The following is a 57,671-nucleotide window of genomic DNA, read 5'->3' on the forward strand; positions in this document are numbered from 1 at the left end:
TCGTTTTGCAGAAGTCTTAGTTGTAGCTTCTCCTTGCCCGTTGATTTTAGCAGCGCCCGTTGCTTTAGTTGCTGGAATGAGTCGCTCCAGCCGTAATGGGATCGTAGTAAAAACGGGCACGACAGTTGAAAAGCTAGCCGCAGCCAAAACTATTGCCTTTGATAAAACTGGGACGATTACAAAAGGTCAATTAACTGTTGAAAAAATAAATCCAGTCGCTGGTTTTTCTGAAGATAAATTTTTGAGCTACTTGGCCAGTGCCGAACAAGAATCATTGCATATCCTGGCCCGTTCTCTTGTATCTTATGCGCAAAAACGTGTGCCACTAGTGCCGGTTACAAATTTGGAAGAAGTAGTCGGTTCTGGTGTAAAAGGTGAAATAAATGGGCAAGTAATTAAAATTGGGCGTGCTGATTTTGCGCATGGGGCTGTTCAAGCGGGGGACAAAACGATGATTTTTGCTTCTTTAGATGATCAATACATCGGTAGTGTAACTTTTACAGATGAAATAAGACCTGAAGCGCAAAAAACAATCGCGCAATTACGTTCTTTAGGTGTCGATAATGAAATTATGTTAACTGGAGATCGCAAAAAAATTGCAGAGTCGACTGCTACTGAAGTTGGCATTCAGGCAGTCTTTGCTGAGTGTTTACCACAAGATAAAATTAATGTCTTAAAAAATATAGCAAAAACTGAGCGTCCATTAATTATGGTTGGCGATGGCATTAATGATGCGCCCGCCTTAGCGATTGCCGATGTTGGAATTGCGATGGGGGCACATGGATCTTCTGCCGCTTCGGAGAGCGCAGACGCTGTTATTTTGAAAGATGATTTAAGCCGTGTTGCCACAGCAGTGGAAGTCGCACAAGATACGATGAAAATTGCGCGTCAGTCAGTTTTGATTGGTATTTTTATCTGTGTGGGTTTAATGCTGATTGCAAGCACTGGTGTAATCCCAGCATTAATTGGGGCAATGTTACAAGAGGTTGTTGACACCGTTTCAATTTTGAGTGCTTTGCGGGCTAAAAATGATCGAAAGCCAGTAAAGGATAAAGCACAATAAAAAATAATAAAACCTTTTGTGAAAGAATATGAAGTCGTCTTTTACAACTAGTTACAAGACGGATAAGAGGATAATATACGGCTAAGTCGCGCATAAATAAAAAAGGTTGTCAACTTCTAAAATATATCTCAAAAGCAATGCATTGTATCTAAACAATTCGGGTTTTATAGGAGACATTTCTTTTAGTTTATGGTTAAAATAAAGGTAATTAAAAAAAGGAAGTGAAAGATATGCCATTTGTTCACATTGAATTAGTTGAAGGCCGCAGTAAAGAACAATTAGCTGCAATGATGAAAGACGTCACAGAAGCAGTCCATAAAAATACAGGGGCCCCAAAAGAACACATCCACGTTATTATAAATGAAATGAAAAAAGGGACTTATGCCGTAAATGGTGAATTTAAGTAAGTTCATTCTTGCATTTTTCAAAAAGAAGTGTTTAAATAAAAACAACTTATTAAAGCCAACTGACTTTGAGAGTCTGTAACAGAGAGGAAAACAATTGCTGAAAGTTTTCTAGCAGAAAACCAAATGATGACCACTTTATGAACTCCTGATTAATCTCAGGCGGAAAGCAACCGTTACCTGCTTTAAGAGAAGAGACAATATTTGTCTTAAAATTAGGTGGAACCACGTTAATTACGTCCTAGTGCTATTGTAGCGCTAGGACTTTTTTTATTATTAAGGAGGAATTATTTATGGCAATTACAATTACGTTTCCAGATGGCGCGAAAAAAGAATTTGAAGCCGGTGTAACAACTAAAGATATCGCAGCTAGTATTTCCAATAGCTTGGCTAAAAAAGCGTTAGCTGGCAAAGTAAACGGAGAATTAGTCGATTTGAGTCGTCCAATTGAAGCGGATGCTACCATAGCGATTATTACACCAGCTGATGAAGAAGCGCTACCTTTATTGCGCCACTCGACTGCGCATTTGATGGCGCAAGCAGCTCGTCGCTTATTCCCAAATATTCACTTTGGTGTCGGCCCGGCAATTGAAAGTGGTTTTTACTACGATACAGATAATGGTGATCACCCAATTACTGCGGAAGATCTACCGGCTATTGAAGCAGAAATGATGAAAATCGTTAAGGAAAATTTGCCAATTGAACGTTTAGTTTTATCTAAAGATGAAGCTTTAGCATTGTTTAAAGAAGATCCTTACAAAGTTGAATTAATCAGTGAATTACCAGCTGATGAAATTATTACTGCTTACCGTCAAGGAGAATTTGTCGATTTATGCCGTGGACCTCATATTCCGTCAACAGGTCGTATTCAAGTTTTCAAATTATTATCTGTAGCTGGTGCGTACTGGCGAGGAAATTCAGACAATCACATGATGCAACGTGTTTACGGAACAGCCTTTTTTGATAAGAAAGATTTAAAAGAGTTTATCAAACAAAGAGAAGAAGCCAAAGAACGTGATCACCGTAAATTAGGTAAAGAATTAGATTTATTTATGGTTTCACCAGAAGTTGGCTCTGGCTTGCCATTCTGGTTACCAAAAGGTGCAACAATTCGTCGTACCATCGAACGTTATATTGTTGATAAAGAAGTAAGTCTTGGCTACCAACATGTTTATACGCCAATCATGGCAGATGTTGAATTGTATAAAACTTCTGGACACTGGGATCACTACCACGAAGATATGTTTCCGCCAATGGATATGGGGGATGGGGAAATGCTCGTTTTACGTCCAATGAATTGCCCACACCATATGATGGTTTACAAAAACGACATACACTCTTATCGTGAGTTACCAATTCGAATTGCTGAACTTGGTATGATGCATCGTTATGAAAAATCAGGTGCATTGTCAGGGCTACAACGGGTTCGGGAGATGACATTAAATGACGGCCATACTTTTGTTCGTCCCGACCAAATTAAAGATGAATTTAAACGGACACTTGATTTGATGGTGAATGTCTATGCTGATTTCAATATTACTGACTATCGCTTCCGCTTGAGCTATCGTGACCCAAATAATACTGAAAAATATTTTGACGATGACGCAATGTGGGAAAACGCACAAACAATGTTGAAAGCTGCGATGGATGAACTTGGTTTGGAATATTTTGAAGCAGAAGGGGAAGCAGCCTTTTATGGTCCAAAACTTGATGTTCAAGTTAAAACAGCCTTGGGGATGGAAGAAACACTGTCTACTATCCAATTAGACTTCTTATTACCAGAACGCTTTGACTTAACGTATGTGGGTGAAGATGGTGAAAATACACATCGTCCTGTTGTTATCCACCGAGGAATTGTTTCAACAATGGAACGCTTTGTCGCTTATTTAACAGAAGTTTACAAAGGAGCTTTTCCAACTTGGTTAGCACCGATCCAAGCTACAATTATTCCTGTTTCTGTTGAAGCACATTCAGATTACGCTTATGAAATCAAAGAACGTTTGCAAGAAAAAGGAATTCGTGTTGAAGTTGATGATCGCAATGAAAAAATGGGGTATAAAATTCGTGCTTCCCAAACACAAAAAATTCCGTATCAATTAGTTGTTGGCGATAATGAAGTAAAAGATGCAACAGTAAATGTACGCCGTTATGGAAGTAAAGAGACTTCTGTTGAAGAGTTGAATATTTTTGTGGATGCGATTGCCGCTGAAGTGAATAATTACAGCCGCGTATAATTTTTTTTGAAGCTGACCTGCCTTTTTAAACATTTATATGATAAAGTAATTTGTGAAAGTTCTGAAGAATTTTCATACAGGAAAATTATTTTTGAAATGTAAAAAAGTAAAAGGAGGCAGCTTCTTTTACATATTGAACTGGTTGAAAAGGGGAGTTTAATGTGATACATCCTATTTTGCAAAGGCGCTCAGTTATTGCTGTGATTTTATTGACCTTAATTACAGGAGGAATTTATGGTATTTATTGGATTTATGTGACGACACGAGATTTGAATGAATTTACGGGTGATTACTGCATAAAACCAGGTTGGACATTATTGTTTGGTTTGCTTACGTGTGGCTTATATATGTTTTATTGGTGGTATAAAATCAATGATCTTGTGATGGCAGCACAAAAAAAAGCGCAGCGACCGTTTCGCAGTGATAATAAGTTGCTTTTTATTGTTTTGCGTATTTTTGGACTTGCAGTTATCAATATGGCCATTGTGCAATCGGATTTAAACGATATTTACTATAATTTCACGCCTGCAAAAACACCAGCCAACCAGATAGAAGATGATGACGAATGGTCGGATTATTAGAATGTCCGTTACGAGCCATTACAGGGGTTCCTTGCCCAATGTGTGGTATGACCCGTTCATTTATTCATTTAGCCCAGGGGGATATTAGTGGTGCTTTTTCTTATCATCCGCTTTTTTGGGTGATTATCTTATTAGTTCTTTTATATTTTGTTAGTTTAAAAAAAGCGCGCGCGCAACAAGTTTTAAAAAACAAGTATTGGTGGCTTAGCATTGCCGGTCTGTTTATTTGTGTCTATTTCATCCGAATGATGACACTTTTTCCAGATAAAGCACCATTAGATTTCATTTTTAATGCTTTTTTACCAAAACTTTGGCAAATTTTCACTACTTAAATAACGTCATTTCTGCTTTCAGTTGTGATTTTCAAAAAATTGTGTTACAATGTGTAACGGTAATGATACTTAGTGGAGTGAGGGATTTTTTCCCTCACTCTTTTTAATGAAAAGAATTGGTCCAAGGAGGCGATGATTGTTGAGTACAGTTGTAGAGACAGTAACTGGTTTGGTTCAGCCAATTTTAGATGAACAAAATTTTGAATTAGTAGAAGTCGAGTTTGTTAAAGAAGGCAAAAGCTGGTTTTTGCGCGTATTCATCGACAAAGAAGGCGGCATTGATATTGAAGAGTGCGCTTATGTAAGTGAGAAATTAAGTGAAAAGTTGGATAGTTTGGATCCCGATCCGATTCCCCAAGCTTACTTTTTAGAGGTGTCATCCCCTGGTGCCGAACGACCGTTGAAAAAAGAAGCGGATTATGAAAAAGCTGTAGGTGAATATATCCATATTTCATTATACCAAGCAATCGATGGCCAAAAGCAATATGAAGGGTTTTTAATGTCGCTTAGTGAAACAGAACTAGTATTAAAAATCAAAATTAAAACACGGGAAAAAGAATTGACTTTTGATCGTAAAAATATTGCCAAAGCTCGCTTAGCTATTCAATTTTAAAAAAGGAGTCCCAAGCAGATGAGTAAAGAAATGTTAAATGCACTAGATGCATTAGAAGCTGAAAAAGGCATCTCAAAAGAAATCGTAATTGAAGCGTTAGAAGCCGCTTTAGTTTCAGCTTATAAACGTCACTATGGCCAAGCCCAAAACGTTGAAGTGGAATTCAATCAAAAAAAAGGCGATATCCATGTTTACGCTGTTAAAGAAGTAACAGAAGAAGTTATGGATTCACAATTAGAAGTCTCTTTAAAAGAAGCGATTAAAATTAATCCTGCTTATGAAATTGGCGATAAAATTCGTTTTGAAGTAACGCCTAAAGACTTTGGTCGCATTGCGGCACAGACTGCAAAACAAGTCATTTTACAACGGGTCAGAGAAGCAGAAAGAACGATTATTTATAATGAATTTTCTGCCTATGAAAAAGACATTATGCAAGGGATTGTTGAACGTCAAGACAATCGCTACATCTATGTTAACTTAGGTAAAATCGAAGCTGTTTTGTCAAAACAAGATCAAATGCCAAATGAGTTTTATCAACCCCATGACCGGATTAAGGTCTATGTTTCGCGCGTTGAAAACACATCAAAAGGCCCACAAGTCTTTGTTAGTCGCTCACATCCAGATTTATTACGCCGTTTATTTGAACAAGAAGTACCAGAAGTTTATGATGGTACTGTAGAGATTGTTAGCATCGCAAGAGAAGCAGGCGATCGTTCAAAAGTTGCAGTTCGTTCTGATGACCCTAATATTGATCCTGTTGGCACTTGCGTTGGGCCAAAAGGACAACGGGTTCAAGCGATTGTTAATGAATTAAAAGGTGAAAATATGGATATTGTCGAGTGGGATGAAGATCCAGCAATTTATATTGCAAATGCTTTAAATCCTGCTGAAGCACAAGATGTTATCTTTGATTTGGATAACCCTCGGGCGTGTACCGTTGTTGTACCGGATTACCAACTTTCACTTGCAATTGGTAAACGGGGGCAAAATGCTCGTTTGGCAGCAAAATTAACCGGCTACAAAATTGATATTAAAGCAGAATCTGATATGGAAGAGTTTTATGCCAAATTAGAAGAAGGCGACTATATCGATGAAGGGGAGTTTTCAACTGAGGAAATTTCTGTTGAAGATACACCAACACAGCCGGTTGATGAAGTGATTGAAAACAGTGATATGACGAGTGATGACTACGAAAATATTGCTTTTGACGAAGAAAAAGAGGATTAATCAGGAGGTGATTTCATGAAGAAACGCAAGATTCCTTTACGCAAATCCGTTGTTTCCGGTGAAATGAAGCCAAAAAAAGAACTGATTCGTATTACTCGTTCTAAAGAAGGTGTTGTTTCGATTGACCCTACTGGTAAATTACCAGGCCGCGGCGCTTATGTTGCGATTGAGCCAGAAGAAGTTCAAATGGCTTGGGACAAAAAGATTTTGGATCGCGTTTTAGAAACTACGTTGACTGATGCGTTTTATCAAGAACTCCTTGATTACGTCACCCATCAAAAAGCCCGTCGTGAGTTATTTGGCAATGGATAAAAATAAGGTATTGAATATGTTAGGTTTAGCAATGCGCGCTGGAAAGTTGGTCACTGGCGAAGAACTGACATTAAAAGAGATTCGTCGCAACAAAGCTCGTTTGGTATTAATCGCCGCAGATGCGGGCAAAAATACCCATAAAAATATAAGTGATAAGTGCACTTATTATAAAATTCCCTACACAGATCGTTTAACCGCCTTGGAAATTGGAGGTGCGATCGGCAAGCCCCGAATGGTTATTGGCATCTTAGATAACGGCTTTGCCAAAAAGATAGGAGAATTAATACAAGGTTAGGAAGGTGATTGCATGGGAAAAAAACGAATTTATGAACTTGCAAAAGAAATCAACAAATCTAGCAAAGAATTAGTGGATAAAGCACAATCTTTAGGATTTGATGTAAAAAATCATATGGGAGCAATCTCAGATACTGAGGAGAAAAAGTTACGCCAAGCAGTTGGCGTCAATGAAAGTACTGGCAATGCTCCAAAACCTGCATCCCAACCAGCTAACCCAGATGAAGCAAAAAAACCTGAACATAAAAAATTTGTGACCCAACGGAATAATCCGAAGTTTCAAAATCGGAACAATCCGAGCAACAAACAAGGACAAAACCGCAATCAAGGTCAAAACAAGGACCACAATAGAGGACAACAACAAAGTCAACCAAATCAAAACCGTCCACAAGTTGGTACAAACAAATCACAAGCACCACAAAACAACCGTTCAAATAATACTGTATCGCCGACTGTTAAAGCAGCTCCAATGAATTCTGAAAATAAACAACAAAAAACTGCGTCGGTCAATCAACCAGTAGTGAACAAAAAAACGGAGGATCAAAAGCCTATTAATAATAATAACCAAAAACGGAGTAATCAAACTGGACAACAAAGAACAGCTCAACAAGCTCCGCAACAAAAACCACAAAATCAAAAAACTACAAGTCAACAAAAGCCAGCTGGACAACAAAGACCAGCAACAAAACCTGTGGCTAACACGAATAAACCGGCTGCAAAACCTGCAAGTAACCAACCAGCGGCTAAAGCTGATGGTAATAAAGGTGGCAACCGTAGTAATGACAACCGCAATAAAAATTACGGTCAACAAAATCGTCAAGGAGCTTACCAACAAAATCGGAATAAGTTCAAGAAAAAAGGTAAAAAAGGAAAACAACAAGTTTCCAATAAACCTGCTGTACCACCACGTAAATTCCGTGAATTACCTGAAGTATTGGAATATACAGAAGGCATGAACGTAGCCGATATCGCTAAAAAAATCCACCGTGAACCAGCGGAAATCATCAAAAAATTATTTATGATGGGGGTTATGGTTAACCAAAACCAAGCCTTGGATAAAGACACAATTGAACTTTTAGCGACAGACTATGGTATTGAAGCACAAGAAAAAGTTCAAGTAGATATCGCTGATATTGATAAATTCTTTGAAGCTGAAGAAGTCGTTGCAGAAAACTTAGTACCGCGTCCGCCAGTTGTTACTATTATGGGGCACGTTGACCATGGTAAAACAACATTACTTGATACCTTGCGCCATTCTCGTGTTACAAGTGGTGAAGCTGGGGGGATTACGCAGCATATTGGGGCTTACCAAATTGATATTGACGGTAAACCAATTACTTTCTTGGATACACCAGGGCATGCGGCCTTTACAAGTATGCGTGCACGAGGAGCCAGTATCACAGATATCACAATTTTAGTAGTAGCTGCAGATGACGGAGTAATGCCACAAACAGTTGAAGCAATTAACCATGCAAAAGCGGCAAAAGTGCCAATTATTGTTGCAGTAAATAAAATTGATAAACCTGGTGCTAACCCACAACATGTAATGCAAGAATTAAGTGAATACGAATTGATTCCTGAAAGTTGGGGTGGCGACACCATTTTTGTTGAAATTTCAGCGAAATTCGGTCAAAACATCGACGAACTTTTGGAAATGATTTTATTAGTTGCTGAAGTAGAAGACTTAAAAGCAGATCCAAGTCAACGGGCAATCGGTACAGTGATTGAAGCTCGCTTAGATAAAGGGAAAGGTCCAGTTGCAACGTTATTAGTACAACAAGGAACTTTACATGTTGGTGATCCAATTGTTGTCGGTAATACTTACGGCCGTGTACGGGTTATGACTAATGATTTAGGTCGTCGTGATAAAGCAGCAGGTCCAGCAACACCAGTCGAAATTACTGGTTTAAATGATGTGCCACAAGCTGGAGATCGTTTTGTTGTTTTTGAAGATGAAAAAACAGCACGTGCTGCCGGTGAAGAACGAGCAAAACGGGCGTTGATGGAACAACGCGCTTCTAATAGCCGTGTGACATTGGATAACTTATTTGAAAGCCTAAAAGAAGGCGAATTAAAAGAAGTTAACGTTATCATTAAAGCCGATGTACAAGGTTCAGCAGAAGCTCTAGCTGCTTCATTGCAAAAGATTGAAGTTGAAGGTGTGCGGGTTAATATCGTCCATTCAGCAGTTGGTGCCATTAATGAAAGCGACGTAACCTTAGCAGCTGCAAGTAACGCGATTATCATTGGCTTTAACGTACGACCAACACCACAAGCAAAACAACAAGCCGATGCTGAAACGGTAGATATTCGTTTGCACCGGATTATCTACAAAGCAATCGAAGAAATTGAAACTGCGATGAAAGGGTTACTTGATCCTGAGTTTGAAGAAAAAATTACAGGTCAAATGGTGGTTCGAGAAACATATAAAGTTTCCAAAGTTGGAACAATTGCGGGTTGCTTTGTAACTGATGGCTTTATTCGTCGCGATAGTGGCGTACGGGTTATTCGTGATGGTATCGTTATTTACGAAGGCGTACTTGCTAGTTTGAAACGGTTTAAAGACGATGTAAAAGAAGTAAAACAAGGCTTTGAATGTGGCGCTATGGTTGACAAATTTAATGACGTGAAAGTTGACGATGTCATTGAAGCTTATGTAATGGAAGAAATCAAAAACGACTAAGATAAATGGAGGGCGCAATTATGGCCAATTATCGTGATCGTCGTGTTGCCCACGAGATTTTAAGAGAAGTGAATGATATTTTACGTAAAAGAGTCCGGGATCCTCGGGTTCAAGATGTCACCATAACAGATGTCCGAGTAACGGGAGATTTGCAACAAGCGACAATTTTTTACAGTATTTTATCAGATCTTGCTTCTGACAAACAAAAGGCGCAAGCTGGACTAGAAAAAGCGAGTGGTTTAATTCGCCGTGAATTAGGTCAACGGTTAACATTGTATAAAACACCGGAAATCGTTTTTGAACTTGATAGCTCTGTGCAATATGGTAACAAAATCGACGAAATGATCCGTAACTTACACAAGGATTGATAAATGGAAGCTACTTTGAAAGGGAAACCTTTTGGAGTAGCTTTTTTTCTGCTATAATGGGGCAGTTGAGTTGAATTAAAGAGATAGCGAGGAGTTAGAATGGACGGCATTTTAGCTTTATGGAAAGAACGCGGTATGACGAGTCATGACTGTGTCTTTAAATTACGTAAAATTTTAAAAACAAAAAAAATTGGTCATGGTGGTACACTTGACCCGGATGTCGATGGTATTTTACCGATTTGTATCGGCAAAGGTACAAAAGTGATTGAATTTATGCAAGATAGTGGCAAAGTTTATAGTGGCGAAATCACAGTTGGTTATACGACAACAACAGAAGATGCTTCTGGGGAAAAAGTTGAAGTTATGCCAATAAATACTCCTTTTACGAATGCTGAAATCGATGCGGCTATGAAAACAATGGAGGGTGAAATCACACAGATTCCCCCTATGTACTCGGCTGTGAAAGTTAATGGTAAAAGATTGTATGAATACGCCAGAGCTGGCTTAACAGTTGAACGCCCGAAAAGAAAAGCAATGATTAAAAGTTTTCGACGTACCAGTGAGCCCACTTTCGATGAAGAGGCAAAAACGCAAAGTTGGCGTTTTGAAGTTGCGTGTGGCAAAGGAACTTATGTGCGAACTTTGGCAGTGGACACCGGAAAAAAACTTGGTGTTCCCGCTCATATGTCTGATCTAACACGTCTGGAAAGTGGCGGTTTAAAAGTTTCTCAGTCCCTAACCTTAGCTCAAGTAGCCGATGCGGTAGAAAATCAGACTATTTTAGAATATATACTGCCAATTGAATATGGGATTGCTGCTTTTCATAAAGTAAATATCGATGATAAAATCTGGCAGCAGGTTAAAAATGGTATGCGCTTATCTCCAACAGCTTTTGGTCTGGAAAAAGTGCCAAGTGAGCCGATTGCTTTATATTATGCTGGAAAAGTTGTAGCTTTATATGAGAGTAATTCTAAAGAAAAAAATAAGTTGAAACCTTTAAAAATGTTACGAACTGAGGTCTAATATTGTGAAAATTATCCAAATTCATCACCCTTATACAAAAGAGCAAATTCCCAACGAGCCAGTTGTGTTAGTACTGGGTTTTTTTGATGGCGTTCATCGCGGGCATCAAAAAGTTATTTTAGCTGGTAAAAAATTAGCTGAAGAAAAAGGGGTTAAACTGGCCGTAATGACATTTAACCAACATCCTTCTGTCGTGTTTAAAAAACAAGAAGGAGAAAATTTGAAATATTTGACGACCTTAAAGCAAAAAGAGTATCACATGGAGCGTTTGGGTGTGGACTATTTATATGAAATTGAATTCACCTCTAATTTTGCTTATTTAAAACCGCAAGATTTTGTCGATCAGTATATTGTGGGACTACATGCAGTGGCTGCTGTCAGTGGTTTTGATTATACTTATGGTCCAAAAGATATTGCAGATGTCTCTCACTTGCCTCAATACGCCAAAGATCGTTTTGAAATTATCACTGTTGCAAAAGAAACTTTAGCTGGTGATAAAATCAGTTCTACTAGAATTCGCGATCTATTGGATGAAGGCAATATGGAAGAAGTTACACGGCTATTGGGCTATATTTACGAAATTGAAGGTTTAGTGGTTCATGGAGAAGCCCGTGGTCGCACGCTTGGCTATCCGACAGCTAATATTCGTTTTAAAGCCAGCGTTCGCTTACCTAAAGAAGGCGTCTATGTTTCAGAAATCAAAGTAGCCGGCAAATGGTATAAAGCAATGAGCTCCATTGGCCATAACGACACTTTTGGTGAAGGAAGAAAATTGACAGTTGAGGTTTTTATCTTAGATTTTAACAAAGATATCTATGGGGAAACGGTACGTGTTCGTTTCAACCATCTAATCCGTGAGCAAGTAAAATTTGACGGTGCTGATGGATTGATTACACAATTAAAGCAAGATGAAAAAGACACACAAGACTATTTTAAAAAATAAAGAAAAAGAAGTTTACTAAAACGTTGTGACCAAAAAAGCTAATTTTTCGGCGTCACGACAATGGGTAAGCTTCTTTTTTTATTTGTTTTAAAGGATTTTATGTGTTTAGTGAGAACAAATCTCAACGATAAATCGAAATAATTTGTGATACATTGAGCATTTTTATCTGTCTTTTTGCTAAAATGAAAATGTAAGCGTTTTTATGCAAAAAGGAGGAGTAACGGTGGAAAAAAAAGCAGTTGATTTTGAATTTGTTGAAACAGTATCTCAGAGACAAGAGCTGCTGGTGCGCTTGGAAGAATTAAAAAATCAGCCAAGCGCGCAAATGACAGCGTTACAGACAGCACAACAAATATATGGGTATTTGCCAATCGAAGTATTACAAGTTATCGCAAAAGAGTTACAAGTACCTTTAGAAAAATTATACAGCACAGCTACCTTTTACTCCCAATTCACCTTTGTCCCAAAAGGTGAATATACCATCAGTGTGTGTATGGGAACTGCTTGTTATGTAAAAGGCGCAGGAAATATTTTAGACTCCTATGAAACTACACTTAAGATTAGTGCGGGCAAAACAAGTACAGATCGTAAATTTACGTTGGAATCATGTCGCTGTATAGGTGCTTGTGGCTTAGCGCCGGTATTGACAGTCAATGAAGAGGTTTATGGTCGTTTGACTAAGAAAAAAGGCGATAAAGTTTTAGCAAGCTACCAAAAGATAGCACTTGAAGGCAACAAGTAAAGATTGGGGTGTGGGGTGTAAAGATGCAAAATTGGCAAGAATTAAAAGCAGTAAAGGTACAATATCAACAACAAGTAGCTTTGCGAACACAAAAAACAGCTACAATAAGCAATAGGCGCGAAATTTTAGTATGTGCCGGCACCGGTTGTTTGTCTTCTAAAAGTCGTGCTTTTATAGAGGTGTTAGAAGACGAATTGATAAAAAATGAGCTGCAAGATAATGTGCAGGTAGTTGCCACTGGCTGTTTTGGTCTCTGTGCCCAAGGGCCGATAGTTATTGTTTACCCAGAAGGAACTTTTTATCATCAAGTTAAGCCTAAGGACGCCAAAAAAATTGTTGAAAAACACTTAGTCGCAGGTCAGCCAGTTGAAAAACTTCTGTATCATGATCACAAAACAAAAGAAGTGATTAAAAAACTTTTAGATACTCCTTTTTATCACAAACAAAAACGAGTGGCGCTGCGGAATTGTGGTCGAATTGATCCAGAAAAAATTGAAGAATACATCGCATTTGATGGTTATGAAGCTTTAGCGAAAGTTTTACACGACTATACCTCTGATGATGTTTTAAAAATACTAGAAGATTCAGGTATTCGTGGGCGTGGGGGCGGAGGGTTTCCCACTTTTTTAAAATGGACTTTTGCTAAAAATAGCGCTGGTAATGAAAAATATGTGATTTGTAATGCGGATGAAGGTGATCCAGGAGCTTTTATGGATCGTTCAGTTTTAGAGGGAGATCCTCATGTAGTGTTAGAAGCAATGGCGATTGCCGGCTACACGATTGGTGCTAATAAAGGTTACATTTATGTTCGGGCAGAATATCCAACCGCCGTTGAACGATTAGAAATTGCACTTAAAGCCGCAAGAGAAAATGGTTTATTGGGAGAAAACATCTTAGACAGTGGCTTTTCTTTTCAAATCGAATTACGTCTTGGTGCTGGCGCTTTTGTCTGTGGCGAAGAAACAGCGCTGCTTGAAAGCATTGAAGGTCATCGTGGTGAACCGCGGCCGCGGCCGCCATTTCCAGCGATAAAAGGACTTTTTGGTAAACCGACAATCGTGAATAATGTGGAAACCTATGCGAATATTCCGCAAATTATTGTTAAAGGACCAAAATGGTTTGCCCAAATGGGAACGCAAAATGCAAAGGGGACAAAAGTTTTTGCATTAGGCGGTAAAATTCAAAATACCGGATTAGTTGAAATTCCAATGGGGACGACATTAAGAGAAATTGTTGAGGATATTGGTGGCGGTATTCCCGAACAAAAAGCTTTTAAAGCGGCGCAAACAGGTGGTCCTTCTGGTGGCTGTATTCCTAAGGAACACTATGATATCCCCATTGACTATGATAACTTAATGAACATTGGCTCTATGATGGGTTCAGGGGGACTCATTGTAATGGATGAAGAGAACTGTATGGTGGATATTGCTAAATTTTTCTTGGAATTTACAGTAGAAGAAAGCTGTGGTAAATGTGCCCCTTGCCGGATTGGTACCAAACGCCTTTTGGAAATTTTAGAAAAAATTACATTGGGAAAAGCTACATTGGCAGATTTAGATAAAATGGAGGAATTGTGTTATCACGTCAAAGAAAGTTCATTATGTGGCTTAGGACAAACTGCACCTAATCCTGTTTTATCTACTTATCACTATTTTAAAGAAGAATATTTAGCTCATGTCAACAAAAGATGTTGTCCAGCCGGAGTATGTAAAAATTTAATTCAATATACAATTGATCCAAACAAATGTACAGGGTGTACGGCGTGCGCCAAAAATTGTCCCGTATCAGCTATTTTTGGTGAAGTCAAAAAAGTTCATGAAATTGAGCAATCGCTTTGTATTAAGTGCGGTTTATGTATCGATACGTGCCGTTATGCTGCTATTAGTGTGCATTAGGAGGTTAAGCAGATGAAAGAAATCGAAATTTTTATTAATGGGAAATCTTATTATGCACCAGCGGGAATGACGATTTTAGAAGCGGCGCGTCTTCATGATATTGAAATTCCGACCCTATGTTTTTTAAAAGAAATTAACGAAATCGGCGCTTGTCGTATTTGTGTGGTAGAAGTAGAAGGTATAAAAAATTTGGTGACTGCCTGCGTTTATCCGATTCAAACGGGGATGAAAATCAAAACAAATTCACAACGGGTATTTAAATCACGAAAATTGACCTTGAAACTAATTTTGTCCACTCATGAGCGAAAATGTTTATCGTGTCTTCGCAACGGCAATTGTGAATTACAAAGGCTGTGTAAAGAGTTTAACGTTGATGATGAAGACTATTACAACGGTGAAAATAAGGAATACGCCTTTGACGATAGTGCGGTTCACATGGTGCGTAATAATAATAAGTGCATTTTGTGTAAACGCTGTGTTGCAGCTTGTGAAAAATGCCAGGCAATTAGTGTAATTGGTGCAAATGAACGTGGTTTTAATACGCATATTGGTTCTGCGTATGATTTAAGTCTAGGAGAGGTGGCTTGCATTTCCTGTGGGCAATGTATTGTTGTTTGTCCAACTGGTGCGATTCATGAAAAAGATCAAACGGATCTCGTCTGGCAGGCATTGGAAAATAAAGACAAATTTGTAGTGGTCCAAACGGCACCCTCTATTCGCGTAACCTTAGGTGAGGCTTTTGGTATGCCTATTGGTAGTAATGTTGAAGGGAAAATGGTCGCTTCGTTGCGAAAATTGGGCTTCGATAAAATTTTTGATACGAATGTGGCGGCAGATTTTACCATTATGGAAGAAGCTCACGAGTTTATTGAAAGAATCAAAAATAATGGGCCATTCCCGTTATTTACTTCTTGCTCGCCAGGATGGGTAAAGTACTGTGAATCTTATCATCCTGAACTGATAAAAAATTTATCCAGCTGTAAATCACCGCAACAAATGTTTGGGGCCTTAACGAAGACTTGGTACGCCAAAAAAATGAATTTAAATCCGGCTGATATCTTTGTCGTAGGCATTATGCCATGTACGGCTAAAAAATTTGAAGTAACTAGAGAAGATGAAGCAGCAGCTGGATTTCCCGATGTAGATGTTGCTCTTACGACACGGGAATTGGCCCGGATGATTGAGCGCGGAGGGATTAAATTTAAAGAGTTAACAGATGCCAAATTTGATCATCCGCTAGGTGAAGCAACCGGAGCTGGGTATATCTTTGGTGCGACAGGTGGTGTAATGGAAGCAGCGTTACGAACTGCAGTTGAAAAGTTAGCAAGTCAAAAAGTGACACCTTTATCATTTAAGGAAGTGAGGGGGATGAAAGGCATCAAAGAAGCCAGTTACAATCTAGGTGGCCAAAAAATTAATATCGCTGTTGCCTCAGGAATAGGAAATGCCAAACGTTTAATTGAAGAAAAAATTCAAACAGGTGAAAAAACCTATCACTTTGTTGAAATAATGGGATGTCCTGGAGGATGTATTAATGGTGGAGGACAACCGGTTCAACCAGCTTCTGTGCGTAATTTTGTTGATTTAAATAGCTTGCGTGCTCAAGCGCTTTACTCCGAAGATGAAAGAAAAGTTTTGCGTCGCTCCCATGAAAGCCCGGTGGTAAAACGATTGTATGAGGAATTTCTTGTGGCGCCAGGAAGTGACAAGGCCCACGCGTTATTGCATACGTCTTATCACCAGGCCATGGAAGTTAAATGACAACTGATGGCTAAAATCAAAAAAATATCTGATCTAGTCATTTTGCGTCGCTTTTAGCTAGGCTAGCGTTGCTTTGGGTAAAAGCGGGATTATTAATTTGTTTGAATGCTACGACGGTAAATTCTATTTAATTGAGGAATAACTATGCTCCCAACAACTCCGCCAATTAAGGCAGTGATAAGTTGTGGCAAACTGAACATTTGTGTCAGTGTCTGAACAGATTGCGTTGGTATTTTAGCAACTAAGAAGAAAGGGAGTACAAGTTTAACAACTAACAGCCATAAGACAGAAAATTTCAAAATGGCACCACTAACGGCAGAAAAAATTAAACGAGAAAAACGATAAGTGCTTTGATTTTTAAGCAGGAAAAACCAAGTTGTAACAAGTACGGCATTTCCAAGCATAATACAGATAATCAATTGCGGAAACTGAGGCCCAATTCCTAAAAAGAAGGCAAAGATTGGTGAGAGCAGGGCTACTACTAGCCCACTAATTTCTCCGGTGAGAGCTACTGTTACAATCAAAATCAAATTGACTAAGCTACCAGTTACCAATTGCCCAAAGCCGATAGTAGCGACTTGAAAAATGACTGTTAACGCAATCATAAAAGCAGTTTGCGTAATAAATCGGGTTTGACTTAGTTTTAAGTTGTTCATAGTAGACACCCTTTCAAAAAAGCGTTTTCTTTATTGTAACAAATTATGTGAAGATTTAGATAAATTTGTATAATAAAAGTTATTTTAAATGAAAAAATGTGTGGAAATGCTGGTAAAAAATGAATAAAAGAAAAAAAAGATGTCAAATTTTGTTTAGTTCTTAACAAGAATGAAGTAAAATGTGATTAAGTATTAATTACTATAAAGAAATTTTTAATTGAAAAAATCATTTTTTAAACATATGAGGAGGAACAATAATGGCAGTAGCAAAAATCGTTTATGCAAGTGCAACAGGGAATACAGAAGGAATTTCAGAAATTTTAGAAGATGCTTTTAAAGCACTGGATATTGATGTTGAAAGAATCGAAGCAGATGACGCCGATGATGCGACTTTTGATGATGCAGATATTTGTGTCGTTGCAACGTATACAGATGGTGATGGGGAAATTCCTTTTGATTTGGAAGATTTCTATGATGAATTACCAGATTTTAACTTAGATGGTAAAGTCTTTGGTGTTGTCGGATCTGGTGACAGCGAATTATATCCAGATTATTTCTGTCAAGCAGCAATTGACTTTGACCAAGCTTTTGAAAAAACAGGGGCAAAACGAGGCGCGGAATTAGTCAAAATTGAAAATGATGCAGATGATGAAGATGAAGAGGTGTTAAAAGCTTTTGTGACAGCCTTAACAAAAGCGTAAGTTAGAAAAGGGGTATGATTTTCGTTGTTTAAAATAGTTGAGAGAAATGAATTAAATCCAATTGAATTTGAAATTTTTGTTGAGGCACCACGAATTGCACAAAAAGCACAAGCTGGTCAATTTGTCATTTTGCGAATTGATGATAAAGGTGAACGGATTCCACTAACGGTTGTGGATGTGGAACCTGAAAAAGGATTAGTTCGTTTAATTTTTCAAGTCATTGGTAAATCTACAGCTGCTTTAGCAAAGTTACAAGCCGGGGATAGTTTGACTGATATTGTGGGGCCTTTGGGAAAAGCAACGGAAATTGAAACGTACGGGACGGTGTTATTAGTTGGTGGCGGAGTTGGCATTGCCGCACTGTTTCCAATTGTCAAAGCGTTAAAAATAGCAGGAAATAAGGTTATTACGGTTTTAGGAGCTAAGAGTAAAGAGCTAATGATTCTTGCCGATGAATGTGAAAAATATTCCGATGAACTTTACTTGATGACAGACGATGGTACTCTAGGACAAAAAGGTTTAGTGACGGACGCAATGAAAGCAGTTTTTGCCAAAGAGAAAATTGACACTGCTTGGGCCATCGGACCTAGTATGATGATGAAATTCTCTACTCTAAGTGCTAATGAAGCTGGTGTACCGATTTTTGTTTCCTTAAATCCAATCATGGTTGATGGAACGGGGATGTGTGGTGGTTGCCGCGTAACAGTCGATGATCAAATTAAATTTGCCTGTGTCGATGGACCAGAATTTTTAGGTGCCAAGGTTGATTGGGATGAATTTGTTAATCGGATGCAACAATACCGCAATGAAGAAAAACTTGCTGATACTGTATATGAAGGAGGAATGCTGAATGGCTAAGCGTAGTTATACTAAGACGCCGATGCGTGAGCAGGCTCCTGAAATTCGCAATCAAAATTTTTCTGAAGTTGCTTTAGGATACACCTTAGAAGAAGGACAATTAGAAGCAACGCGCTGTTTACAGTGTAAAAATGCACCCTGTATTCAAAATTGCCCAGTAATGATTGATATTCCAGGTTTTATTAAACATATTGAAGTAGGCGATATGAAAGCTGCTCATGAAGTATTAAGTAAATATACGAACTTGCCTGCAATTTGCGGACGCGTCTGCCCGCAAGAAAAACAATGTGAAATGACTTGTCGCCTGGGACGTTCAAAGAAATTCGAGCCAGTTGCAATTGGTAAATTAGAACGCTTAGTAGCTGATTGGGCACTTCAACAACCAATTGAGACTGTGACTAATAAAAAAGATAAAGGAAAAGTCGCAGTCATTGGTTCAGGTCCTTCTGGGTTAACAGCAGCAGGTGACTTAGCAAAACTTAGTTATGATGTTACGATTTTTGAGGCTCTGCATGCACCAGGTGGGGTTTTAACTTATGGAATTCCTGAGTTTCGTCTACCTAAAAAAATTGTAGAAAAAGAAATTGAAACAATTATAGCTCAAGGCGTAAAAATTGAGACAAATGTTGTGGTTGGAAAAACAATTACGATGGAAGAAATTCAAGCTGAATTTGACGCATGCTATTTATCTGTTGGAGCAGGTGCACCAAACTTTATGAATATTCCTGGTACTTCATTAAATGGTGTTTATAGTTCAAGTGAATATTTGACGCGAATTAATTTGATGAAAGCTTATGATTTTCCTAATTACGATACACCTGTTCAAGCTTCAAAAAACGTTGTTGTGATTGGTGGCGGGAATGTAGCGATGGATGCCGCGCGTTCGGCCAAGCGGTTAGGTGCTAAGAATGTTGCAGTTATCTATCGTCGTTCAAAAGAAGAGTTACCCGCTAGAGAAGAAGAATATCACCATTCTGTTGAAGAAGAAATTAACTATCATTGGCTAACAAATCCAATTGAATATCTCAATGATGGCACCGGTAAATTGAAAGCTGTAAAATGTGTGAAAATGAAATTAGGTGAAGCCGATGAATCTGGACGCCGTCGCCCAGAGGTGATTCCTAATAGTGAATTTATTATTACTGCTGATACGGCAATTGAGGCAATCGGTCAAGGCTCTAACCGAGTTTTGCTGGATACGTTCCCTGCATTACAGCTAAACCGCTGGGGTTATATTGATGCCGATGTTAAAACAGGAGAGACGAATATTCCAGGTGTTTTTGCTGGGGGAGATATTGTAACAGGGGCGGCAACGGTTATTTTGGCGATGGGTGCCGGCAAAGTTGCTGCAACGCAAATTGACAGCTATATCCAAAATCAAAAAGTCCATGTATAATAACAAAGTATTTATGGCGATTTGTCATAATTTATAAGTGAGGTGACTGGAATGAAAAAAATGAAAACGATGGATGGTAATACCGCAGCTGCTTATATTTCATATGCTTTTACTGAAGTTGCCGCAATTTATCCGATTACACCAAGTTCAACAATGGCTGAGATGGTTGATGAGTGGTCTTCTGTTAATGATCAACGCAATATTTTTGGCGAGACCGTTAATTTAGTTGAATTGCAATCTGAAGCAGGAGCAGCAGGTACTGTTCACGGTTCATTGAAAACAGGGGTATTAACAACAACATATACAGCATCACAAGGCTTACTTTTGATGATTCCCAATATGTTCAAAATTGCAGGAGAACTTTTGCCGACAGTATTTCACGTCGCTGCCAGAGCTGTTTCTACGAATGCTTTATCAATTTTTGGCGATCATAGTGACGTGATGGCTGCCAGACAAACGGGATTTTGTATGCTGGCTGAATCTAGCGTGCAAGAAGTAATGGATTTGTCGGCTGTGGCACATTTAGCTTCAATTGAAGGTAGTTTGCCTTTTATGAACTTTTTTGACGGGTTCCGCACCAGTCATGAGTTACAAAAAATTGAGGTATTGGATTATGACGATTTAAAAGAAATGGTAAATTGGGAAGAATTGGATAAATTCCGACAAAGAGGTATGAATCCTAATCACCCAACTGTTTCTGGGACTGCTCAAAATCCGGATATTCATTTCCAACAACGAGAAACTGTTAACCAGTATTATGATAATATCTTATCAGTTGTACAAAAATACATGGGTAAAATTAACGCTTTGCGGGGGACTGATTATGATTTAACGAATTATTATGGCGATCCCAACGCTACTGAAGTTATTATTTCCATGGGTTCTGCTTCGCCAACAATCCAGCAGACAGTAGATTATTTAAATAAGCAAGGCCGTAAAGTAGGGCATTTAAATATTCATTTATATCGTCCCTTCCCGGCAGAAAATATGTTGCAAAATTTACCTGATACAGTTGAACGGATTGCTGTTTTGGATCGGACCAAAGAACCGGGTTCAGATGGTGAACCTTTATTGCTAGACGTGCAAAGTGTTTTGTATCGTCATGTTAATCGTCCAATTGTAATTGGTGGTCGTTATGGGATTGCTTCAAAAGATGTGACACCAGATCAAATTGTCACGGTTTTTGATCATTTATTATTACCACCAGAGCAGTTAAAATACCGCTTTACAATTGGTATTAAAGATGATGTGACACATTTATCTTTACCACAATCAGAAATTTTGGATTTAACATCGCCTAGTACTTTCCAAGCGAAGTTTTGGGGCTTTGGCTCAGATGGTACAGTTGGAGCCAATAAACAAGCTATTAAAATTATTGGGAATAATACGGAGCAATATGCGCAAGCTTATTTTGCTTATGACTCCAAAAAATCTGGTGGGCTAACAATCTCGCATTTGCGTTTTGGTGATCATGAAATTCGTTCTACGTATAATGTGGAGTCAGCTGATTACATCGCTTGTCATAATAGCGCCTATATTCATCAGTATGAGTTATTAAAAGGTTTAAAAGACGGCGGAACATTCTTACTTAACACGGTTTGGAATGAAGAAAAAGTTAAAAAGAACTTACCAAGTCGCTTGAAGAAGTATTTGGCTGTCCATAATATTAAATTTTATATTATCAATGCAATGGATATTTCCATTAAAAATGGACTTGGTCGTCGCATTAATACGGTATGTTCGGCTGCCTTCTTTGAAGTAACTGATATTATGCAACGTGAAACTTTCTTACCTTTATTAAAACAAGAAGTACAAAATGCCTATGGTAAAAAATCAATGAAACTCGTTGAAAATAACTGGAATGCCATTGACGAAACTTTTGCAGCTTTAACAAAAGTTGAGGTGCCAAAAGAGTGGGCTGATATTGAAGTGCCAAGTAGAAATCCAAAAGATGATATGAATAAACCGGCTTATATTCGCAACATCTTAGAACCGATTAACCGACAAGAAGGAAACAGCCTATCGGTTAAAGACTTGATGGATAACGATATGTTAGGTGGCACGATGGCAATGGGTTCTGCGGCTTACGAAAAGCGGGGTATCGCTTTAGAAGTACCAGAATGGTTACCAGATGCTTGTACGCAATGTAACGAATGTGCCTTCATTTGTCCCCATGCTGCGATTCGTCCTTTCTTAGCGGATGAAGAAGAAGCAAAAGAGGCACCGGCAGGTTTTATCACGCGGAAAATGCGCGGTGCAGATGGTTTAGAATATCGTATTCAAGTATCTGTCGAAGATTGTACGGGGTGTGGTCTTTGTGTTGAAGCTTGTCCAGCTAAAGGAAAAGCATTAGTCATGAAACCTTATGAAGAAATGAAAGATGAAGCAATGAACTGGGCTTTTGCGATGACTTTACGGCAAAAAGCAAATCCTGTGAAAAAAGAGTCTGTTAAAGGTTCCCAATTTGAACAACCGCTATTGGAATTTTCTGGGGCTTGTGCCGGGTGTGGCGAAACGCCATATATCAAATTATTAACGCAATTGTACGGCGATCGTATGATGATTGCCAATACAACTGGTTGTTCTTCTATTTGGGGAGGCTCTTCACCGGCTACACCATATACAACAAATGCAAGTGGTTGTGGTCCTGCTTGGTCTAATTCTTTGTTTGAAGATAATGCAGAGTTTGGTTTGGGGATGTATATCGCCAATGAAACAAAACGCAAGCGTTTGGCAACGGCAGTGGAAAGTATTTTACAGCAAAATTCTGTTTCAAAAGAAACTACAACTTTGCTGACTGATTGGTTGGAGCATATCCACGATGGAAGTGGTACACAACAACGGGCAGCAAAAGTTATTTCAGCGTTAAAAACAGAAACGGATAGCGCTGCTGTAGCACCATTATTAAAATACCAAGATATGTTTGTTAAACCAAGCCAGTGGATTATTGGTGGTGACGGTTGGGCTTATGATATTGGTTATTCTGGAATCGATCACATTTTAGCAACTGGGGCCGATGTTAATATTTTTGTAATGGATAATGAATTATATGCCAATACAGGTGGACAAATGTCCAAAGCAACGCCAACTTCTGCGATTGCAAAATTTGCTGCTGGTGGGAAGAAAACGAAGAAAAAAGATTTGGGTATGATGGCGATTGCTTATCAAGATGTTTATGTCGCTCAAATTTCAATCGAGGCTAACGCCAAACAAGCTTTAAAAGCCATTATGGAAGCCGAAGCTTATCCGGGCCCTTCAATTATCATTGGTTATACCCCTTGTATTAACCACGGAATTAAAGGTGGTATGAGCCAGTCTATTAAAGAAAGTAAGGCTGCTGTTGAAAGTGGTTACTGGCAATTGTATCGTTATGATCCGCGCTTACGGGAAAAAGGTAAAGATCCAATGCGAATTGACTTTAAAAAAGTTGATTTTACCAAGATGAATGAATTTTTAGAAAATCAAGTTCGTTTTTCTGCTTTGCGCAACATTAAATCATCAACTGAAGAGGTGGATGAAATGTTAGAGCAAACGGTTCAAGATATGGAAGAAAGAACCGGAGTATACAGCCAATTAGCAGATTTGAAGAAATAGTAAAAAGCCAGTTTTGCCGTAAGCAAAGCTGGCTTTTTTTATATAAAAGAAGTTTATGTTTAATCAGTAATTTCACGAATGGAGAAGCTAGCTGATTTAAACAAATGATGATTTATTACGAAGACTTTATCGTGCTGTTCGTGAACTTTACCAATTTCATATTTAATAATTTTTTCTTCGCCAGCTTTTAAGATATGCTGGGATTGATAGGGTTTAGTATGTTTGGGATTATCTAACCAATTTCTGGTGTCTAAACTATAGCTGTTATGAATTGCCTGCACCGTACCGTCAAAGACTTTGATGTGAAAGTACCTTGTACCGGTTTTGTTAAAATGCAAAGTATGAAGACGCTTACTGCCGAATAATTTTGTGAGGAAGATTTTTTCCGGATTAGTTTTCATTTGAGGCTCCTTTTTTGGGAATTTCAGATAAGCGATAGCCAACGTGCTTTTTTAAAAGAACAGATTTTGGTCGCACAATAAGTTGAGACGTATAAATCCCTTGATGACCGGATATGAAATAACTAATAAAAGCACTTGCTACATAAAAAGGCAGCATTTTTGCGCCGAATAAGTCAATCCCCAACATAATTGTCGTTAAAGGAGCGTTAGCAGCACAACCGAAGACACAAATCATACCAATGGCAGCAAATAAGCTAGGTGAAAGTTGAAAACTGGTAGCAATTCCAGATCCTAAAGCAGACCCGATATCAAATAATGGTGTCACTTCACCACCTTGAAAACCTGCCCCCAAACTTAAACTAGTAAACAATAATTTAAACAAGGCCTGTTTTACAGATGCAAGTCCTAAAAAGGCATCCTTTATCATCCAAAGGCTCAATCCTTCATATTTTTCTCCTTGCAAAAGGAGCATTAGGATAACTACAATCGCACCTGTAATAAATGCTCGTATTAAAAAATGGGGAAGAGCTTGGCGATAAAACTTTTTAAAGCTGTGAGTTAAGTAGGCAAACAGTCGTCCAGCTAAACCAAAGGCAATGCTTGCAACAATAAATACTAAAATAAAGCGGGGTGTAATGCTTGTTAATTCCTCAATATGATAATGACTATGACTGGTACCCCAAATTAACGCTGTAAAATTGCCGACGTATGCAGCTGTAAAGCAAGCTAGTAAAGCGTTGCGCTCTATTTTTCCAATATACGCCATTTCCATGCCAAAAAATGCTCCAGCTAAAGGAGTACCAAAGATCGAGGCAAAACCGGCACTGATACCCGCGTGAATTAATAGTTTGCGGTTTTTTTTATTTAATTTTAATTGTAAGCCTAATTTGTTTGAAACAACACCGCCAATTTGTACAGCACTGCCTTCACGACCAACAGAGGCACCAAATAAATGGGATAAAATTGTAAAGATAAAAGTAAAAAATCCCATTCTGACTGGTACACGAGCTTCTTTTTGAATACTTTCAATAATCAAATTGTTACCCTTATCTGCGCCTTTGCCATAATTTTGGTATATATAGGCAGTTAGGACCCCCAGTATTGGTAAAAAATATAGGAGATAGGCATGGCTATCTCGGAAACTTCCCACCCAAGCTAAACCGGCTAATAAAAAATGAGAGACGGTCCCGGTAATAAGTGCAACAATGAAAACCGCACCGTAAAAAATGCCACTTTCTTTTACCATTTTTACTACTGTTTTTTCGAACATTTAAATCCCCCTAAAAATAATGTGATGAAATATCTGGGTTGATGTTTTCGCAAAATAAACACAAAAAAAAGCTAATGGTTCTACAAATAAACTTGCAGAAGTCATTAGCTTTAATAGCGGTTTTGGATAATTCCAAGGGAGAACATCATTCCCAAGATATTTAACTGTTGTTAGTTTAGCGAAAAGTAGTATTCAAGTCAAGAAAATTTCAGAAAATATTTTTTGACAGTGAATAACGTCAATGCTTTGTCAGTTTGACGCGCTTTTGATAACATGATGATGTATTCAAAATAAATTTGAGGTGAAGATATGCGAATAAATAAATCTAAAGTTGCAATTATTGGTAGTGGTCTGGTGGGTTCTTCAACTGCCTTTAGTCTCATTACCCAAGGTGTTTGTGATGAAGTGTTAATGGTTGATATAAATGCTGAAAAAGCGTCAGGTGAAGTACGGGATTTGCGAAATTCCATTCGTTTTTTAGGTCGGAATGTGCGGGTAAAAGCTGGCACATACACAGATTGTGCAGATGCAGATATTGTCGTTATTACTGCCGGCGCACCGCCAAAAACAGGACAAACGCGATTGGATACCTTAGATATTAGTGCCAAAATTGCTAAATCGATTGTGGAACCTGTCATGGCAAGTGGTTTTGATGGAATTTTTATTGTTGTTTCTAATCCAGTCGATATGTTAGCACATTTGGTTTATAAATTATCAGGGCTACCCAAAAACCAAGTTATTGGTTCTGGAACTTCTGTTGATTCCGCTCGCTTACAAAACTTTTTAGCAGATTTAGTTGATGTTGATCCGAGAAGTGTATATGCATACGCTCTAGGTGAGCATGGGGATTCTTTAATGGTACCTTGGTCAACAGTAACGGTAGCGGGAAAATCATTTACAGATATCATCGCTGATAATACGGAATTAGTAGGAGATGTAGACTTAGATGAGATAGTTTATAAAACTACACAAGAAGGTTGGGAGATCTATAACCGTAAGGGAACAACTTATTATGGGATTGCATCTGCCTGCGTGGGGATTATTAAAGCTGTTTTATATGACGAAAACTCAATTGTTCCGGTTTCAACTTTATTGGAAGGTGAGTACGATGAAACAGGAATTTTTGCTGGTGTTCCAGCTGTTTTAAATCGCTCGGGTGTTTTTGATATCTTAGAAATTCATATGACTGCAGAAGAAGAAGCAAAATTCCATCACTCTGCAACGGTTATTCGGGAATACACAGAAAAAATTCAAAAGTATGAAAACTAGTCTGAATTTTTCCTGTTGCGCATAAAGTAAAAAAAGTAAATCACATCAATTAAATGGTTAAATCGCCATAAGTTGAACAAAAAATAGTATCCGATTTTTAGGAGGTCGAAATTTGAAAGTAGAAGTTAAAAATAAAGATTTCCATTATCAATTGACTTTTGAAAGAAAAACCATTGAAAATGTCACCTTGATTGTGTGTGGCACGATTTTATTGAAAAAGTTAATCAAAGGTTGGCGTAAGAAACGATAGTAGAAAGGGATATTACATTACAAAATAGAGTAACAAAATAATATTTTTGTAATTTTTAGGTTGAAAGTAAGGTTTTCATTTTACGATTAATGTTTTCTTAATTTTTATCACTTAAATTATGGTTGTTATATGACAATTGTCAGAAAATTTTTGAAGGAAATAATTCAAAAGATAAAAGGAATAGACCGCCTTTTTTTTAATAAAGCTGGTTTTTTGTAATAATTTTTGTGAAACTGAAATATTCTGTTACGGCGTTGTCACCTATAAATCGCTGCTCCTTGTTATGATATACAAGTCGTTTGAGACGAATATTGAAACAATAAAGGAGCAACTTATAGATGAAATTAGTAAAATCACTTTTTGCAACAACAGCAATTCTAGCCGGTGTCGCAGCCTTTGGTGTTAATGCCAATGCCGCCGAAGTTGAACATACCGTTACAAGTTCAGATACATTAACAAGTATCTCTTTGAAATACTATGGTGACACAGATCATGTTCAAGCAATTGCAACAGCAAATAAAATTACAAACGTTGATTTAATCATTGATGGACAAGTATTGAAATTTGATACAGATAAAGATGTTACAACTTCATCAGACACTACTGCTGCACCAGCTGATCAAACAACGAGCCAAGAAGAAAGTTCAGCAGCAACAACGAATACAGCCTACTCTGGTCGTACAATCACGATGGAGTCAACTGCATATAGCTCTGATCCGGCTGATGCTTTAGGTGGAGGCACAGTGACTGCGACTGGTCAAAATCTTTTGGAAAATCCGATGGCAGTTGCCGTTGATCCTAGCGTTATTCCTTTAGGTACCCATTTATATGTTGAAGGTTATGGCGAGGCCTACGCAGTTGATACGGGTTCTGCAATTCAAGGAAATATTATTGACGTTCATTTTCCGACAGCCGCACAATGTGATGTTTGGGGCCGCCGACAAGTGCAAGTAACCATTTTAGATAATTAATTTAAAAATTATAATTAGAGGCGCAAGCCAGTCTTTCATATTGAAAAAGACTGGCTTGTGCTTTTTTGCTTTGTTTTTGCAGACAAGCCTGCTACGTAATAAATATATGAGGAAAAAGTGATAATCATTAAAAAATAGACATGGTTTTGTTTTTTGTTTGTCATTTTATTGTATACTTAAATTATTAGGTACTTTTTTGGCAAAAGTATCGAAAATTTTTTTAAGGAGGGACCATATGCGAAAAAATTTTCAAGAAGTGATTGTTGCTATTTTACCGATGACAGTTTTAATTGTCATTTTGACTTTTATTTTTGCGCCGTTACCTTTTGAAGACCTGGCTACTTTTATTGTTGGGGCAGGAATTATGATGATTGGCATGACGCTGTTTTTATTTGGTGCGGAATATTCGATGTTGCGAGTTGGCGAATTAGTAGGGGAATATATGATCAAACGCCGCAGTTTAGCAATCATGATTAGTCTGGGCTTTTCAATTGGCATCGGGATAACAATTGCCGAGCCTTCTGTCCAGGTTTTGGCACAACAAGTGACAGAAATCTCAGAGGGTACGATTACTAAAGCTGTTCTGATTGGGGTAGTAAGCGTCGGTACGGGAATATTTCTGGCTTTTGCCTTGTTACGAACAGTGTTTCGTCTGTCTTATTATCACATGATGTTAATTGGCTATGTTGCAGTCTTTATCGCCTCATTTTTTACCAGCCCGGAATTTATGCCGATCGCTTTTGATGCCGGCGGCGTTACCACAGGTCCGGTTACAGTACCGTTTATTTTAGCATTGGCCAGTGGGTTGACGAGTATGATTCATCAAGGAAAAGGAGAAAACGATAGTTTTGGTATGGTAGGCGTTTCTTCTTTAGGTCCAATACTTGCGGTAATGGTTTTGGGGGTGATTTTCCAATGATTTTTTTACAACAAGTCTTTACCGGCTTCACTGAAATGATTAAAGATGTCTTAATTGCAATTTTTCCAATTGTCTTTTTATTTGTCTTGTTAAATTTCACTAGCTTTAAGCTGAGTAAAAAGAAATTCAGTCAGATTTTAAAAGGTTTTTTGATTACGACAGTAGGGTTAATTTTATTTTTGCACGGTGTTAACATTGCTTATGTGCCAGTGGGGCAATATTTAGGAAGTGAAATTGCACAACTGGATTACAATTGGATTTTAATTCCCCTGGGATTTTTAATGGGTTTTTTGGTAGGATTTGCTGAACCTGCAATTCACGTGATGGTCAAACAAGTGGAAGAAGAAAGTGGTGGAACGGTACGCGGCAAGGTACTATTAGCTGTCGTGTCGCTTGGAATTGGGGCAGCGGTTAGTTTGTCGATGTGGCGTTTACTGGCAGGATTTAGCCTTTATTACTTTCTTATTCCGGGCTATATTGCAGTCTTTATTTTGGGACGTAAAGTTGACAAAATGTTTTTGGCCATGGCATTTGATAATGGCGGGGTGGCAACTGGACCGATGTGTTCAACCTTTATTTTATCAATGGCCGTTGCAATTGCGGCTGAAATTGAAGGGCGTAGCCCGTTGATTGATGGTTTTGGTGTGGTGGCCTTAATTGCCTTAACACCGATTTTATCCACCTTAGCACTAGGATATATTTATAAAAAAAGAGCAGAACAAAAAGCAGTGAAAATGGAGGCTGAAAAATGAACAAACCAGTAGCTTTGAACCTTGAGATGATTATTACGATTGTAGACCGTGGCATTGGCGATGAGGTCATTAATTATTCAAAATTAGCCGGAGCAAATGGCGGAACTTTGCTTCATGGTAAAGGATCTGGCTCTCATGATAAAGGAAAGTTTTTCGGGATTGAAATTGAACCTGAAAAAGATGTTGTTTTGACTTTGGTGCCAGATACTTTAACAAATGAAGTAATGGATGCTATTGGTAAAGGGATTAAAATTAGCGAGCCCGGTAACGGAATTTGCTTTAGTATTGATATTGATAAGGTAATGGGAATCACAGAAATTAATTCTTATCGTAAAGTAGTCGATATGGATCAATTATTAGATTAGTGTAGTAAAAAAGTAAAATCACCAGCTGGTATTTCTTAGTCTTTAAAAAGAGTAAGAAATACTAGCTGGTGATTTTTTAATTGCAGGGTTTAGTTTGGTAATTGCGCTTTTTGCTCATGATCTAAACGACGTAAATCTTTCATCGCTCTAACATAAGAGTACAATAAAACAACGACTGATCCAGCCCAAGCAAGTGGAGAAGCAGCAGCTGCCCCGGGATATTGGAAGTAGTGAGTTAAAACAATTGCAGCAAAAGAACGCATAATCAATTCCATGATACCTGCGATTGTGGGGATTTTGGTCTGCCCCAAGCCTTGTAGCGTATACCGTAAAATAAAAAGAATAGCCAAAATCCAATAAAGACTAGCGACGATTAAAAAGTAAATACGAGAAAGTTCAAAAACCTTCGTCTCACTACGACTAACAAATAATGCAACAAAGGAATCACCAAATAAAATTACGACAATGCCTGCAACAATACTAAAAATAATACTCATAATTAAGCATTGCTTGACCCCTACTAGAATGCGCCCATATTCTTTTGCCCCGTAATTTTGGGCGGTAAAGGTGGCCATTGTCACGCCAAAGCTCATCATCGGCTGAGTTGCAAATTGATCAATCCGTCCGGCAGCAGCTTGAGCTGCTACTGCATCTGTTCCCAAACTATTTAGCGCCGACTGTAAAATAACTGCCCCAATAGCGATAATGGAAGCTTGAAAGGCCATTGGTAGACCGGCATTTAAATGAACACGGTATTCGTCTTTTAAGTTTTTGAAATCATTTTTGCTAATTTGTAAAAGTGGGATACGGCGTTTAATATAAATAAAGCACATCAAGCTAGCTGACATTTGGGCGATAACTGTTGCATAACCAGCGCCTGATACACCCATATTAAACTTAGTAATGAAAATTAGATCTAATACCACGTTGATGATGACAGCAAAAATCAAGAAGAATAACGGCGTACGACTGTCCCCTAACGCCCGCACCATATTACTCAAAAGATTAAAAGCCATGGCTGCAAACATCCCGCCCAAAATAACGGAGATAAATTCTTCCGCTTGATCAAAAATTTCTGGTGGAGTTTGCATAATATGCAGTAAAGGGCGTAGAAAAACTAAACTCAAAACCGTCAAAATAAGGGTAACGATTAAACTAATCACAAGACTTGCAGCAAAACTTTTTTTGACTCCTTTGTAATCTTTTGCACCAAAACGTTGGGCAGTAATAATGGAAAGCCCTGCGGTTAAACCTTGGGCAAAACCAATGATTAAAAAAGTAATGCTCCCTGTTGAACCTACAGCGGCTAAAGCATCTTTGCCGATTGTTTGACCGACAATGATCATGTCTACCATATTGTAAAACTGTTGGAAGATATTCCCTACAAATAATGGAATCGTAAACATAAAAATCAGTTTGGCCGGTGTTCCTTTTGTCAAATCTTTCATTTATTTACTCCTATTTTTTTGTAAATTTATTTTTAATTCAAACTTGTTACCTAAGCAAAGTAAATGGTAGCATAACGACTATTAAATACAAGCCTTTTCAAAGAGGTTTTGCAAGAATTTTCATTTTTTTCATGACATTTCTTTTTATTACTGGGATAATAGAGCTAAGGAGGCGGCAAGATGAAAGTTGTATTGATACGCCACGGTGAAAGTATTGCAAATTTTGAAAATTATTGGACGGGGTGGCTGGACGTCCCCTTAACAAAAAAAGGTGAAGAGCAGGCAAAAGCAGCTGGAAATAAAATAAAAATGGCTCAGCTGCAATTTGATGCCGTTTTTACTTCTGTTTTACAACGTGCCATTTTAACAAGTCAATTGGTTTTAGAAGCAAGCGATCAATTGTGGGTGCCATTAATAAAAACTTGGCGCTTAAATGAACGACATTATGGTGCTTTAATTGGTAAGAATAAAGATGAAATGACAGCAATTTATGGCGCAGAACAAGTAAAAAAATGGCGGCGGGGATATTTTGAAATGCCACCATTAGAATATGCAGGAAATTTTGATCGCCGTTATCAAAATTTGGCAACCCAAGATCTACCAAAAGGAGAAAGTCTTGACTTAACGGTTAAACGGGTTATTCCATTGTGGCAAGATCAAATTGTACCGCTATTGTTAGAGGGTAAGAATATTTTAATAGCTGGACATGGCAACAGTTTACGGGCATTAGTGAAATATTTAGAAGCTGTTCCAGAAAATGAGATGGATACGATTGCAATTCCCAATGCTGCACCAATTGTTTATGAATTCGACGATAAGCTGCAAATAATCGCGAAAAAGTTGCTATAAACACGAACTTTTCAAGCTGATAATTTAATTATGTTCACTTTTTTGTCGAAAGGACAACCTTTTTTTGCTATACTCGAAAAAAACAGGAGGTATTTTTATGAAAGCTATTTTAACAGTAATCGGACAAGACAAGGTGGGAATCATTGCCGGCGTCAGCCAAAAGTTGGCTGACTTAGATATTAACATTTTAGATGTCTCCCAAACGATTATGGAAGATTATTTTACAATGACCATGATGTTACAGTTAAAACAAACCGCAGAGTTTGAAAGTATCAAAAAGGCACTTAACTTAGTTGGAGATAGTTTAGGTGTCAAAATTAACATTCAAAATGAAGAAATTTTTAATGCAATGCATAAATTATAGTAAGGGGTTATAACCATGGAGACAAATCAGATTTTAGAAACCATTCGCATGGTAGAAGAAGAAAACCTGGATATACGTACGATCACAATGGGAATCTCTTTACTAGATTGTATCAGCGGCGATGTCAAAAAGACTTGTGACAATATTTATCAAAAAATTACAACTAAAGCTTTCGACTTGGTAAAAGTAGGAGAAGATATTGAAACGGAATTTGGTATTCCTATTATTAATAAACGTATTTCTGTAACACCGATTTCACTGATTGCTGCTGCAAGTGGAACAAAAGATTGCATTCCTTTTGCAAAAACTTTAGATAAAGCAGCAATTGCTTTAGGTGTAAACTTTATTGGTGGCTTTTCAGCTTTAGTTGAAAAAGGATATCAAGGTGCAGATGAGGCGTTGATTGCTTCAATTCCAGAGGCGTTAAAAGAAACGCAATTTGTTTGTTCTTCGGTTAATATCGGTTCTACCCGGGCGGGAATTAATATGGATGCAGTTAAATTAATGGGGGAAACAATCAAAAAAACTGCGGATGCTTCTGATATGGGGTGTGCCAAATTAGTTGTTTTTGCTAATGCAGTTGAGGATAATCCATTTATGGCTGGCGCCTTTCACGGCGTTGGTGAAGCTGATTGTGAGATTAATGTTGGTGTCAGTGGTCCCGGCGTTGTAAAACGAGCATTAGAAAAGGTGAAGGGCGAATCTTTTGATGTCGTAGCTGAAACTGTTAAGAAAACTGCTTTTAAAATTACGCGTATGGGTCAAATGGTCGGACAAGTTGCTTCAAAACGTTTAGGTGTACCCTTTGGTATTGTCGATTTGTCATTAGCACCAACGCCTGCTGTAGGAGACAGCGTGGCTTTAATTTTAGAGGAAATGGGTTTGGAATCAGTTGGAACCCACGGCACAACTGCAGCTTTGGCACTTTTAAATGACGCTGTAAAAAAAGGTGGCGTTATGGCTTGTAATCATGTCGGTGGATTATCGGGTGCTTTTATTCCAGTTTCTGAAGATGCAGGGATGATTAAAGCTGTTGAAAACGGATTATTGAATTTAGAAAAATTAGAAGCAATGACGGCAATTTGTTCAGTTGGTTTAGATATGATTGCTATTCCTGGTGATACGACTGCTGAAACGATTGCGGCAATGATTGCCGATGAGGCAGCGATTGGCGTGATTAATCATAAGACCACTGCAGTTCGGATAATTCCAGCTAAAGGACAAAAAGTTGGAGACATGGTAGAATTTGGTGGCTTGTTGGGTCGTGCGCCAGTAATGAAAGTTAATCCGGCTAAAAGTGCTGATTTTATCGCGCGGGGCGGCCGTATTCCAGCCCCAATCCATTCATTTAAAAACTAAAGGTTGATGAAAATGAAAGATTTTATTTGGGATTTTGACGGTACTTTATTTGATACGTACCCCAATATGTTAAAAGCTATTTTAAAAGTTTTGCAAGAAGAAGGTCTAAATCCTCCAAAAGAAGAAATTTATCGTCTTCTAAAAGAAAAATCTTCAAAAGCCGTCACAGAACGCTATGACTTAGACTTTGTTGATTTTTCCAAGCGATTTCATCAATATGAAGATCAGATGGATAAATGGCCGCATCCTTTTAAGGGCGTAAGAGAAATGTTATCGGCTGTAAAAGAGCAGGGTGGACAAAATTTTATTATGACCCATCGAACTGTTGCATCCACCAAAAAATTATTGGCCTATTACCAATTGACTGATTTTTTTGTTGAAATTGTCGGCGAAGAAAATAATTTTGCAAGAAAACCGAATCCAGAGGCGTTGCTTTATTTGCTTGCCAAATATCAGTTAATAAAAATGCAAACGGTGATGGTAGGTGATCGGCTTTTAGATATTACTGCGGGTAAACAGGCAGGGTTAAAAACCATCTTTTTTGATAATGAAGGCTTATTAAAAAATATCCCCGCAGATTACTACGTTACTGATTTTAATCAGTTACAAAATCTCATTACAAAATAAAAAAATCGTGAAGATTAGCTAAAGCTGGTTTTCACGATTTTTTTATTTAGAAATTATTGCAGTTTTTTTATTTCTTTTGCGTAAATAATTGTGAAAGGAGGAAGAAGATGGCATTTTTTTATGAACACAAAACACGAGTAATACTAGTTGGTGCAGTTTTGTCTGTCTTGTTGCTTATCGGCGGGTTTTTTTTCTGGCAAAAACAAAATGAAAAAAAGTCATGGGCGTCGTTACCTTTGGACTCGAGTAGTCAAATTGAACAGACAAAGGAAAGTAAAACAAAAGTAAAGACAATTACAGTTGATATTAAAGGAGAGGTCGCAAAACCAGGGGTGTATGAACTACCTATGGATTCTAGGATGCAAAAACTTGTTCAAGTAGCTGGCGGATTTACTAAAGGTGCCCTGCAAAAAGAAATTAATTTGGCCCAAAAATTGCAAGATCAACAGATGGTTTATGTACCAAATCAAAAAGAATCAACGTCTGTCAGTATTGGTAATGATTTAAGCGTCGGTAAACAGGCAACTTCCAATTCAGAAATGGTCAATATTAATACCGCAGATTTAACCAAGTTACAAACACTTTCAGGCATTGGCGAAAAAAAAGCGGAGGCAATTATTGCGTATCGGGAAGAAAATGGAAGTTTTAAATCAATAGAAGAGCTAAAAGAAGTTTCAGGAATCGGGGAAAAGACGGTTGAAAAATTACGTGCATCGATTACAATATAAATAAAATAATAAAGGAGCAACGCTATGGCTGATCAAAGAATCCCTTGGGACCAATATTTTATGGCACAAGCGGTACTTTTAGCATTACGCAGTACATGTACCCGTCTTGAAGTTGGGGCAACATTAGTAAAAGATAAACGCATTATTGCAGGAGGTTATAACGGGTCAGTTAGTGGTGATGTTCACTGCATCGATGATGGTTGTTATGTGGTAGATAACCATTGTATTCGCACCATTCATGCGGAAATGAATGCATTATTGCAATGCGCGAAATTAGGCATTTCCACAGATCAAGCAGAGGTTTATGTAACGCATTTTCCTTGTCTGCAATGTACCAAAGCGCTTTTACAAGCAGGTATTCGAAAAATCTACTACTTACACGATTATCGTAATGATCCATATGCGATTGAATTAATTGCACAAGTGGGAGCAACCGCCCAAAAAGTTGACTTAGATCCTGAATATTTTCAAAAACTTTCTTTTGGTTCTTTAAACGAAGTAACTGATTAACGATTTAGCTAATCGCTGGATTATCCCGAGTCTTGCGATGGTTCTTATTATCTGTGGTATTTATTTAAATTGTCCACTGCTATTTTTAATACTGTTTTTATATTGTGTCTATTTTTGCTGCAGCCGCCAGTTCAAACTTGTTTTTGTGATTGGGTTCTGCAGTCTTTTTATCGTACCACGGCTGCTGACAACTTTAGATAAAATTGATCATGATTATACATTAAAACAGGAGTTTATTTTAAAAGTTTCTGCAGATAGTCTAAAAATTAATGGGGATAATTTGAGTTTTCATGGCGAAAATCAACGTGGCGAAGTTTTTAGCTGTTATTATACTTTTCAAAGTGAGACAGAAAAAAAGCAGATAGTAAATAAAGACCTTCAGCAAAACTACGCTACTATTTTTGGCACGTTTACAAAAGGAAGAGGGCAGCGGAATTTAGCCAGCTTTAATCAACAAAAGTATTTGAGAAGCCATGGTTATTGTGGTGTGCTAAATAGCAAAAAAATTAATTGGCACGCTAAAAAAACTTTCACCTGGGATCAAGTGCGTGCTTTTTTTATTCGCCAGCTAAAGAGGAAGCTGCCACAAAAAACGAGTGCTTATCTTGGGGCATTATTTTTTGGCTATAAAGATCAAGACTTTAAACAAACGCAGGGCACATTATCACCAAGTGGTATTTTGCATTTTTTTAGTATCTCAGGTATGCATGTGCATATCTTTTTAGGGGCATGGTTAGGTTTATTACAATGTTTAAGGCTAACGTTAAAAGAAAGTCTGCTGCCAGTCCTTATTTTTGCTGTATTTATTCTCCTTTTGACAGGTGGAAGCGTTGGAATCTGGCGAGCAACTTTGCTTTTTATCTTAAACCTATTAATAAAATTTTTGCCGATTGTCTTATCACCAATGGATAAATTTGGTATTGTTCTTTTGCTATGTTTATTTAAAGAGCCGTTACTAATTTTCCAGACTGGCGGGCAATTATCCTTTATGATGGCGCTTTTATTGGTTATCACAGTCAATGAGCAAGGTAAGCTAAAAGACTTTAAAACGAGTAGTTGGTTAACCCTTTTGGCATTACCGTTAATTTGCTTTTATTTTTATGAATGGCCATTGTTGGGCGGTTTTTTAACTGTTACCTTATTACCAGTGTTCAAATTTTTTTTATTACCAGTAGGACTGGTGATTATAGTCAGTACATTTGTTATTTCGTTTGACTTTCTGATTCATTTATTTGAAAAATTTATTTTTCTCTTTGAAAGTCTTTTGGCAAATACCGTCCATTTTACTTTACCAATTGGCTGGGTACCGCCGTTATATGTCTTTTTACTAACTTTTTTAGGGATTTATCTGTACCAAAAGAAATTTTCTAAAATAAAACTAGCTATTTTACTGCTTTTTTTGCCATTTTTAATTAATCGCGTGACGTTTCCTTTAATGGTGGCTTTTGTGGATGTCGGTCAAGGCGATGCGATCGTTTTTAAAGCACCCTTTAACCGGGAAGTAATTTTAGTGGATACAGGTGGAAAAGTGCTTTTTCCACAGGAGAAATGGCAGCAGAAAATTCAAAACAGCAATGCCCAAAATACACTGGTACCTTTTTTAAAAGCTTGCGGGATTAAAAAAATTGATAGGGTAATTATTACCCATGGTGACAGTGATCATATGGGAGACTTAGATGTCGTATTGGAAGATTTTGATGTAAAGGAGTTAGTTTTAGGTGCAGGAAGTGAAAAACAGCCAAATATTGCAAAGTCTTTAAATCAGTTGCCCAAAAAAACAGATTTAAAACTGCTTTCTGGGGCAGTATCTGTCACCGGTTATTTTCCGTTACGTGTTTTTGCCCCCTTCAAAAGCAAAGGGGAAAATGAAGACTCCCTTGTTTTGCAAACTCAAATAAAAAAGCAACGCTTTTTATTGACTGGAGACTTAGATCAAGCTGGAGAAAAACAGCTGCTAAAAAAATACCAAAATTTAAAAAGCGATGTATTAAAGTTAGGACATCACGGGAGTAAAACCTCATCTTCGCCTATCTTTATTCAAGAGGTGGCACCAAAATCCGCTATTGTTTCCTGTGGCTTAAATAATCGTTTTAATCATCCGCATCAGGAAGTTTTAGAAACACTAAACAAACAGCAAGTCACAACTTTTCGCACCGATCAACAAGGGATGATTTATTATTCTTGGGGCTTTTTAGAACCTGTCGCAACGCCCAAAACCGTTCAAGAATCTGCTAGCCCTCCGCAGTAGAAAGTGTTAGGATGTAAAAAAGAGTCATTGTAAGGAGAAAAAAATGAAAGCCCAAGAAGCATTACAAGCAATTAAAGAAAAACCACTGGCACCGTTATATCTTATCTTAGGGACCGAAAGCTATTTGCAAGATCGCATCAAGCACGCTTTTATGGAGCGACTGCAATTACAAAAAGATGATTTAGACTTGGTTTATTTTGACTTGGAGCAGGACCCTTTAAATTTAGTCGTGGCAGAAGCGCAAGCACCGTCTTTGTTTTCTTTAGAAGATAAACGGTTAATCATTGCTGAAAATCCGTTGTTTTTGACTGCAGAAAAAAAGAGTAATGTGATTGAACAAGACTTAACAGATTTTTTAAGCTATTTAACCGATCCGGCGCAAAGTGGTGTCGTAGTTATGATTGCGCCTTATGAAAAATTAGACGAACGTAAAAAGGTCACCAAGTTGTTAAAAAAACAGGCGGTTGTAATCGATGTACAACCTTTAAAAGAACAAGACGTACAGCGTTATGTGCGCCAGACGCTAGCGGCTGCAAACATTCAGTTAGACCGCCAGGCTTTTGATACTTTTATGCAACTTACAGAAATGGATTTAACCAAAGCAATGCAAGAGTTGGATAAATTATTATTATACGGGGCAACGGGTGCGTCTTTAACAAAAGATGTGATTATACAGTTGGTGCCACAATCTTTGGAAAATAATATTTTTGAATTGACAGAAAATGTCTTAGCAGGTAATGCCGACAAAGCATTACGGATATATGAAGATTTACATCTACAAGGAGAAGAGACGATTAAAATCAACGCTATTTTAATCGGGCAGGTGCGCCTGTTGTTGCAGACTAAAATATTGATGAAGGCGGGCTATCAACAAGCCAACATTGCCCAGACGGTAAAGGTACATCCTTATCGTGTAAAATTGGCCATGCAGCAAGTAAAAAAATACGATGAAAAACAGCTTATGACGCTGTTTGATGAATTAGTCGAAAATGATTATCTTGTTAAAACGGGCCAGATGGATAAAGAATTTTTATTCCAACTTTTTGTTTTAAAAACCGCGCGATAAAAATTTTGCCAAACTTAATAAGTAAAAGAAAAAGCGTTGAAGAATTAACTTCAACGCTTTTTGAAACTACTTAGCGATTTTTTTGCTTAAACGAGCTTTATCGCGGTTAGCTTTATTTTTGTGGATCAAGCCTTTAGTTTCGGCCATATCGATCGCTTTGCTAGCTTCTTTATACAAAGCTTCTACGTTGTCGGCACCAGCTTCGACAGCTTGTTCGAATTTTTTGATGCTTGAACGCACAGCACTCATTTGAGATGAATTTTTAGCGTTAGCAGCAGTGCTAGTTTTCACGCGTTTGATTGCAGATTCAATGTTTGGCATAAGTTTCACCTCCGAATAAAAAGTTTTGCATGATAAGTCATACAAATCAACACTAATCATTATACCCAAACATTGTAAGCAATGCAATAAAAGTTGTAAAGAAATTTTACTTAACAGAAAAAGTTAAAAAAATAGCGCAAACAAAATTGAAATATGCTATGATACTAACGTAAAAAAACAAATCTGCTTTTTGGTGGTGTAATTTTTTGAGTATAGCATTAGTTGTAACGATTACCCTAGTAATGGGCGTTATTTTTGTCAACGGATGGACTGACGCACCCAATGCCATTGCGACGGCTGTTTCTACACGGGTTCTAAAACCAAACGTGGCAATCTGGATCGCGGTAATTATGAACTTTCTTGGCGCATTAGTGATGACTTATTTTAATGCACAAGTTGCAGAAACAATCAGTAATATTGTAAGTTTTGACGCCCAAGGGAATATCGGCGCCTCACAAGTAGCACTGGCAGCTTCACTTTTTTCAATTGTTGTCTGGGCAGTCGCGGCTTGGTATTTTGGTATTCCCACCAGTGAATCCCATGCGTTAATTGCTGGCTTAACTGGTTCAGCAATGGCTTTAGGCGGTCTTGGTGCCGTTAATGGACAAGAGTGGATTAAAGTGTTAATTGGTTTAGTCGTGTCTACAATCTTAGGTTTTGGTGGTGGCTATTTAATTACTAAGTTCATTGCGCTTATTTTTCGCGATGTTCCAAGAAGAAAAGCCAACAAGTTTTTTACTGTCGGCCAAGCTATTGCAGCGGCAGCCAATGCCTTTTTACATGGCGCTCAAGATGGGCAAAAATTTATGGGGGTCTTTATGTTAGGCCTTTACTATAACAATTTGGCCGAAAAAACTGGTGGTGGTTTTACCATTCCACTATGGGTAATGGCGTTATGTTCGATCACGATGGGGATTGGAACTTCCGTTGGTGGTATGAAAATTATTAAATCGGTCGGAATGGATATGGTGAAACTAGAAAAATATCAAGGCTTCTCTGCTGACGTAAGTGCAGCAATTGTTTTATTTCTAGCTTCAGTCTTTGGTATTCCAGTTTCCACTACCCATACTAAAACGACTGCTATTATGGGTGTAGGCGCATCAAGACGACTTTCCAGTGTGGATTGGCGGATTGTAAAAGAAATGATTTTTGCCTGGGTAATGACATTTCCAGGTTGTGGTTTAATTGCCTATTTAATGGCGAAATTATTTGTTGCAATCTTTTAATTTAGATAAGGAGCTTATACAATGGCACGAAGAAAACAATATGATTTTTTAGGTGCAATGGCACATTTGACCCAAAATGCAGCAGATGCGGCAGAAGTGTTAGTGCAATTAGTAAAAAATTATTCTGCAGAAACGCTAACATTAGAGGCAGAGAAAATTCATGATTTGGAAAAAGAAGGCGACCGCATTGTGACGGAGCTGACTAATGAATTGTATGATGCATTTATAACCCCTATTGATCGGGAAGATATTTTGATTATAGCAGAAAGAATCGATGATATTTTAGACGGGATTAATGCCTTGACTTATCTTTTTGAAAACTTAGCTATTACTAAAATGCGTCCACAAACAGATGAGTTTGCTAAAATGGTTTTAACAGCAACAAACGGAGTTCATACGGCGATGCTAGAATTTCCGAAGTTTAAACATTCAAAAACTTTGAAGAAAATGATTGATGAAGTAAATCAGGTTGAATCAGAGTCTGACCGCCTATATTCTGAATTGAAAAAAGGCTTGTTTACCGAAGAAACTGACGTTTTAGAAATTATTAAATGGAAAGACGTCTATGATCGTTTGGAACAAATCGTTAATGCTAGTGAAGATGCTGTGGATATTATTGACGGCATGGTAATTAAAAATACTTAATGAAAAGGTGCGGGCAAGTTTTATGACTTGTCCGCACCTTTTTTAAACAAAAAAATTTACGTTGACCTGCTAAGCTGAGATTTTTCAATAACGTAAAAGTTTCATCTAGCTATTTTTATAGCAAACACGTTTATTTTTAGCGACGTCTTTTTTAGTAAATGACGAGGTATTTTGCTAAGTTATAAACAAAAGGTGTGGCATCGCTTCGATGCCACACCTTTTCTTTTATTCAATGAAAAAAATTACATTGCGATTAGCCAATAACCAATTAAGATAACCCCTAAAATAATTCGGTACCAGCCAAAAATGGTAAAGTCGTTTTTCTTGATGTAGTTCATTAAAAATTTAATTGCTAATACTGAAACGATGAAAGATACGGCAGTACCAACTAATAATACAATTGTACTTTGGAAGCTAAAACTGTTGCCATGCATAATAAATTTTACAATTTTCAAACCACTGGCACCAATCATCGTAGGAATTCCCATAAAGAAAGAAAATTCGGTGGCAACAAAACGAGAAGCCCCGATTAAAATACCACCCAAGATTGTCGCACCAGAGCGGGAAGTACCAGGCACTAATGATAATACTTGGAACATCCCGACGATTAATGCTGCTTTGTAAGTAAATTTATTTAAATCTGTGCATTTTGGTGTTACATTTTTGTTGCGTTTTTCCACCACGATAAAAGCAATCCCGTAAATAATCAGCATCAATGCTACTGGGAAAAACTTATGGAAATGTGCATCTAACCAATCATCTAAAGGTAATCCGATAATAACTGATGGAATAACGGCTACAACAACTTTGAACCAAAGATTCCAAGTATCTTTTTTCTCAATCTCACTTTTACGAGGAGAAAAAGGATTCAATTTATTAAAGTAAAGATAGATAACCGCAAGTATTGCACCTAATTGAATCACAACGTTAAACATTGTCATAAAGGCTTCTGATTCTTGCAGCTTGATAAATTCATTAGCCAAAATTAAGTGTCCAGTACTACTAATTGGCAACCATTCTGTGATTCCTTCAATGATTCCTAGAATAATTGCTTTTAAAATGTTAAGCAAAAACATGCTTTCATTCCTTTCTTAACTTGATAAGTTTGTAGTTGGCACTAAGCGCCATAAAAAGATTACAGGCTATAGTATACCCTTAAATTTTTGGAAAACCAATTGCTTTATTGAGTCTTTTATAAAAAAAAGACAATCCGCAAAATTTTTTGACGGACTGTCTAAAGGGAAAATATTTTTTTAAAAACTTATTGAATTAAACGTTTAAGCTAGAAGGTTTTTTGAAATCTTTTTGCCCGCTTCAATAAAATTAGTAGAACCGACTTCTTCGATGGAAAAATTACCATTTTCGTCATAAGTTAACCGAGTGACACTCCCGTTTTGCAAATCGACCCGAACCGGTTGTGTTTCGTCGATTAAATTGAGTAAAAAGGCAATCGTGAAGCCGTGGGAAACAATGACAGCTTTGCCGCCACCTTTTTTTTGCACGCGATGTGCAATATCTTCAAAACCAGAAAGTACGCGATTTTTAATTGTTTCAAAATCTTCTGCCCAATTAGCAGTGTCGGCATCTTTAACAGCTTCAGCAATTTTTTCAAATGAAATGTTAGTTTCCCACATTTCTTCGCTGTCTTTAAAGTTTAAAACTCGAGGCAAAACACCCCACATTTCAGAATCATAACCACCTTCTAAAGAACCCCAGCACCACTCTCTGATGCGATTGTCTATCGAGTAAGGAATTTTATTTCCATCACTATGTTCACCTAAGACGATCCGCATAGTTTCGATTGCGCGGCCAGAATCACTGGAAACAGCTTCAACGAAGTCTGTTTCTTTTAAACCAAGACCTAAATAATGAATCATTTGGGCACCTTGTTCCGTTAGGGGAGTGTCACACCATCCTTGGGCTCTTTGCAGTGCATTAAACATTGTTTTGCCATGACGAATAACATAAAGTTCAACTTTTTCCATCTTGAAATCTCCTTTTTAATTCTTTAACTTTTAGTAAAATAGTAAATTCTAACGTGTTGCTAGAAAAAACGGATTGGATTTTTTTTCGCGTTCAACAGTAGTTGCCTCACCATGACCCGGATAGACGGGAAATTCATCTGGTAAAGTAAAAAGTTCTGTTTTGATACTGGTCAATAGCTGTTCAAGATTGCCTGTTGGTAAATCGGTACGCCCGATACTGCCACGGAATAAGGCATCGCCACTGATAACAAAAGAATCAAAAATAAAGCTAACACTCCCAATGGAATGACCCGGAGTTGCCACAACCTCAAAAGTCATGCCGCCTAGCGTGTATTCTTTTAATTCAAATAAAAAGTCTGCTGGTGCAACAAGAATGTTTTCCAGCTCATCGTGTCTTCCTAGGCCAGAAAGATTCATAATCGGATCTTGCAACCAATCTGCCTCTAAGGGACTAACATAAAGAGGGATGTTGTAGTAATCGCGTAATTCATCGACAGCTCCAATGTGGTCATAGTGGGTATGGGTCAATAAAATTGCTACCGGTTTTGCCTTTAACTTTTCTATTTCTTGGATAATAATTGGACCATCCGCACCGGGATCGATAATTAAAAGATTTTTTTTATCAGCTACTAAATAGCAATTTTCTTGAATTGCCCCGGTTGGAATTTTGATAATTTCCATTTCTTCGCCTCCAAACAACATTTGTCTCCTTCAGTATAGCGTAAAGAACAAAAACAAACAAAGGGAGATGTCTGAAGTAGCCCTTTGTATAAATATGCTATGATAAAAGAAAAAAGTTGCAGTGGGGGTAGAAAAAAGATGAAATTTTATCTGAGGGATAGTTTAGTTCAATTAGGTATGACAGCCATCGTACTAGCAAAAGTAACAAATGTTACACCAGATGTTCCGTTAACCAAAGAGTTGGAAAACTATATTACCGCAAGTGAAGAATTAGCGGCAAATTATGATCGAGAGGCGATTCGTGTTCATTCAGTTATTGCGGGTTATCGTGCCAAGATGCAAGCAATCGGTCAGAGTGTAAAAAAAAATCCCCCTACAGCAGAAGCCTTGATCAAAAATATTCAGCGACGTGGAAGTATGCCGCGGGTAAATAGTATTGTAGATTTATACAATGCAGAAGCACTGCACTCATTTTTGGCCATTGGTGCCCATGATTTTGATACCATTACTGAATTTGTTGAATTTACACGAGCCTATGAGGCGGCCGTTTTTTCCCCAATTGGCTCTAATGAAAAACAAGTTAGCGTAGGGGATATAATTTATCGCGATCAAAAAGGCGTGATGGCGTATCTTGATGCCCGTGATGGCGAAGCTTATAAAATCACGCCAAAGACGAAAAACCTATTATTAATCATGCAAGGAAATGCCAATACCGATGTCCCTTCACGAATCGTGGCATTAAAAAGAGTCTGTGAAAATATTAAAAAAATATGTCCTTTATCAGCTTATGAAATTGCTGTTGTTACGCAAAAAGATGACACTTTTTTTGAATAATTTTTGACATCTTTGCTGCTTTCTTCGTTGTTATAATGAAGGGGGGAGAAGAAGATGTATCAAGAGTTTTGGCATTTTTTATTGTATTTGCAAGGTACTGGGATTTTTAATGTAGTAGCAGTTTTAGCAATTGCGATGATTTTTGACTTTTTTAGTGGTATGGTAGTGGCTAAAATCAAAAGGGTGATATCTTCTCGGATTGGCATTAATGGGATTATTCGAAAACTGGCAAGCATGTTATTGTTACTGTTCTTTGTTCCAGTCGCCTTTATTTTGCCAGCTAAAACGGGTGTCGCCATGTTATGGGTCTTTTATTTAGGCTACTTATGTTTAGAAATTGAATCTATTTTTGAAAACTATCGTAAACTTGGCTTTGATATGACGATCTTTACAAAGTTTTTGGCCGAAATCGTTGCATTATGGAAACGCAAATAAAAACCACAAAATAAATGAATTGACTTAAAAAAGCTGTGACAAAAGTGTCATGGCTTTTTTGCTTTTAAAAGACCTATATAGCTCTAATAGAAAAGTCAGCTTCCAGTTGTTTTGGTTTTTAATTTCTGTTAAATTGAGTTGTATTTTAAAAAGATGACTTAAATTATTGGGAGGTGAGTCTTTGCAAAGTGCGAGAGTTTCAGTTAGAAAACTAGTGACCTTTATTTTGCGTAAAGGGAGTATCGATAGTCGTCATACAAGTAGTCATACAGCCCAAGAAGGTGCCAAAATTCACCGCCGTCTGCAAAAAGCTGCCGGAGACGACTATCAAAAAGAAGTCTTTTTAAAGCAGACTGTTAAAATAAATAATGACGAACTTACAGTAGAAGGGCGTGCGGATGGACTATTTGCCAATGAGGTAGGCTATGTGATTGATGAAATTAAAACATCTGAAACACCTTTTGAGGAATTACCGCCGGAACAAAAAGAATTATTCTTTTATCAAGGTATGGTTTATGCTTATATTTACGCTTTACAACAAGAATTAACGACAATTAGTGTTCAGTTAACGTATTTTCAAACAATTGAAGAGAAAATTACAAAAGAAATTCGCCAATTCCAGTTGGAAGAATTGGCTGATTTTTTTGGCGATTTAACCAACGAGTACCAAAAATGGTTAGAATTTCAAAACAACTGGCGTAGAGTTCGCAATACGTCCTTACAGCTTTTGCAATTTCCATATGATGAATTTCGGATTGGGCAAAGAGAGCTAGCTGTTGCAGCCTATAAAACCTTAAAAACACAACAGCGGCTTTTTGTTGAAGCACCCACAGGTACCGGTAAGACGATTTCAACACTTTTTCCAGCTTTAAAGGCATTAGGAGAAGAAGACAACGACCGCATTTTTTATCTAACAGCAAAGACCATTACCCGCCAAGTAGCAGAAGACGCCTTAAAATCCCTTAGTGGTGAAAAAGGTGCCCAAGTAAAAAGTGTTACACTCACTGCCAAAGATAAAATTTGTTTTTTGACGGAACGCAACTGCACCCCAGAGCACTGTCCTTTTGCTAACGGGTATTACGATCGCATTAACGAAGGTTTATGGGACTTATTGCATCACGAAAATCAAATTACTAGACCAATTATTGAAAAATACGCGAAAAAACATACCCTTTGTCCTTTTGAGTTGTCCCTTGATGTTAGTTTATGGTGCGATGTTATTGTAGGGGATTATAATTATTTATTTGACCCCACTGTGTATTTGCGCCGTTTTTTTGAAGAAGAAGAAAACTATTATTTTTTAATTGATGAAGCCCATAATCTAGTCGCTCGTTCAAGAGAAATGTATTCTGCTAGTATTAATCGGCAAAGCGGGGAACATTTACTAGCATTACTACCAAAAAAAGAGCGGAAATTACGGCGGGCGTTAACTTCATTGGATGATGAGTTTAGCCTAATTGAGACAGCAGTCACAAAGAAAAATGATATTTTTTTCTCCCAAACGCCACCGGCCGAGACTTTAAATAAAAGATTGTATAAAGTTTCTGAAAAACTCCAAGAGTGGTTGGGCGAAAATCCGAAAGACAAAGCCCAAGAAATCGCATTAAATTACTACTTTGCTGTATTAAATTATCTTAAAATTAGCGAACTTTACGACGATCATTATGTCACGACAGTTACCCGTAACTACCACGATGTTACCTTAAAACAATTTTGTCTTGATCCGGCGCCGTTTTTAGAGCAAATGCTAGCAAAAGGGAAAGGAGCGGTTTTATTTTCTGCCAGTTTTACACCATTAGATTACTATCAAGATGTTTTAGGCGGAGGCAGTGAGGCATTGCGTTATCGTTTGCCCAGTCCTTTTCCCAAAGAAAACCAAGGGTTATTTTTATTGGACTATATTCCGACAACTTACAAAAATCGCGAAAAAAGCTTGCCAGATTTAATTTTGGCTATTTATGAGATGGCAACAGCCAAAACAGGCAATTATTTCGTTTTCCTACCTTCATATGCGTATTTGGATTTAGTAGCTGAAGATTTCAAAAAAACTTATCCTAACATACAGGTAATGATTCAAAATACTGAATTAACTGAAATAGAACGAGAAAACTTTTTAGCGGCCTTTGTAGCTGAACCTAAAACTTCTTTAGTTGCATTTTGTGTACTCGGTGGTGTTTTTTCAGAAGGAATTGATTTAAAAGCAACTCGTTTGATCGGCAGTATGGTGGTAACTGTTGGTCTGCCTCAAATCAATCCTGAACAAGAATTACTAAAAGACTATTACGGTGGCAAAAAAGGGTTTGATTATGCATATCGACTGCCGGGGATGAACAAAGTCCTACAAGCAGCCGGTCGTGTCATCCGAGATCAAAATGATTATGGTGTGGTTTTATTAGTAGATCAACGGTTTGAAAATTCTGATTATAAGGCCCTTTTTCCGGCGCATTGGCAACATTATCTGTCAATTAACAATCGTCAGGAACTAAAACAAAATTTATTGCATTTTTGGGCACAAAAAAATAGCTAAAATGATTGCATTAACAGCAACAACTGCTATATTAGAAATGGAATGATATTGTCAAAATTGATATGAAATAAATTATCACAAAAAGGAGTTTGAAGGTAGTGACAAAAGTTTGGCAGCAGCACCTGCAAATGGAAATGATGAAAAAAATTGGAGTTGTTTTGCTCTCAGGCGTAATCGCTGCGGTGGCACTGAACTTCTTTTTAATCCCAGCACAAGTCTTAGCAGCAGGGATGAACGGGGTCGCACAAATTGTTGTCTCATTAGGACAACAATACTTAGGTATCACTTTTGATACTGGGATTTTTATTTTCTTATTAAATGTGCCAATTTTTGTCGTGGGCTTTTTAAAATTGGGGAAAGCCGCAACATTTTGGAGTTTTATGAATGTTATTAGTGTTTCTTTATTCACTATTATCATTCCACAAGGAGAAGTGACAAATAATATCTTGATGAATGCCATTGTTGGTGGAGTCTTATTAGGTGTCGGTGGTGGCCTGTCTTTGAAATTTGGGTTTACTACCGGTGGTTTAGATATCGTTTCGCTTATTTTATCCAACACGACCGGGAAAACTGTCGGTAATTTTATGTTGTTACTAAACGGGATTATTGTTTTGATTGCTGGTTTTATTTTTAACTGGGAGAGCGCACTATATACGATCATTTCTATTTATGCGATGAGTCACGTCGTTGATGCAATTCATACAAGTCATCAAAAAGTGACGGCTTTTATTATCACAACAAAACCAAATGAAGTCGGGCAGAACATTTCAGAACATGTTTTTCGTGGAATGACGTTACTACCTTCAATGGGAGGGTATTCTGGGGTGGAAGGCAAAATGATTATGATGGTTGTCACCCGTTATGAATTATATGATTTAGAGCAGGCAATTTTAGAAGTGGATGAAAATGCTTTTGTCGATTTTGTACCAACACAATCTATTATCGGACGTTTTGCTAGTGAAGATGATCAACGAACGTTTAAAGCAACAGGAGTCTTTCCTGAAATTAAAATGACGAAGAAAAAAAGCCATAAATAATTCCTTTAAAAATGTTAGCTATTGTTAGCTATAAAGTGAAATAAAAAGTAAACGAACAATTCAAATTATCCATACTCTCTTTAAGTAATTTACTTGTGAGAAGAGAGTGACAGTTAAATGAAGTGTTCGTTTTTTTTTATTATTCTAAAATAATTTTAAGAAATTTAAGAAAAATATAAATTAAAAGAAGTCTACTACTTTTTTTAAAAAAAGACTTTTTCTTTTTTTATAACATATGCTATTTTGAAAGTAGGAAATAAATTTATGTGCAAAAAATAAATTTATTCACTTGCTAATGAAAGGGGATGGTATTTTTGGACGACGACTCGCCTGAGGGAGAGCAGAAGTTTTTAGTTTGTTTGACTTACTTTTTAATTGAATAAAAAATAAAGCACGTCATTGACCGTTGTGTCTGTGAGGGGCTTATTTGTCGTTTATTCAAAAATAAAGGAGTACAAACATGGAAAAATATCAAGATTTTCAGTTGGAAAAACAAGAACTATTAAAAAAATATGGTGTACGAGAAGTTGCATTAGGTCTTGGTGAGGATGAGGCCAAAAGAAGGTTGCAAAAAGATGGTTTGAACCAGTTAACGAGTCAGAAAACTCCCAAATGGAAATTACTGTTGCGACAATTTCACAATATGATTATTTACATTTTATTATTTGCGGCTGTTTTGACGTTGTTAATGGGACATGTTTCAGATGCGATTATCATTGCTGTGGTTGTTATTGTCAATGTATTAATCGGCTACTACCAAGAGGCAAGTGCTGCAGATGCACTAGAAAAAATCAAAGGATTGTTGTCGCAAGAAGCGACAGTTTATCGCGATGGCATTCGGCAAGACATCGCAGCTGAAAAATTGGTGGTAGGCGATGTTGTCTTTTTAGAAGCTGGCGATAATGTTCCTGCCGACTTAAGAATGGTCGAAACCGACAATTTACGTATAAAAGAGTCTTCATTGACCGGAGAGGCTGATTCGGTAGAAAAAAATGCGGACCAAATCAGTGAAGCTGCTACGCCGCTAGCAGAAAGAAACAACTTAGCTTTTGCCTCAACTGCAGTCACAGCGGGCAGTGGTATTGGAATTGTTATTGCCACTGGTGCACACAGTGAAATTGGAAAGATTTCAACAGAAGTTGCCCAAACAAAAAGTGAAAAGACACCTTTAATGAAAGAAATTGATAATCTGGGAAAAGGGATTACTTGGGTAATTATCGGCGTTTCGGTTCTTTTATTTATCCTAAGTCTTCTGTTAGAAACCTATGCAATTTCGGTTCTAACACTGGCGGTGGTGACTATGATTGTGGGCTCAATTCCAGAAGGACTGCCGGCAACGACATCTGTTGTTTTGGCCATGGGAGTAAATGAGATGGCAAAAAAAAATCATACCATTGTCAAAACGCTTCCAGCTGTCGAAACATTAGGATCAGTTGCGGTGGTTGCAACCGATAAAACGGGGACCTTAACCAAAAATGAAATGACCGTAAAGGACATTATTTTTTCAAAACGTCAATTAAAAGTCTCAGGAGATGGGTATGACCCCACCGGTGCTATTCTTAGCGCTGATAATCAAGTTGTCGAATTAGATGAAGAATTAAAGTTGTTTTTAGAAGCGGGATTTGAAGCCAACGATACTGTTTTGCATAATGAAGCTGGCTGGCAAATTAATGGTGAACCAACAGACGGTGCCTTTTTAACATTGTATTATAAGCAATTTCCCTTCCCTAAAAAAACAGAGTATACCGAAATTGACATGTTGCCATTTGACTCAGATTACCGATATATTGCTAAATTAGTAGAGAAAAAAGATGGGCAGCGAATTTTATTTATCAAAGGGTCCCCTGATAAATTGTTTTTAATGGCAAAAGCCAATGGAAAACAAAAATTTGCTGAGGACTATTGGACAAATCAGGTAACCAACTTAACTGAGCAAGGAAAACGAGTTGTTGCGGTTGGGTACCAAGTTGTGAGCAATTTGGTTACACAAATTACACCTGAGCTTTTAAACAAAGGCATTCATTTTCTCGGAATTGCCGGCATTATCGATCCACCAGAAGAATCGGTGATACCTGCGTTAAAGGAAATGAATCAAGCTGGGGTGAGTGTCAAAATGATTACAGGTGATCATCCGCTGACAGCAAAAGCAATTGCAGAAAAGCTCAATTTGGCACCTGAAGTTTCAGTTATCACTGGAGGCCAACTAGAGCAAATGTCCCCACAAGAACTAGAACAAGCAGTAGTAGAAAATCAAGTGTTTGCAAGAACGACACCGCAAAATAAATTGGAAATTGTTGCTGCCCTCCAAAAAAATGGCTTGGTGACAGCGATGACTGGAGATGGCGTGAATGATGCGCCAGCATTAAAAAAAGCCAATATTGGTGTTGCAATGGGGAAAAAAGGAACGGATGTGGCCAAAGATTCAGCAGATATGATTTTAACTGACGATAATTTTGGCACAATGGCAGTTGCGATTCGTGAGGGGCGCAGGATTTATGACAATATCAAAAAGAGCATTCTCTTTTTGTTGCCAACTTCTTTTGCAGAAGGGTTGATTATCGCCTTTACAATATTATTGCAAAAAGATATGCCGCTACAGCCTACACAGTTGCTTTGGATTAACATGGTTTCAGCGATTACGATTCAATTTGCCTTCATTTTTGAACCGGCAGAAGCCAATATTATGACACGAAAACCAAGGCAGTCAACGGGACGAATATTTAATCGCCATGACATTTTTCAAATGGGCTATGTCTCTATTTTAGTGGCCGCTATCAGCCTGATTTCATACGAATGGTTGCTTTTGCAAGGTGTGACGAGGGTCGTGGCTAGTACGATGATGATTAATATCGTTGTTTTAAGCAAGATTTTTTACTTGTTTAATATTCGAACGAAAGCGCCACTTTTTTCAAAAAGTTTCTTTACTAATCCCAAAGCCTTTTGGATTAGCGGAACTATGCTTTTGTTGCAGATTGCACTAACATATCTTCCGTTTATGCAAAACTGGTTTTATACAGCCGCTTTATCGCCTTTGGAATGGGGAATCGCTGTGGCAGCCGGGGTCATGATATTAGCTATCACTGAATGTGATAAATTATTACGCATAAAAAATAAGGCTAAATAAAAAATTGAAAATTGTTTTTGTAAAGATAAAAAGATAAAAGGCGTAACCTTTCCTGTGGTTTAGGGAAAGGTTACGCCTTTAAATTTCTATTAAAGTTTAGCGAATACCCAAAGCAATTCGGGCATAACGGCTCATTTTATCAGTAGTCCAAGCAGGGTACCAAACCAGTTTAACTTCCGTTTTAATAACTTCTGGCACTTCAGCTAGCGCTTGATGGATTTGATCGGTCAAAATATCAGCCAAAGGACACCCCATGGTGGTCAAGGTCATTTTAATGACGGCTTCTCCTGTTTCGCCTTCAAATTCAATATCATATATTAAACCAAGATTGACAATATCGATCCCTAATTCAGGGTCAATCACAGTTTCTAATGCGGTTAAAATACGTTCTTTGATTTCTTCAATTTCTTGTTCGGTGCGGATTTCATTCATAACTGCAACCTCCTTTAGAATTCTGTTCAAATAATAACTTGTTTTTGGGTATTTGTAAATCATCTGTGTGCTAAAAAAAGAAAGACGAACAAAAAACAAGAATTATGCGTAAGTTTTATTGTTACTATTGAATTTATGCTAAAAAGCCGCTATGCTAAGTCCAACAAAAAATGAAATGAGGCGATTTTGTGTTAACCACCAACTTTTTGGACTTTGATTTTGAAAATCCCTTTATGAATGCTTCGGGTGTTCATTGCATGACCATAAAAGAACTTGACGAACTAAGTACTTCAGCAGCAGGCGCTTATATTATGAAAAGTGCGACACCTAAAAAGCGAGCAGGAAATAGCGAGCCGCGTTATTACGATGTTCCTTTAGGTAGTATTAATTCGATGGGGTTGCCTAATTTAGGTTTTGAGTACTATTTAGAATATGCCTTGAAACAACAAGAAAACACAAAACGCCCCCTATTTTTCTCAGTTGCCGGAATGAGTGTGGCAGAAAATATTGCGATGTTAAAAGAAATTGAAGCCAGCGATTTTGCAGGGGTAACTGAATTAAATTTATCTTGTCCTAATGTTCCAGGCAAGCCGCAAGTTGCTTATGATTTTGAGTTGACAGAAGAAACATTAAATCAAGTTTTTACATTTTTTACCAAGCCTTTAGGTGTGAAATTGCCACCGTATTTTGATATGGCACATTTTGATCAAATGGCAGAAATTTTAAATAAATATCCGTTAGCTTACGTGAATTCTATCAATAGTATTGGAAATGGCTTATATATCGACACAACCAGCGATCAAGTCGTCATTAAACCCAAAGAAGGCTTCGGTGGAATTGGTGGTCAATACGTAAAACCAACGGCTTTAGCCAATGTGCGAGCTTTTTATACACGTTTAAAACCAGAAATTAAAATCATCGGAACCGGCGGTATTTTAACAGGCCAAGATGCCTATGAGCATTTATTGTGTGGCGCTACGATGCTACAGGTGGGAACGCAACTGCAAAAAGAAGGACCGGCTATTTTCGAGCGTTTGACAAAAGAGTTGGCTAGCATTATGACTTTAAAAGGCTATCAAACAATTGATGAATTTCGGGGAAAATTAAAAGTCATTGACTAATTAGCAAAAAAGATTGTACCTCAAAAGGTATAATCTTTTTTACTACCAAAAGAAAACTACAATAGTAGGTACTTTAAAAAATTAAAATGAAACGATCAAAAAAATGTGTTGAATTTCTTTTTTCATAAATTTTGTGATTTACTTACGAGAATCTTCCTTTTTGCTTAAATGGATATTCATTGAAATACCGGTGTCGTTATTATATATTTATTGTAAGAAGGTTCTAATCCTAGCGTAAGTTATGGAATAGAGTCGGGTTACGTTATAAATTTTTATCAAGAACATTAAAAAGAGCCGGCTAAAGGATGTTGTTTATGAAGAAGATGAAGATATCTGTTCGTGATATCGCGATTTTTGGTGGTTTTATCGCCATTTTAATAATCATTCGAATATTTATTTTCTCCCCAGTAATTGTTGACGGCTCATCAATGGCACCAACGCTTTACGATGGTGATCGGGGGTTTGCCTTGAAAATCGGCAAGTTGCAGCGGTTTAGTATCGTTGTATTAAATAATCCAGATCAATTTAGTGAAGAGGAAAAATTCATTAAACGGATCATTGGTTTGCCAGGAGAAAAAATCGAATACAAAAACAATAACCTTTTTATTAATGATAAAGCCACTTCCGAAGGGTTTAAAACCGGTGATATGGTATGGGAGATGGATAATTTTACTTATCGCATTCCTAAGGGTGAATATTTTGTTTTAGGAGATAACCGAGATCACTCGACAGATAGCCGTAATTTTGGTTCCATCCACCGTGATGAAATTATCGGCGCATTTCGTTTGCGCTTTTACCCAATTAGTTCGTTCCGTTTATTTTAACTAAGGAGTTTAAGCAGTATGGAAATAAGATTAGCAACTTTTATGGACTTACCTGTGATTATGGAAATTATTGCAGATGGACGAGCTTCTTTAAAAGCTCAAGGATCCCCTCAGTGGCAAGATGGCTATGGACCTGATGAAGACCAAATGACAAAAGATGTGGCAAATAAATTCTGTTGGGTTGCCATAATGGAAGGCAGTATCGTGGCAGTTGCAAGTTTAGTCGAAGGAATTGATCCTGTTTATACTGCTATTTGTGGTCGTTGGATGACAGTTGACCGTAAGGATTATGTGTCAATTCATCGCGTAGCGGTTAGCAAAAATTTTGCCAAAAAAGGAATTGCCAAAAAATTTTTAGCTGCTTTAATTAATAGTGCCGAAAAAAAGGGGTTTAAAGATATTCGAATTGATACGTATCCAGAAAATTTTCCTATGATCAAGACGATCAATGCGCTTGGATTTAGTTATTGCGGTCAAGTTGAATTTCCCATTCCGTCAGGTCTACGAAACGCATATCAGTTGATAACGCAATAAAGTTAGTTATTTTTACTTTAATTTGGACGCGTCAAAATAATTAAATTTATTTATTAAAATTGGCTGAAATCATTCTCTAATCTTGAGAAACTAGCAAAAACCCTTTGGAATGCTAGTTTCTCTTTTTATTCAAGTTGTAGTTACGACTGTTATATTAATTGTTCAGACGTTTTGACTTAGAATTTCATGAGAATATGTGCTAATATAATAGCGAGGAAATAAAAGGGGGTTCTCTGATGAAAAAAAGGAATAGTCTACGTTTGCGAAGGGCACTTTCTATGTTTAGTATTGTGTTAGTGCTTTTTTCGCAAGGAACGCCGGCTTTCGCAAATGTTGTTACAACTACGCAAGCAAGTGAAGCAGTTCAAAATAATAGTGACACAGCGGTAACAGAAACCAAAAATAGTCCTGAAAATACAGGTGAAGTTAGTGAAGGTGAAAACGACCCGACACCTGCTCCGACACCGGTGGCTGTGGACAAAACTGTGTTAACAGAAATGTACAATCAGTTGCAAAATCTGATTAATACAGAAGATCAATATCGCCCCTCTACATTCCCAGGTGATAAAATAAATGAGCTTTTTCAGGAAGCTTCGGTAATGCAAAATGCAAACGAGGTTGATCAAGATACTGTTGATGCTTTGGTTGAAAGGATTAAAGTGTTTTTAGGTAGTCTACAACTGGAAGTAAAACCCGATAAGGAAAGCTTACAAGCTTTGTTGAAAAAAGCAATGGACTTTAAGGCTAGCGAATATACACCAGCTTCATTTAAGGTTTTGCAAAAACAAATTGGACTAACCAATACTCTCTTAACCAATGAGGATGCTTCTAGTGCTGAAGTTAGCAGCATGTTGGTTAATTTACAAAAGGCAATTACTGGATTAGTCAAAGAGGAGGCGCAAAAACCTACGCCTACGCCAAAACCAGATCCTAAGCCAGAAACAAAGCCTAATCCTAAACCAAAGCCACAGCCGAATAAGCCTGCGACCAATAAACCAAATCAAAGCAATACAAACCAAAACCAATCAAAGCCAAGCACAACAGATGCAACAACCCCCAAACAACCTGTTCAAGGTCCAAGTAAAGATGGCACAGCATCTGCACCATTGGATGATAATTTGGTTGTCGACAGTTTAACTGATTCAAATTTAAATGGTTTTGAATTGCCGTTGTTAAATAGTTTAAAGGATAAAAAGCAAGGTGCTATAATCGCAGCTGCTTTGAAGACTCTGAATAAACCTTTTGCAAAAGATGGTAAAGCGCCGTCTGCCTTTAATAATTTTAAGTTTACCAAATTACCTTTATAACGAAATTTTTGGCATAACTCTTGGTAAAAATTATGAGGAAATGGTAAAAGATAAAAAGCAAATTTCATTGGAAAAAGCCCAACCTGGTGATCTTCTTTTCTGGCAAGATAAAGAAGTTAACAAAGTTGCCATTTACCTTGGTCAGGGTAAATATATAATGGCCACTGATGAAAATCACGAGGCTTTAAAAGAACAAAATAAACTAAAAGAAGCAGCAGCATTAGAGAAAAAAGAAACTACTAGTGATGCTACTAAAGACGCTACTAAAGATACAGAACAAACAAAAGATAAAGAAGAATTGCCAGGTGTCCAAATTTTCACCATTCAAGGTTATGAAGTTAATGACGCCGGAATTGTAAAAATTGCTGATAAAACAGATGCAGACAGTAAAGAAGATGATGATACAGCGCTATTAAGCGAAAAATATGGCGTTATAAAAAACCCATCTTTTGCAGTTAGCATGCCGGAAAATCTCGTTTTGACACAACAAGGTGAAAAGACATTAGACAATTACGCAGCTACTGTTGATTTTAAAGCCAATCCGATTACACAACGCTTCATCGATACAATTGCAGATGATGCCAGAGAATTAGGGTTAAAATATGATGTTTTTGCTTCGGTCATGATCGCTCAGGCAATTTTGGAAAGCGGTTCTGGTGGCAGTGGGTTATCAAGAGCACCTTATTACAACTTGTTTGGAATTAAAGGTTCTCACGGCGGTTCTTCTGTCGCTATGAAAACAATGGAAGACAAAGGAAACGGCGAGTTGTATCAAATCACGGCAAACTTTAGAAGTTATCCTAGTTACAAAGAATCCTTAGCAGACTATGTTGAACTAATTCGTGGCGGTATTTCTGGAAACGATGGTTTTTATCAAGGCGCATGGCGTTCTGAGGCGGGAAATTATCTTCAAGCAACAGACCATCTAATGGGGAAATATGCAACGGATACGCAATACAGTAATAAATTAAATTCGATTATCGCAGCTTATCATTTAACCCAGTACGATGAACCTGAAACACCTGTTGGAACAAAAACCGGAATGATTATTCAATCACGGCAAAATATTCCAACCTACTATCGTAATAAAATGATTTTCCCTGATTTTGATGGTCGCAACTATAATACTTCTGGTTCTTATCCAGTTGGACAATGTACGTGGTATGTTTACAATCGGATTACCCAATTAGGTGGCCGGGTTGACAACTTTATGGGCAATGGTGGCGAATGGGGCCAAAAAGGTGCTCGTTTAGGCTATAAAACAACTGGGACACCAAAAGTTGGTTATGCCGTAAGTTTCCATCCTGGAGTTGCTGGTTCTAGTTCCGTGTATGGTCATGTGGCTTTTGTTGAAGCTGTTGGACCAGATGGCATTTTGGTCTCAGAAGGAAATGTTGTCGGGCCAACAACTGTTTCATACCGTATTATCCCTAATAGTATTGCCCGCTCTAACAATGTTACGTATGTAGCACCAAAATAAAAAATGAAAGTCCCCGTACAAAAGCTAAACTAACTTTTGTACGGGGACTTTTTGTGTCTGTCTAAGTATTAAGTAAAAAGCA

At 37.6% G+C, this 57,671-nt stretch carries 55 protein-coding genes and 1 riboswitch (1 of these 56 only partly in view); of the genes, 46 read left to right on the plus strand and 9 right to left on the minus strand.

Translation table 11 applies throughout. From position 1 onward, the window contains the following. The 16 genes from AC6R0T_RS06220 to AC6R0T_RS06295 form a co-directional block, all read left to right on the plus strand. Nucleotides 1-1,063: the 3' portion of a heavy metal translocating P-type ATPase gene (locus tag AC6R0T_RS06220; RefSeq protein WP_303754271.1), read on the plus strand. The gene continues 746 nt to the left of window position 1, outside the view; the window shows 1,063 of its 1,809 coding nt (coding positions 747-1,809); its start codon lies beyond the left edge, outside the window; the stop codon is at nt 1,061-1,063. Between the two features lie 230 nt (nt 1,064-1,293). After that, entirely contained in the window at nt 1,294-1,470 is a 177-nt protein-coding gene (gene thmT / locus AC6R0T_RS06225; protein ID WP_230708481.1) for a 2-hydroxymuconate tautomerase, read from the plus strand. A 290-nt stretch (nt 1,471-1,760) separates the two neighbouring features. Beyond that, nucleotides 1,761-3,701, plus strand: a complete 1,941-nt coding sequence (gene thrS, locus AC6R0T_RS06230; protein WP_303754270.1) for a threonine--tRNA ligase — start codon at nt 1,761-1,763, stop codon at nt 3,699-3,701. 161 nt (nt 3,702-3,862) lie between these two features. Continuing rightward, the gene (locus tag AC6R0T_RS06235; protein WP_206904038.1) at nt 3,863-4,282 is read left to right on the plus strand and encodes a DUF4234 domain-containing protein; all 420 of its coding nucleotides are present in this window, start codon (nt 3,863-3,865) and stop codon (nt 4,280-4,282) included. Further along, a complete protein-coding gene (locus tag AC6R0T_RS06240; protein ID WP_303754269.1) occupies nt 4,267-4,614 on the plus strand; it encodes a DUF2752 domain-containing protein in 348 nt (115 codons plus the stop codon). The genes AC6R0T_RS06235 and AC6R0T_RS06240 overlap by 16 nt, the downstream gene beginning before the upstream one ends. A 139-nt stretch (nt 4,615-4,753) precedes the next feature. Next, entirely contained in the window at nt 4,754-5,227 is a 474-nt protein-coding gene (rimP, locus tag AC6R0T_RS06245; protein WP_206904043.1) for a ribosome maturation factor RimP, read from the plus strand. A gap of 18 nt (nt 5,228-5,245) precedes the next feature. Next, entirely contained in the window at nt 5,246-6,454 is a 1,209-nt protein-coding gene (nusA, locus tag AC6R0T_RS06250) for a transcription termination factor NusA (RefSeq protein ID WP_282461242.1), read from the plus strand. Between the two features lie 15 nt (nt 6,455-6,469). After that, nucleotides 6,470-6,766: an RNase P modulator RnpM gene (gene rnpM, locus AC6R0T_RS06255; RefSeq protein WP_206904047.1), complete on the plus strand. Its 297-nt coding sequence runs from the start codon at nt 6,470-6,472 to the stop codon at nt 6,764-6,766. Then, entirely contained in the window at nt 6,759-7,061 is a 303-nt protein-coding gene (locus AC6R0T_RS06260) for a YlxQ-related RNA-binding protein (protein ID WP_206904050.1), read from the plus strand. The genes rnpM and AC6R0T_RS06260 overlap by 8 nt, the downstream gene beginning before the upstream one ends. A gap of 12 nt (nt 7,062-7,073) precedes the next feature. Next, on the plus strand, nt 7,074-9,743 hold the full coding sequence (gene infB, locus AC6R0T_RS06265; protein WP_303754268.1) for a translation initiation factor IF-2: 2,670 nt from the start codon (nt 7,074-7,076) through the stop codon (nt 9,741-9,743). Nucleotides 9,744-9,763: 20 nt separating this feature from the next. Then, the gene (rbfA, locus tag AC6R0T_RS06270; RefSeq protein ID WP_206904052.1) at nt 9,764-10,111 is read left to right on the plus strand and encodes a 30S ribosome-binding factor RbfA; all 348 of its coding nucleotides are present in this window, start codon (nt 9,764-9,766) and stop codon (nt 10,109-10,111) included. Nucleotides 10,112-10,210: 99 nt separating this feature from the next. Beyond that, the gene (gene truB, locus AC6R0T_RS06275; RefSeq protein WP_303754267.1) at nt 10,211-11,134 is read left to right on the plus strand and encodes a tRNA pseudouridine(55) synthase TruB; all 924 of its coding nucleotides are present in this window, start codon (nt 10,211-10,213) and stop codon (nt 11,132-11,134) included. Nucleotides 11,135-11,138: 4 nt separating this feature from the next. Continuing rightward, entirely contained in the window at nt 11,139-12,077 is a 939-nt protein-coding gene (gene ribF, locus AC6R0T_RS06280) for a riboflavin biosynthesis protein RibF (protein ID WP_206904057.1), read from the plus strand. Nucleotides 12,078-12,300: 223 nt separating this feature from the next. Further along, nucleotides 12,301-12,819 carry an NADH-quinone oxidoreductase subunit NuoE family protein gene (locus AC6R0T_RS06285; RefSeq protein ID WP_282461238.1) on the plus strand — a complete coding sequence of 173 codons (519 nt, stop codon included), beginning with the start codon at nt 12,301-12,303 and terminating at the stop codon, nt 12,817-12,819. Nucleotides 12,820-12,842: 23 nt separating this feature from the next. Then, nucleotides 12,843-14,714, plus strand: a complete 1,872-nt coding sequence (locus AC6R0T_RS06290; RefSeq protein ID WP_303754266.1) for an NADH-quinone oxidoreductase subunit NuoF — start codon at nt 12,843-12,845, stop codon at nt 14,712-14,714. Nucleotides 14,715-14,726: 12 nt separating this feature from the next. Further along, entirely contained in the window at nt 14,727-16,475 is a 1,749-nt protein-coding gene (locus tag AC6R0T_RS06295; protein WP_303754265.1) for an NADH-dependent [FeFe] hydrogenase, group A6, read from the plus strand. 92 nt (nt 16,476-16,567) lie between these two features. Here AC6R0T_RS06295 and AC6R0T_RS06300 read toward each other — a convergent pair whose 3' ends face one another. Further along, nucleotides 16,568-17,131: an ECF transporter S component gene (locus AC6R0T_RS06300; protein WP_206904063.1), complete on the minus strand. Its 564-nt coding sequence runs from the start codon at nt 17,129-17,131 to the stop codon at nt 16,568-16,570. A gap of 257 nt (nt 17,132-17,388) precedes the next feature. Here AC6R0T_RS06300 and AC6R0T_RS06305 point away from each other — a divergent pair, with 257 nt between their 5' ends. From AC6R0T_RS06305 to nifJ, 4 genes are read left to right on the plus strand one after another with little or no spacing between them, the layout of a single operon-like run. Continuing rightward, nucleotides 17,389-17,832: a flavodoxin gene (locus AC6R0T_RS06305; protein WP_206904064.1), complete on the plus strand. Its 444-nt coding sequence runs from the start codon at nt 17,389-17,391 to the stop codon at nt 17,830-17,832. A 24-nt stretch (nt 17,833-17,856) separates the two neighbouring features. Next, nucleotides 17,857-18,690 (plus strand): sulfide/dihydroorotate dehydrogenase-like FAD/NAD-binding protein, encoded by an 834-nt coding sequence (locus AC6R0T_RS06310; RefSeq protein ID WP_206904065.1) that lies wholly within the window; start codon nt 17,857-17,859, stop codon nt 18,688-18,690. Beyond that, complete coding sequence (gene gltA / locus AC6R0T_RS06315; RefSeq protein ID WP_303754264.1) at nt 18,683-20,086, plus strand: NADPH-dependent glutamate synthase; 1,404 nt, start codon at nt 18,683-18,685, stop codon at nt 20,084-20,086. Before AC6R0T_RS06310 ends, gltA begins: the two co-directional genes overlap by 8 nt. A gap of 51 nt (nt 20,087-20,137) precedes the next feature. Further along, a complete protein-coding gene (nifJ, locus tag AC6R0T_RS06320) occupies nt 20,138-23,680 on the plus strand; it encodes a pyruvate:ferredoxin (flavodoxin) oxidoreductase (RefSeq protein ID WP_303754263.1) in 3,543 nt (1,180 codons plus the stop codon). Nucleotides 23,681-23,739: 59 nt separating this feature from the next. Here nifJ and AC6R0T_RS06325 read toward each other — a convergent pair whose 3' ends face one another. Together AC6R0T_RS06325 and AC6R0T_RS06330 are read right to left on the minus strand one after the other, a co-directional pair. After that, on the minus strand, nt 23,740-24,081 hold the full coding sequence (locus tag AC6R0T_RS06325; protein WP_303754262.1) for a hypothetical protein: 342 nt from the start codon (nt 24,079-24,081) through the stop codon (nt 23,740-23,742). Next, nucleotides 24,071-25,351, minus strand: coding sequence for a chloride channel protein (locus AC6R0T_RS06330; RefSeq protein ID WP_303754261.1), 1,281 nt, complete (start codon nt 25,349-25,351; stop codon nt 24,071-24,073). Before AC6R0T_RS06330 ends, AC6R0T_RS06325 begins: the two co-directional genes overlap by 11 nt. Nucleotides 25,352-25,439: 88 nt before the next feature. Next, nucleotides 25,440-25,513: riboswitch (Fluoride riboswitch) on the minus strand. A 147-nt stretch (nt 25,514-25,660) separates the two neighbouring features. Between AC6R0T_RS06330 and AC6R0T_RS06335 the strand changes: the two genes are divergently transcribed. The 6 genes from AC6R0T_RS06335 (at nt 25,661) to AC6R0T_RS06360 (ending at nt 29,877) form a co-directional block, all read left to right on the plus strand. Beyond that, on the plus strand, nt 25,661-26,620 hold the full coding sequence (locus AC6R0T_RS06335; RefSeq protein ID WP_230708465.1) for an L-lactate dehydrogenase: 960 nt from the start codon (nt 25,661-25,663) through the stop codon (nt 26,618-26,620). A gap of 112 nt (nt 26,621-26,732) precedes the next feature. Continuing rightward, the gene (locus AC6R0T_RS06340) at nt 26,733-26,870 is read left to right on the plus strand and encodes a hypothetical protein (protein ID WP_206904085.1); all 138 of its coding nucleotides are present in this window, start codon (nt 26,733-26,735) and stop codon (nt 26,868-26,870) included. A gap of 338 nt (nt 26,871-27,208) precedes the next feature. Further along, on the plus strand, nt 27,209-27,841 hold the full coding sequence (locus AC6R0T_RS06345) for a 3D domain-containing protein (RefSeq protein WP_303754260.1): 633 nt from the start codon (nt 27,209-27,211) through the stop codon (nt 27,839-27,841). A gap of 235 nt (nt 27,842-28,076) precedes the next feature. Beyond that, complete coding sequence (locus AC6R0T_RS06350; RefSeq protein WP_230708461.1) at nt 28,077-28,760, plus strand: DUF1538 domain-containing protein; 684 nt, start codon at nt 28,077-28,079, stop codon at nt 28,758-28,760. Beyond that, nucleotides 28,757-29,512, plus strand: a complete 756-nt coding sequence (locus AC6R0T_RS06355; protein ID WP_206904096.1) for a DUF1538 domain-containing protein — start codon at nt 28,757-28,759, stop codon at nt 29,510-29,512. The genes AC6R0T_RS06350 and AC6R0T_RS06355 overlap by 4 nt, the downstream gene beginning before the upstream one ends. Next, on the plus strand, nt 29,509-29,877 hold the full coding sequence (locus AC6R0T_RS06360; protein ID WP_206904098.1) for a P-II family nitrogen regulator: 369 nt from the start codon (nt 29,509-29,511) through the stop codon (nt 29,875-29,877). Before AC6R0T_RS06355 ends, AC6R0T_RS06360 begins: the two co-directional genes overlap by 4 nt. Nucleotides 29,878-29,966: 89 nt before the next feature. Here AC6R0T_RS06360 and AC6R0T_RS06365 read toward each other — a convergent pair whose 3' ends face one another. Next, on the minus strand, nt 29,967-31,325 hold the full coding sequence (locus AC6R0T_RS06365) for an MATE family efflux transporter (protein ID WP_303754259.1): 1,359 nt from the start codon (nt 31,323-31,325) through the stop codon (nt 29,967-29,969). Nucleotides 31,326-31,505: 180 nt separating this feature from the next. Here AC6R0T_RS06365 and AC6R0T_RS06370 point away from each other — a divergent pair, with 180 nt between their 5' ends. The 8 genes from AC6R0T_RS06370 (at nt 31,506) to holA (ending at nt 39,076) form a co-directional block, all read left to right on the plus strand. Further along, a complete protein-coding gene (locus AC6R0T_RS06370) occupies nt 31,506-32,174 on the plus strand; it encodes a 2,3-bisphosphoglycerate-dependent phosphoglycerate mutase (protein WP_230708457.1) in 669 nt (222 codons plus the stop codon). Between the two features lie 97 nt (nt 32,175-32,271). Then, nucleotides 32,272-32,538 (plus strand): ACT domain-containing protein, encoded by a 267-nt coding sequence (locus AC6R0T_RS06375; protein WP_206904108.1) that lies wholly within the window; start codon nt 32,272-32,274, stop codon nt 32,536-32,538. Nucleotides 32,539-32,553: 15 nt separating this feature from the next. Continuing rightward, entirely contained in the window at nt 32,554-33,897 is a 1,344-nt protein-coding gene (locus AC6R0T_RS06380; protein WP_206904110.1) for a PFL family protein, read from the plus strand. Between the two features lie 12 nt (nt 33,898-33,909). Continuing rightward, complete coding sequence (locus AC6R0T_RS06385; RefSeq protein WP_303754258.1) at nt 33,910-34,524, plus strand: HAD-IA family hydrolase; 615 nt, start codon at nt 33,910-33,912, stop codon at nt 34,522-34,524. A 107-nt stretch (nt 34,525-34,631) separates the two neighbouring features. Beyond that, nucleotides 34,632-35,252 (plus strand): helix-hairpin-helix domain-containing protein, encoded by a 621-nt coding sequence (locus tag AC6R0T_RS06390; RefSeq protein WP_303754257.1) that lies wholly within the window; start codon nt 34,632-34,634, stop codon nt 35,250-35,252. Between the two features lie 24 nt (nt 35,253-35,276). Further along, nucleotides 35,277-35,762, plus strand: a complete 486-nt coding sequence (locus AC6R0T_RS06395; protein WP_206904125.1) for a ComE operon protein 2 — start codon at nt 35,277-35,279, stop codon at nt 35,760-35,762. A gap of 145 nt (nt 35,763-35,907) precedes the next feature. Further along, nucleotides 35,908-38,010, plus strand: a complete 2,103-nt coding sequence (locus AC6R0T_RS06400) for a DNA internalization-related competence protein ComEC/Rec2 (RefSeq protein ID WP_303754256.1) — start codon at nt 35,908-35,910, stop codon at nt 38,008-38,010. Nucleotides 38,011-38,053: 43 nt separating this feature from the next. Beyond that, a complete protein-coding gene (holA, locus tag AC6R0T_RS06405; protein ID WP_206904128.1) occupies nt 38,054-39,076 on the plus strand; it encodes a DNA polymerase III subunit delta in 1,023 nt (340 codons plus the stop codon). Nucleotides 39,077-39,142: 66 nt separating this feature from the next. On the opposite strand, the gene rpsT is transcribed toward holA, so the two are convergent. Next, on the minus strand, nt 39,143-39,397 hold the full coding sequence (rpsT, locus tag AC6R0T_RS06410; protein ID WP_071864692.1) for a 30S ribosomal protein S20: 255 nt from the start codon (nt 39,395-39,397) through the stop codon (nt 39,143-39,145). Nucleotides 39,398-39,639: 242 nt separating this feature from the next. Between rpsT and AC6R0T_RS06415 the strand changes: the two genes are divergently transcribed. Both AC6R0T_RS06415 and AC6R0T_RS06420 read left to right on the plus strand, forming a co-directional pair. Further along, entirely contained in the window at nt 39,640-40,623 is a 984-nt protein-coding gene (locus AC6R0T_RS06415) for an inorganic phosphate transporter (RefSeq protein ID WP_303754297.1), read from the plus strand. A 21-nt stretch (nt 40,624-40,644) separates the two neighbouring features. Further along, entirely contained in the window at nt 40,645-41,268 is a 624-nt protein-coding gene (locus AC6R0T_RS06420; protein ID WP_206904132.1) for a DUF47 domain-containing protein, read from the plus strand. A 242-nt stretch (nt 41,269-41,510) separates the two neighbouring features. On the opposite strand, the gene AC6R0T_RS06425 is transcribed toward AC6R0T_RS06420, so the two are convergent. The 3 genes from AC6R0T_RS06425 to AC6R0T_RS06435 form a co-directional block, all read right to left on the minus strand. Beyond that, nucleotides 41,511-42,344, minus strand: a complete 834-nt coding sequence (locus tag AC6R0T_RS06425) for an undecaprenyl-diphosphate phosphatase (RefSeq protein WP_206904134.1) — start codon at nt 42,342-42,344, stop codon at nt 41,511-41,513. Nucleotides 42,345-42,545: 201 nt separating this feature from the next. Further along, nucleotides 42,546-43,253, minus strand: a complete 708-nt coding sequence (locus AC6R0T_RS06430) for a histidine phosphatase family protein (RefSeq protein ID WP_282461221.1) — start codon at nt 43,251-43,253, stop codon at nt 42,546-42,548. 48 nt (nt 43,254-43,301) lie between these two features. Next, on the minus strand, nt 43,302-43,934 hold the full coding sequence (locus AC6R0T_RS06435; protein ID WP_303754255.1) for an MBL fold metallo-hydrolase: 633 nt from the start codon (nt 43,932-43,934) through the stop codon (nt 43,302-43,304). 138 nt (nt 43,935-44,072) lie between these two features. Between AC6R0T_RS06435 and AC6R0T_RS06440 the strand changes: the two genes are divergently transcribed. From AC6R0T_RS06440 to AC6R0T_RS06460, 5 genes are all read left to right on the plus strand, one after another. After that, a complete protein-coding gene (locus tag AC6R0T_RS06440; RefSeq protein WP_303754254.1) occupies nt 44,073-44,768 on the plus strand; it encodes a B3/B4 domain-containing protein in 696 nt (231 codons plus the stop codon). A 54-nt stretch (nt 44,769-44,822) separates the two neighbouring features. After that, the gene (locus AC6R0T_RS06445; RefSeq protein WP_282461218.1) at nt 44,823-45,203 is read left to right on the plus strand and encodes a phage holin family protein; all 381 of its coding nucleotides are present in this window, start codon (nt 44,823-44,825) and stop codon (nt 45,201-45,203) included. 181 nt (nt 45,204-45,384) lie between these two features. Further along, nucleotides 45,385-47,730 carry an ATP-dependent DNA helicase gene (locus AC6R0T_RS06450; RefSeq protein ID WP_230708440.1) on the plus strand — a complete coding sequence of 782 codons (2,346 nt, stop codon included), beginning with the start codon at nt 45,385-45,387 and terminating at the stop codon, nt 47,728-47,730. Nucleotides 47,731-47,858: 128 nt separating this feature from the next. Further along, nucleotides 47,859-48,767, plus strand: coding sequence for a YitT family protein (locus AC6R0T_RS06455; RefSeq protein WP_242595868.1), 909 nt, complete (start codon nt 47,859-47,861; stop codon nt 48,765-48,767). Between the two features lie 460 nt (nt 48,768-49,227). Continuing rightward, nucleotides 49,228-51,891: an HAD-IC family P-type ATPase gene (locus AC6R0T_RS06460; protein WP_303754253.1), complete on the plus strand. Its 2,664-nt coding sequence runs from the start codon at nt 49,228-49,230 to the stop codon at nt 51,889-51,891. A 96-nt stretch (nt 51,892-51,987) separates the two neighbouring features. Here AC6R0T_RS06460 and AC6R0T_RS06465 read toward each other — a convergent pair whose 3' ends face one another. Further along, the gene (locus tag AC6R0T_RS06465; RefSeq protein WP_303754252.1) at nt 51,988-52,323 is read right to left on the minus strand and encodes a metal-sulfur cluster assembly factor; all 336 of its coding nucleotides are present in this window, start codon (nt 52,321-52,323) and stop codon (nt 51,988-51,990) included. A gap of 188 nt (nt 52,324-52,511) precedes the next feature. On the opposite strand from AC6R0T_RS06465, the gene AC6R0T_RS06470 reads away from it, so the two are divergent. The 5 genes from AC6R0T_RS06470 (at nt 52,512) to AC6R0T_RS06490 (ending at nt 57,589) form a co-directional block, all read left to right on the plus strand. Further along, entirely contained in the window at nt 52,512-53,444 is a 933-nt protein-coding gene (locus tag AC6R0T_RS06470) for a dihydroorotate oxidase (protein ID WP_282461215.1), read from the plus strand. Between the two features lie 314 nt (nt 53,445-53,758). Beyond that, complete coding sequence (gene lepB / locus AC6R0T_RS06475; protein WP_206904166.1) at nt 53,759-54,268, plus strand: signal peptidase I; 510 nt, start codon at nt 53,759-53,761, stop codon at nt 54,266-54,268. Nucleotides 54,269-54,286: 18 nt separating this feature from the next. Further along, nucleotides 54,287-54,802 carry a GNAT family N-acetyltransferase gene (locus AC6R0T_RS06480; RefSeq protein ID WP_303754251.1) on the plus strand — a complete coding sequence of 172 codons (516 nt, stop codon included), beginning with the start codon at nt 54,287-54,289 and terminating at the stop codon, nt 54,800-54,802. Between the two features lie 236 nt (nt 54,803-55,038). After that, the gene (locus AC6R0T_RS06485; protein ID WP_303754250.1) at nt 55,039-56,109 is read left to right on the plus strand and encodes a hypothetical protein; all 1,071 of its coding nucleotides are present in this window, start codon (nt 55,039-55,041) and stop codon (nt 56,107-56,109) included. Beyond that, the gene (locus AC6R0T_RS06490; protein WP_526159855.1) at nt 56,054-57,589 is read left to right on the plus strand and encodes a glucosaminidase domain-containing protein; all 1,536 of its coding nucleotides are present in this window, start codon (nt 56,054-56,056) and stop codon (nt 57,587-57,589) included. Before AC6R0T_RS06485 ends, AC6R0T_RS06490 begins: the two co-directional genes overlap by 56 nt. Nucleotides 57,590-57,671 lie beyond the last annotated feature (82 nt).

The organism is Enterococcus sp. S86.2, assembly GCF_059834485.2.

Excerpts from the sequence above, each read along its gene's own strand:
- thmT (WP_230708481.1), top strand. The coding sequence starts at position 1,294 with ATGCCATTTGTTCACATTGAATTAGTTGAAGGCCGCAGTAAAGAACAA.
- thrS (WP_303754270.1), top strand. The coding sequence starts at position 1,761 with ATGGCAATTACAATTACGTTTCCAGATGGCGCGAAAAAAGAATTTGAA.
- AC6R0T_RS06240 (WP_303754269.1), top strand. The coding sequence starts at position 4,267 with ATGGTCGGATTATTAGAATGTCCGTTACGAGCCATTACAGGGGTTCCT.
- nusA (WP_282461242.1), top strand. The coding sequence starts at position 5,246 with ATGAGTAAAGAAATGTTAAATGCACTAGATGCATTAGAAGCTGAAAAA.
- rnpM (WP_206904047.1), top strand. The coding sequence starts at position 6,470 with ATGAAGAAACGCAAGATTCCTTTACGCAAATCCGTTGTTTCCGGTGAA.
- AC6R0T_RS06260 (WP_206904050.1), top strand. The coding sequence starts at position 6,759 with ATGGATAAAAATAAGGTATTGAATATGTTAGGTTTAGCAATGCGCGCT.
- infB (WP_303754268.1), top strand. The coding sequence starts at position 7,074 with ATGGGAAAAAAACGAATTTATGAACTTGCAAAAGAAATCAACAAATCT.
- rbfA (WP_206904052.1), top strand. The coding sequence starts at position 9,764 with ATGGCCAATTATCGTGATCGTCGTGTTGCCCACGAGATTTTAAGAGAA.
- truB (WP_303754267.1), top strand. The coding sequence starts at position 10,211 with ATGGACGGCATTTTAGCTTTATGGAAAGAACGCGGTATGACGAGTCAT.
- AC6R0T_RS06290 (WP_303754266.1), top strand. The coding sequence starts at position 12,843 with ATGCAAAATTGGCAAGAATTAAAAGCAGTAAAGGTACAATATCAACAA.
- AC6R0T_RS06295 (WP_303754265.1), top strand. The coding sequence starts at position 14,727 with ATGAAAGAAATCGAAATTTTTATTAATGGGAAATCTTATTATGCACCA.
- AC6R0T_RS06300 (WP_206904063.1), bottom strand. The coding sequence starts at position 17,131 with ATGAACAACTTAAAACTAAGTCAAACCCGATTTATTACGCAAACTGCT.
- AC6R0T_RS06305 (WP_206904064.1), top strand. The coding sequence starts at position 17,389 with ATGGCAGTAGCAAAAATCGTTTATGCAAGTGCAACAGGGAATACAGAA.
- gltA (WP_303754264.1), top strand. The coding sequence starts at position 18,683 with ATGGCTAAGCGTAGTTATACTAAGACGCCGATGCGTGAGCAGGCTCCT.
- nifJ (WP_303754263.1), top strand. The coding sequence starts at position 20,138 with ATGAAAAAAATGAAAACGATGGATGGTAATACCGCAGCTGCTTATATT.
- AC6R0T_RS06325 (WP_303754262.1), bottom strand. The coding sequence starts at position 24,081 with ATGAAAACTAATCCGGAAAAAATCTTCCTCACAAAATTATTCGGCAGT.
- AC6R0T_RS06330 (WP_303754261.1), bottom strand. The coding sequence starts at position 25,351 with ATGTTCGAAAAAACAGTAGTAAAAATGGTAAAAGAAAGTGGCATTTTT.
- AC6R0T_RS06335 (WP_230708465.1), top strand. The coding sequence starts at position 25,661 with ATGCGAATAAATAAATCTAAAGTTGCAATTATTGGTAGTGGTCTGGTG.
- AC6R0T_RS06345 (WP_303754260.1), top strand. The coding sequence starts at position 27,209 with ATGAAATTAGTAAAATCACTTTTTGCAACAACAGCAATTCTAGCCGGT.
- AC6R0T_RS06350 (WP_230708461.1), top strand. The coding sequence starts at position 28,077 with ATGCGAAAAAATTTTCAAGAAGTGATTGTTGCTATTTTACCGATGACA.
- AC6R0T_RS06355 (WP_206904096.1), top strand. The coding sequence starts at position 28,757 with ATGATTTTTTTACAACAAGTCTTTACCGGCTTCACTGAAATGATTAAA.
- AC6R0T_RS06360 (WP_206904098.1), top strand. The coding sequence starts at position 29,509 with ATGAACAAACCAGTAGCTTTGAACCTTGAGATGATTATTACGATTGTA.
- AC6R0T_RS06365 (WP_303754259.1), bottom strand. The coding sequence starts at position 31,325 with ATGAAAGATTTGACAAAAGGAACACCGGCCAAACTGATTTTTATGTTT.
- AC6R0T_RS06370 (WP_230708457.1), top strand. The coding sequence starts at position 31,506 with ATGAAAGTTGTATTGATACGCCACGGTGAAAGTATTGCAAATTTTGAA.
- AC6R0T_RS06375 (WP_206904108.1), top strand. The coding sequence starts at position 32,272 with ATGAAAGCTATTTTAACAGTAATCGGACAAGACAAGGTGGGAATCATT.
- AC6R0T_RS06380 (WP_206904110.1), top strand. The coding sequence starts at position 32,554 with ATGGAGACAAATCAGATTTTAGAAACCATTCGCATGGTAGAAGAAGAA.
- AC6R0T_RS06385 (WP_303754258.1), top strand. The coding sequence starts at position 33,910 with ATGAAAGATTTTATTTGGGATTTTGACGGTACTTTATTTGATACGTAC.
- AC6R0T_RS06390 (WP_303754257.1), top strand. The coding sequence starts at position 34,632 with ATGGCATTTTTTTATGAACACAAAACACGAGTAATACTAGTTGGTGCA.
- AC6R0T_RS06395 (WP_206904125.1), top strand. The coding sequence starts at position 35,277 with ATGGCTGATCAAAGAATCCCTTGGGACCAATATTTTATGGCACAAGCG.
- holA (WP_206904128.1), top strand. The coding sequence starts at position 38,054 with ATGAAAGCCCAAGAAGCATTACAAGCAATTAAAGAAAAACCACTGGCA.
- rpsT (WP_071864692.1), bottom strand. The coding sequence starts at position 39,397 with ATGCCAAACATTGAATCTGCAATCAAACGCGTGAAAACTAGCACTGCT.
- AC6R0T_RS06415 (WP_303754297.1), top strand. The coding sequence starts at position 39,640 with ATGGGCGTTATTTTTGTCAACGGATGGACTGACGCACCCAATGCCATT.
- AC6R0T_RS06420 (WP_206904132.1), top strand. The coding sequence starts at position 40,645 with ATGGCACGAAGAAAACAATATGATTTTTTAGGTGCAATGGCACATTTG.
- AC6R0T_RS06425 (WP_206904134.1), bottom strand. The coding sequence starts at position 42,344 with ATGTTTTTGCTTAACATTTTAAAAGCAATTATTCTAGGAATCATTGAA.
- AC6R0T_RS06430 (WP_282461221.1), bottom strand. The coding sequence starts at position 43,253 with ATGGAAAAAGTTGAACTTTATGTTATTCGTCATGGCAAAACAATGTTT.
- AC6R0T_RS06435 (WP_303754255.1), bottom strand. The coding sequence starts at position 43,934 with ATGGAAATTATCAAAATTCCAACCGGGGCAATTCAAGAAAATTGCTAT.
- AC6R0T_RS06440 (WP_303754254.1), top strand. The coding sequence starts at position 44,073 with ATGAAATTTTATCTGAGGGATAGTTTAGTTCAATTAGGTATGACAGCC.
- AC6R0T_RS06445 (WP_282461218.1), top strand. The coding sequence starts at position 44,823 with ATGTATCAAGAGTTTTGGCATTTTTTATTGTATTTGCAAGGTACTGGG.
- AC6R0T_RS06455 (WP_242595868.1), top strand. The coding sequence starts at position 47,859 with ATGGAAATGATGAAAAAAATTGGAGTTGTTTTGCTCTCAGGCGTAATC.
- AC6R0T_RS06460 (WP_303754253.1), top strand. The coding sequence starts at position 49,228 with ATGGAAAAATATCAAGATTTTCAGTTGGAAAAACAAGAACTATTAAAA.
- AC6R0T_RS06465 (WP_303754252.1), bottom strand. The coding sequence starts at position 52,323 with ATGAATGAAATCCGCACCGAACAAGAAATTGAAGAAATCAAAGAACGT.
- lepB (WP_206904166.1), top strand. The coding sequence starts at position 53,759 with ATGAAGAAGATGAAGATATCTGTTCGTGATATCGCGATTTTTGGTGGT.
- AC6R0T_RS06480 (WP_303754251.1), top strand. The coding sequence starts at position 54,287 with ATGGAAATAAGATTAGCAACTTTTATGGACTTACCTGTGATTATGGAA.
- AC6R0T_RS06485 (WP_303754250.1), top strand. The coding sequence starts at position 55,039 with ATGAAAAAAAGGAATAGTCTACGTTTGCGAAGGGCACTTTCTATGTTT.
- AC6R0T_RS06490 (WP_526159855.1), top strand. The coding sequence starts at position 56,054 with ATGGTAAAGCGCCGTCTGCCTTTAATAATTTTAAGTTTACCAAATTAC.